Annotated in this window: 50 protein-coding genes and 1 riboswitch (1 of these 51 only partly in view); of the genes, 31 read left to right on the forward strand and 19 right to left on the reverse strand. The window is 67.5% G+C overall.

Features of this window, described 5'->3' with window-relative positions:
- Positions 1–869 carry the 5' portion of a LysR substrate-binding domain-containing protein gene (locus B5Y19_RS13355; protein WP_055726617.1) on the reverse strand. It extends 31 nt beyond the left edge of the window, so the window shows 869 of its 900 coding nt (coding positions 1–869); the start codon lies at positions 867–869; its stop codon lies beyond the left edge, outside the window.
- Between the two features lie 86 nt (positions 870–955).
- Here B5Y19_RS13355 and B5Y19_RS13360 point away from each other — a divergent pair, with 86 nt between their 5' ends.
- From B5Y19_RS13360 to B5Y19_RS13385, 6 genes are read left to right on the forward strand one after another with little or no spacing between them, the layout of a single operon-like run.
- Entirely contained in the window at positions 956–2,332 is a 1,377-nt protein-coding gene (locus B5Y19_RS13360; protein ID WP_055726618.1) for a M20/M25/M40 family metallo-hydrolase, read from the forward strand.
- 44 nt (positions 2,333–2,376) lie between these two features.
- A complete protein-coding gene (locus B5Y19_RS13365) occupies positions 2,377–3,993 on the forward strand; it encodes an ABC transporter substrate-binding protein (RefSeq protein ID WP_055726619.1) in 1,617 nt (538 codons plus the stop codon).
- Between the two features lie 25 nt (positions 3,994–4,018).
- Positions 4,019–4,990: an ABC transporter permease gene (locus B5Y19_RS13370; RefSeq protein WP_055726620.1), complete on the forward strand. Its 972-nt coding sequence runs from the start codon at positions 4,019–4,021 to the stop codon at positions 4,988–4,990.
- Positions 4,987–5,823, forward strand: coding sequence for an ABC transporter permease (locus B5Y19_RS13375; protein ID WP_055726621.1), 837 nt, complete (start codon positions 4,987–4,989; stop codon positions 5,821–5,823). The genes B5Y19_RS13370 and B5Y19_RS13375 overlap by 4 nt, the downstream gene beginning before the upstream one ends.
- The gene (locus B5Y19_RS13380) at positions 5,820–6,806 is read left to right on the forward strand and encodes an ABC transporter ATP-binding protein (RefSeq protein ID WP_055726622.1); all 987 of its coding nucleotides are present in this window, start codon (positions 5,820–5,822) and stop codon (positions 6,804–6,806) included. The genes B5Y19_RS13375 and B5Y19_RS13380 overlap by 4 nt, the downstream gene beginning before the upstream one ends.
- Entirely contained in the window at positions 6,803–7,810 is a 1,008-nt protein-coding gene (locus B5Y19_RS13385) for an ABC transporter ATP-binding protein (protein ID WP_055726623.1), read from the forward strand. The genes B5Y19_RS13380 and B5Y19_RS13385 overlap by 4 nt, the downstream gene beginning before the upstream one ends.
- Positions 7,811–8,174: 364 nt before the next feature.
- On the opposite strand, the gene B5Y19_RS13390 is transcribed toward B5Y19_RS13385, so the two are convergent.
- Positions 8,175–9,854, reverse strand: coding sequence for an FMN-binding glutamate synthase family protein (locus B5Y19_RS13390; RefSeq protein ID WP_079591610.1), 1,680 nt, complete (start codon positions 9,852–9,854; stop codon positions 8,175–8,177).
- 473 nt (positions 9,855–10,327) lie between these two features.
- Between B5Y19_RS13390 and B5Y19_RS13395 the strand changes: the two genes are divergently transcribed.
- On the forward strand, positions 10,328–11,665 hold the full coding sequence (locus B5Y19_RS13395) for an ABC transporter substrate-binding protein (RefSeq protein ID WP_244555584.1): 1,338 nt from the start codon (positions 10,328–10,330) through the stop codon (positions 11,663–11,665).
- 33 nt (positions 11,666–11,698) lie between these two features.
- Here B5Y19_RS13395 and B5Y19_RS13400 read toward each other — a convergent pair whose 3' ends face one another.
- Together B5Y19_RS13400 and B5Y19_RS13405 are read right to left on the reverse strand one after the other, a co-directional pair.
- Positions 11,699–12,733, reverse strand: a complete 1,035-nt coding sequence (locus B5Y19_RS13400) for a succinylglutamate desuccinylase/aspartoacylase family protein (RefSeq protein WP_055726626.1) — start codon at positions 12,731–12,733, stop codon at positions 11,699–11,701.
- Complete coding sequence (locus B5Y19_RS13405; protein WP_139384384.1) at positions 12,730–13,773, reverse strand: D-cysteine desulfhydrase family protein; 1,044 nt, start codon at positions 13,771–13,773, stop codon at positions 12,730–12,732. The genes B5Y19_RS13400 and B5Y19_RS13405 overlap by 4 nt, the downstream gene beginning before the upstream one ends.
- 153 nt (positions 13,774–13,926) lie before the next feature.
- Here B5Y19_RS13405 and B5Y19_RS13410 point away from each other — a divergent pair, with 153 nt between their 5' ends.
- From B5Y19_RS13410 to B5Y19_RS25705, 5 genes are all read left to right on the forward strand, one after another.
- Positions 13,927–14,406: a RidA family protein gene (locus B5Y19_RS13410; RefSeq protein WP_055726627.1), complete on the forward strand. Its 480-nt coding sequence runs from the start codon at positions 13,927–13,929 to the stop codon at positions 14,404–14,406.
- Between the two features lie 9 nt (positions 14,407–14,415).
- On the forward strand, positions 14,416–15,336 hold the full coding sequence (locus B5Y19_RS13415) for an SIS domain-containing protein (RefSeq protein WP_079591591.1): 921 nt from the start codon (positions 14,416–14,418) through the stop codon (positions 15,334–15,336).
- Positions 15,333–16,799, forward strand: a complete 1,467-nt coding sequence (locus B5Y19_RS13420) for a M81 family metallopeptidase (protein WP_055726629.1) — start codon at positions 15,333–15,335, stop codon at positions 16,797–16,799. Before B5Y19_RS13415 ends, B5Y19_RS13420 begins: the two co-directional genes overlap by 4 nt.
- Before the next feature lie 198 nt (positions 16,800–16,997).
- Positions 16,998–18,515, forward strand: coding sequence for a S10 family peptidase (locus B5Y19_RS13425; protein ID WP_244555589.1), 1,518 nt, complete (start codon positions 16,998–17,000; stop codon positions 18,513–18,515).
- Positions 18,516–18,708: 193 nt separating this feature from the next.
- The gene (locus tag B5Y19_RS25705; RefSeq protein WP_139384385.1) at positions 18,709–19,035 is read left to right on the forward strand and encodes a hypothetical protein; all 327 of its coding nucleotides are present in this window, start codon (positions 18,709–18,711) and stop codon (positions 19,033–19,035) included.
- A 325-nt stretch (positions 19,036–19,360) separates the two neighbouring features.
- Here B5Y19_RS25705 and B5Y19_RS13435 read toward each other — a convergent pair whose 3' ends face one another.
- Positions 19,361–20,248 (reverse strand): tetratricopeptide repeat protein, encoded by an 888-nt coding sequence (locus tag B5Y19_RS13435; protein WP_176168622.1) that lies wholly within the window; start codon positions 20,246–20,248, stop codon positions 19,361–19,363.
- Between the two features lie 124 nt (positions 20,249–20,372).
- On the opposite strand from B5Y19_RS13435, the gene B5Y19_RS13440 reads away from it, so the two are divergent.
- The 3 genes from B5Y19_RS13440 (at position 20,373) to B5Y19_RS13450 (ending at position 23,085) form a co-directional block, all read left to right on the forward strand.
- Positions 20,373–21,755, forward strand: coding sequence for a leucyl aminopeptidase family protein (locus B5Y19_RS13440; RefSeq protein ID WP_055726633.1), 1,383 nt, complete (start codon positions 20,373–20,375; stop codon positions 21,753–21,755).
- 80 nt (positions 21,756–21,835) lie between these two features.
- Positions 21,836–22,189: a MarR family winged helix-turn-helix transcriptional regulator gene (locus B5Y19_RS13445; protein ID WP_055726634.1), complete on the forward strand. Its 354-nt coding sequence runs from the start codon at positions 21,836–21,838 to the stop codon at positions 22,187–22,189.
- A 41-nt stretch (positions 22,190–22,230) separates the two neighbouring features.
- Complete coding sequence (locus B5Y19_RS13450; protein WP_055726635.1) at positions 22,231–23,085, forward strand: C40 family peptidase; 855 nt, start codon at positions 22,231–22,233, stop codon at positions 23,083–23,085.
- 9 nt (positions 23,086–23,094) lie between these two features.
- On the opposite strand, the gene mutS is transcribed toward B5Y19_RS13450, so the two are convergent.
- The gene (mutS, locus tag B5Y19_RS13455; protein WP_176168623.1) at positions 23,095–25,815 is read right to left on the reverse strand and encodes a DNA mismatch repair protein MutS; all 2,721 of its coding nucleotides are present in this window, start codon (positions 25,813–25,815) and stop codon (positions 23,095–23,097) included.
- 103 nt (positions 25,816–25,918) lie between these two features.
- On the opposite strand from mutS, the gene B5Y19_RS13460 reads away from it, so the two are divergent.
- Together B5Y19_RS13460 and B5Y19_RS13465 are read left to right on the forward strand one after the other, a co-directional pair.
- Positions 25,919–27,745 carry a methyl-accepting chemotaxis protein gene (locus tag B5Y19_RS13460; RefSeq protein WP_176168624.1) on the forward strand — a complete coding sequence of 609 codons (1,827 nt, stop codon included), beginning with the start codon at positions 25,919–25,921 and terminating at the stop codon, positions 27,743–27,745.
- A 125-nt stretch (positions 27,746–27,870) separates the two neighbouring features.
- Complete coding sequence (locus B5Y19_RS13465; protein ID WP_055726638.1) at positions 27,871–30,156, forward strand: NADP-dependent malic enzyme; 2,286 nt, start codon at positions 27,871–27,873, stop codon at positions 30,154–30,156.
- 133 nt (positions 30,157–30,289) lie between these two features.
- Here B5Y19_RS13465 and B5Y19_RS13470 read toward each other — a convergent pair whose 3' ends face one another.
- The gene (locus tag B5Y19_RS13470; protein WP_055726639.1) at positions 30,290–30,592 is read right to left on the reverse strand and encodes a hypothetical protein; all 303 of its coding nucleotides are present in this window, start codon (positions 30,590–30,592) and stop codon (positions 30,290–30,292) included.
- A gap of 147 nt (positions 30,593–30,739) precedes the next feature.
- On the opposite strand from B5Y19_RS13470, the gene B5Y19_RS13475 reads away from it, so the two are divergent.
- From B5Y19_RS13475 to B5Y19_RS13485, 3 genes are all read left to right on the forward strand, one after another.
- The gene (locus B5Y19_RS13475) at positions 30,740–32,566 is read left to right on the forward strand and encodes an ABC transporter ATP-binding protein/permease (RefSeq protein WP_079591593.1); all 1,827 of its coding nucleotides are present in this window, start codon (positions 30,740–30,742) and stop codon (positions 32,564–32,566) included.
- Positions 32,567–32,580: 14 nt separating this feature from the next.
- The gene (locus B5Y19_RS13480) at positions 32,581–33,147 is read left to right on the forward strand and encodes a hypothetical protein (protein ID WP_197282388.1); all 567 of its coding nucleotides are present in this window, start codon (positions 32,581–32,583) and stop codon (positions 33,145–33,147) included.
- A gap of 229 nt (positions 33,148–33,376) precedes the next feature.
- Positions 33,377–34,324 carry a lysylphosphatidylglycerol synthase domain-containing protein gene (locus B5Y19_RS13485; RefSeq protein WP_055726641.1) on the forward strand — a complete coding sequence of 316 codons (948 nt, stop codon included), beginning with the start codon at positions 33,377–33,379 and terminating at the stop codon, positions 34,322–34,324.
- Between the two features lie 5 nt (positions 34,325–34,329).
- Here B5Y19_RS13485 and B5Y19_RS13490 read toward each other — a convergent pair whose 3' ends face one another.
- Positions 34,330–35,088 carry a hypothetical protein gene (locus B5Y19_RS13490; protein WP_139384386.1) on the reverse strand — a complete coding sequence of 253 codons (759 nt, stop codon included), beginning with the start codon at positions 35,086–35,088 and terminating at the stop codon, positions 34,330–34,332.
- Positions 35,089–35,210: 122 nt separating this feature from the next.
- On the opposite strand from B5Y19_RS13490, the gene B5Y19_RS13495 reads away from it, so the two are divergent.
- Together B5Y19_RS13495 and B5Y19_RS13500 are read left to right on the forward strand one after the other, a co-directional pair.
- Complete coding sequence (locus B5Y19_RS13495; protein WP_055726664.1) at positions 35,211–35,846, forward strand: glutathione S-transferase family protein; 636 nt, start codon at positions 35,211–35,213, stop codon at positions 35,844–35,846.
- Positions 35,847–35,985: 139 nt separating this feature from the next.
- On the forward strand, positions 35,986–37,224 hold the full coding sequence (locus tag B5Y19_RS13500; protein WP_244555585.1) for a multidrug effflux MFS transporter: 1,239 nt from the start codon (positions 35,986–35,988) through the stop codon (positions 37,222–37,224).
- A 135-nt stretch (positions 37,225–37,359) separates the two neighbouring features.
- Here the strand turns inward: B5Y19_RS13500 and B5Y19_RS26460 are convergent, their stop codons facing one another.
- A complete protein-coding gene (locus tag B5Y19_RS26460; RefSeq protein ID WP_055726643.1) occupies positions 37,360–37,569 on the reverse strand; it encodes a cold-shock protein in 210 nt (69 codons plus the stop codon).
- Between the two features lie 277 nt (positions 37,570–37,846).
- On the opposite strand from B5Y19_RS26460, the gene B5Y19_RS13510 reads away from it, so the two are divergent.
- Positions 37,847–38,533, forward strand: coding sequence for a fumarylacetoacetate hydrolase family protein (locus tag B5Y19_RS13510; protein ID WP_055726644.1), 687 nt, complete (start codon positions 37,847–37,849; stop codon positions 38,531–38,533).
- Positions 38,534–38,559: 26 nt separating this feature from the next.
- Positions 38,560–39,489 (forward strand): dihydrodipicolinate synthase family protein, encoded by a 930-nt coding sequence (locus B5Y19_RS13515; protein ID WP_055726645.1) that lies wholly within the window; start codon positions 38,560–38,562, stop codon positions 39,487–39,489.
- Positions 39,490–39,609: 120 nt separating this feature from the next.
- Here the strand turns inward: B5Y19_RS13515 and B5Y19_RS13520 are convergent, their stop codons facing one another.
- Together B5Y19_RS13520 and B5Y19_RS13525 are read right to left on the reverse strand one after the other, a co-directional pair.
- Positions 39,610–40,092 carry a copper chaperone PCu(A)C gene (locus B5Y19_RS13520; protein ID WP_055726646.1) on the reverse strand — a complete coding sequence of 161 codons (483 nt, stop codon included), beginning with the start codon at positions 40,090–40,092 and terminating at the stop codon, positions 39,610–39,612.
- Positions 40,093–40,201: 109 nt separating this feature from the next.
- Positions 40,202–40,579 (reverse strand): hypothetical protein, encoded by a 378-nt coding sequence (locus tag B5Y19_RS13525; RefSeq protein WP_055726647.1) that lies wholly within the window; start codon positions 40,577–40,579, stop codon positions 40,202–40,204.
- A gap of 415 nt (positions 40,580–40,994) precedes the next feature.
- Between B5Y19_RS13525 and B5Y19_RS13530 the strand changes: the two genes are divergently transcribed.
- Genes B5Y19_RS13530 through B5Y19_RS13545 form a run of 5 tightly spaced genes read left to right on the forward strand, consistent with a single transcriptional unit; the run spans position 40,995 to position 44,029 of the window.
- A complete protein-coding gene (locus B5Y19_RS13530; RefSeq protein WP_055726648.1) occupies positions 40,995–41,243 on the forward strand; it encodes a hypothetical protein in 249 nt (82 codons plus the stop codon).
- A gap of 7 nt (positions 41,244–41,250) precedes the next feature.
- Positions 41,251–41,421: a hypothetical protein gene (locus B5Y19_RS26115; RefSeq protein ID WP_156367000.1), complete on the forward strand. Its 171-nt coding sequence runs from the start codon at positions 41,251–41,253 to the stop codon at positions 41,419–41,421.
- 7 nt (positions 41,422–41,428) lie between these two features.
- The gene (locus tag B5Y19_RS13535; protein WP_079591612.1) at positions 41,429–42,535 is read left to right on the forward strand and encodes a methionine ABC transporter ATP-binding protein; all 1,107 of its coding nucleotides are present in this window, start codon (positions 41,429–41,431) and stop codon (positions 42,533–42,535) included.
- Positions 42,525–43,190, forward strand: a complete 666-nt coding sequence (locus B5Y19_RS13540; protein ID WP_055726650.1) for a methionine ABC transporter permease — start codon at positions 42,525–42,527, stop codon at positions 43,188–43,190. Before B5Y19_RS13535 ends, B5Y19_RS13540 begins: the two co-directional genes overlap by 11 nt.
- Positions 43,191–43,228: 38 nt before the next feature.
- Positions 43,229–44,029, forward strand: coding sequence for a MetQ/NlpA family ABC transporter substrate-binding protein (locus B5Y19_RS13545; RefSeq protein ID WP_055726651.1), 801 nt, complete (start codon positions 43,229–43,231; stop codon positions 44,027–44,029).
- 185 nt (positions 44,030–44,214) lie between these two features.
- Here B5Y19_RS13545 and B5Y19_RS13550 read toward each other — a convergent pair whose 3' ends face one another.
- On the reverse strand, positions 44,215–46,416 hold the full coding sequence (locus B5Y19_RS13550; RefSeq protein WP_055726652.1) for an esterase-like activity of phytase family protein: 2,202 nt from the start codon (positions 46,414–46,416) through the stop codon (positions 44,215–44,217).
- 71 nt (positions 46,417–46,487) lie between these two features.
- Complete coding sequence (locus tag B5Y19_RS13555; protein ID WP_055726653.1) at positions 46,488–46,922, reverse strand: hypothetical protein; 435 nt, start codon at positions 46,920–46,922, stop codon at positions 46,488–46,490.
- A gap of 129 nt (positions 46,923–47,051) precedes the next feature.
- On the opposite strand from B5Y19_RS13555, the gene B5Y19_RS13560 reads away from it, so the two are divergent.
- Positions 47,052–47,873, forward strand: a complete 822-nt coding sequence (locus B5Y19_RS13560) for a helix-turn-helix domain-containing protein (protein WP_055726654.1) — start codon at positions 47,052–47,054, stop codon at positions 47,871–47,873.
- Positions 47,874–47,957: 84 nt separating this feature from the next.
- On the opposite strand, the gene dnaJ is transcribed toward B5Y19_RS13560, so the two are convergent.
- Together dnaJ and dnaK are read right to left on the reverse strand one after the other, a co-directional pair.
- Positions 47,958–49,088, reverse strand: a complete 1,131-nt coding sequence (gene dnaJ, locus B5Y19_RS13565; RefSeq protein WP_055726655.1) for a molecular chaperone DnaJ — start codon at positions 49,086–49,088, stop codon at positions 47,958–47,960.
- A 155-nt stretch (positions 49,089–49,243) separates the two neighbouring features.
- Positions 49,244–51,157, reverse strand: coding sequence for a molecular chaperone DnaK (gene dnaK / locus B5Y19_RS13570; RefSeq protein WP_055726656.1), 1,914 nt, complete (start codon positions 51,155–51,157; stop codon positions 49,244–49,246).
- Between the two features lie 319 nt (positions 51,158–51,476).
- On the opposite strand from dnaK, the gene B5Y19_RS13575 reads away from it, so the two are divergent.
- Positions 51,477–52,355: a hypothetical protein gene (locus tag B5Y19_RS13575; protein ID WP_055726657.1), complete on the forward strand. Its 879-nt coding sequence runs from the start codon at positions 51,477–51,479 to the stop codon at positions 52,353–52,355.
- A gap of 122 nt (positions 52,356–52,477) precedes the next feature.
- Here the strand turns inward: B5Y19_RS13575 and B5Y19_RS13580 are convergent, their stop codons facing one another.
- The 4 genes from B5Y19_RS13580 to B5Y19_RS25715 form a co-directional block, all read right to left on the reverse strand.
- Positions 52,478–53,218, reverse strand: coding sequence for a hydroxyethylthiazole kinase (locus tag B5Y19_RS13580; RefSeq protein ID WP_197282389.1), 741 nt, complete (start codon positions 53,216–53,218; stop codon positions 52,478–52,480).
- 5 nt (positions 53,219–53,223) lie between these two features.
- Entirely contained in the window at positions 53,224–55,116 is a 1,893-nt protein-coding gene (gene thiC, locus B5Y19_RS13585; RefSeq protein ID WP_055726659.1) for a phosphomethylpyrimidine synthase ThiC, read from the reverse strand.
- A gap of 80 nt (positions 55,117–55,196) precedes the next feature.
- Positions 55,197–55,301: riboswitch (TPP riboswitch) on the reverse strand.
- Between the two features lie 225 nt (positions 55,302–55,526).
- On the reverse strand, positions 55,527–55,724 hold the full coding sequence (locus tag B5Y19_RS13590; RefSeq protein WP_055726660.1) for a hypothetical protein: 198 nt from the start codon (positions 55,722–55,724) through the stop codon (positions 55,527–55,529).
- A gap of 49 nt (positions 55,725–55,773) precedes the next feature.
- Entirely contained in the window at positions 55,774–56,052 is a 279-nt protein-coding gene (locus B5Y19_RS25715; RefSeq protein ID WP_139384387.1) for a hypothetical protein, read from the reverse strand.
- Positions 56,053–56,058 lie beyond the last annotated feature (6 nt).

Consider the following 56,058-nt stretch of genomic DNA (forward strand, 5'->3'; position numbering starts at 1 on the left):
CTGTCGCCCGGCATTCGCGCGGCCTCGGCAAAGATGGCTTTGACGATGGCGCGCTCGCGCTCGCTCTTCAGGCAGGCGATATAGTCGGTTGTCGTGAGCTCGTCGTTCTCGATCGGGATGGCGCGGACGCGGCTGGAGGCCAGGGCCTCCAGCTCCCAGACGATCCCGCAGCCGAGCCCGACCGCCACAGCCTCGACGAGCGCCTCGCGGCTGCCCAGCTCCAACACCTTGCGGGCCTTGACGCCGTGCCGGGCGAGAGCGGCATCGACGAGCGCCTGCGTGGTCGAGCCGTCCTCGCGGCCGATCATCGCCTCGCCCTCCAGCTCCGTCAGCGAGACAACCTTCCGGCCGGCCAGCCTGTGGTCATGCGACGTGATCAGAAGGCCGCGGTGTGTCCAGAGCGGAACCGCATGCACGCGGGGATGGTCGGCAATCCGCGGCAGGATGCCGACATCGACATGGCGGTCGAGCAGGCGCTGCCGCACGACTTGCGTGTTTCCCATCGAGACGGAGAGCCGCACCTGAGGGTGCCGCGCCAGGAACTGCGCAAAGAGCCCCATCACGATATGGGGGCCGTCGACGGCCAGCCGGAGCTCGCCCCGCTGGACCTCGCTCGATGTCGCCAGCGTATCGTCGATCATTTCCTCGAGGCTGGCGAGTTGCCGGGACAGGGTGAACAGCCGTTCGCCGGCCTCCGTCAGCTTCACGCCACGCCCGTCGCGATGCAGCAACTTCAGGCCGTGGCGGGCTTCGAGCGCCTTCACCTGCAGCGTCAGGGCGGGTTGCGTCAGGTTCAGGACATCCGCGGCCCGCGAGAAGCTGCCCTCGCGCGCCACCGCATCGAATGCCCGGATCTGCGTGTAGATCATGTGCCCGGCCCGGATATTAGATTTTCTTGAATGGCTCTCAGCATTTCTAATTTGGCTTATAGCGGCAATGTCAACATCATTTCGACATGCTCGCTTCAGATCTCGCCCAGCTTCATTCCCAGCTCGACAAAGCGCTTGCCGCAGCGCGGGCGCAACGCGACCGCAGCGTCCGGCACCTGGCGGATTTCGTCTCGACCCCGTCGCTGACGGGAGAGGAGGGGGCGGGCCAGGACTACATGCGCGAATTGCTGCGGAAGGCGGGCGCCGACATCCACGACGCGGAGCCCGACGTGGAGGCGATGTTCGCCGCGCATCCGGACGTCGCGCAATATCCGACCCATTGGCAGCACGACCTCATCCTGCCCTATGCCGATCTGCCGACATTCGAGGCTCTCCAGGCGAGCGGCCTCGAAACGGTCCTGAATTACGATGGGCGGCCCAATCTCGTCGGCAGCTGGCGCGGCGAGGGCGGCGGCCGTTCGCTGATCCTGAACGGGCATGTCGATACGGTGACGATCGAGCCGCGCGCCGGCTGGACGCGCGACCCGTTCGGCGCCGAGATCGCGGATGGCCTGATGTATGGCCGCGGCGCCTCGGACATGAAGGGCGGCGTGATGGCGGCGCTGATGGCCATCACCTATCTGCGCGAGGCCGGAATCCGTCTGCGCGGCGACGTCAGCCTGCAATGCGTCGTCAACGAGGAGCATGCGGGCAACGGCACACTCGACCTCGTCCGGCGTGGTTTCAGGGCCGATGCGGCCGTGATCCTGGAGCCCACCAGCAACACGATCGCGATCTCGCATCCGGGCGGGCTCTACTGGCAGGTCTCGCTGACCGGCGTACCGCGCTCTCCGGGCGCGCGCTGGAACGGCACGGAGCTCGAAGGCCTCGGCGCCATCGATGCGCTCCCTCCCGTCATCGAGGCGCTGCTCGCGCTGGAGGCGCGTTACAATGCCGGCACGCCGCAGGGCCAGAAAGCTCCCTTCGCCCTGACGATCGGGCGGGTCTCGGGCGGTCACTACGAGACCGCGACCGCCGCGGAGGCCCAGCTCAAGGGCGGCGCCTATTTCGCCCCCTCGCTCGGCAGCGTGACGGAGGTGATGGCCGCGTTCCGCGAAGCGATCGCCCAGGCCAATCGCACCGATCCGCGCCTCCGGCGCCATCCCGCCAGGCTCGAATTCCTGCATCATGACGATGCCACGGCCCAGTCGGAGGACCTCGAGATCGCCCGGGTGATGGGCGCGGTCCTCGCCGGCCGCGGCGGCGACGGCAATCCCTATCAGGGGCATTTCTGCTGCGACATGCGCCATCTGGTGAACCAGGGCGGCATTCCCAGCATCGTCTTCGGGCCGGGCAGCATCGCCCAGGCACACAAGCCCGACGAGTATATTCCGATTGCGGACTACGAAGCCGCTATCGAGCACCTCATTGTTTTCATTGCAGAATGGTGTGGCATCGCCTGAGACGCAAGCGACCGTCCAGCACCGCCAGACGAGAGGCTCAGAGCATGAACTCCAAGATCCTCAAGACCCTCAGGGCCATGCTTCTGGCGGCTCCGGCCATGGCCCCGTTCGCCGGCGCGGCCCAGGCGCAGACCTGCCCCAAGACCGGCGGCACGTTGACCTACGCCTACAGCCTGGAGCCGAGCGCGCTGTCCACCATCGCGACCTCCGCGGTTCCCGTCGCGCTGGTGGCGACGAAGATGTTCGAGGGATTGCTCAACTATGAGGGGCCGTCTCTCGAACCCAAGCCCGGTCTCGCCGAGTCCTGGACCATCTCCGAGGACAAGAAGACCTATACCTTCAAGCTCCGCCCGAACGTGAAGTGGCATGACGGCAAGCCCTTCACGTCCGAGGACGTGAAGTTCTCGATCGAGAAGATCGTCAAACCCTACCATTCGCGCGGCCATGTCTATTTCGGCGATCTGGAGGGTGTCGCCACGCCGGACCCGCTCACCGTCGTCTTCACGCTGAAGCGGCCGGTCCCCTTCTTCATGAACGTATTCCAGGCCGGTGAGACCCCGATCCTGCCGGCCCATGCCTTCGCCGGCATCGACATGGGCACGGCGGCGGCTGTCCGCGGCGCGGAGGTGATGCAGAAGCCGGTCGGCACGGGCCCCTTCCGCTTCAAGGAGTGGCAGAAGGGCAGCCATATCGCGCTCGAACGCAACAAGGATTACTGGCGCGCCGGCTTCCCCTGCCTCGACGGCATCATCGTGCGCATGATCCCGGATGGCGCCGCCCGCGCCATCGCCGTCGAGACCGGCGAGGTCGATCTCGCGCCGATGAGCGGCCTGCCCGAGGCGGAGGTGCAGCGCCTCTCGGCCTCGCCGAAGCTCGAAGCCTCGCAGGCGGGCAGCGAGGCGCTCGGCCCCAATCTCTGGCTTGAGCTGAACCTGCGCGAGAAGCCGCTCCAGGACCTCAAGGTCCGCCAGGCGATCAGCATGGCGCTCAATCGCGAGCGCATCGCCGACGTGATCTGGTACGGCCAGGGCAAGCCGGCCCGCGGCCCCATCGTCAGTGCCAGCGCCTTCTTCGACAAGTCGCTGCCGCAATACGAATACAACCCGGCCAAGGCCGGCAAGCTGCTGGACGAGGCGGGCTATCCGAAGGGCGCCGGCAATGTCCGCTTCAAGCTGAGCCAGAACTTTCTGCCTTATGGCGAGAACTATGTCCGGCTCGCCGAATATATCCGCCAGGAGCTCGGCAAGATCGGCATCCAGGTCGAGACACGCAGCGCCGATCTCGGCGGCTGGCTGAAGACGATCTACACGGACTGGAACTTCAACCTGACCAGCACCTTCTCGCACAACTACTCGGACCCCTCGATCGGCGTGGAACGCACCTTCGGGTCGGGCTTCATCAAGAAGGGCGCGACCTTCACCAACTCGATGGGCTACAGCAATCCGAAGGTCGACGAGCTTTTCGCGAAATCGGCGCATGAGACCGACCCGGCCGCCCGACGCAAGCAGTTCGACGAGCTCCAGAAGATCCTTCACGAGGAACTGCCCGTGATCTTCCTGATGGAACCGGCCTACACCCATGTCTGGAACAGGAAGGTCCACGGCCTGATCACCAACGGCATTTCGATGTATTCGCCCTGGGACGCGGTCTGGAAAGATTGACGCTAGAGCAGGGCGGGAGAGCGCGATGAAATCGTTGTTGTTCGTCGGCAAACGCGCTGCCGTCGTCGTCCCGAGCGTGCTGGGCATCGCCGTTCTGAACTTCACCCTGTTGCACATGGCGCCCGGCGACGCGGCGGACATCATCGCCGCGCAATCGGGCGGGGCGACGACGGAATTCGTCGAGGAACTGCGCCGCTCCTTCGGGCTCGACCGCCCGCTCTGGCAGCAGTTCTTCATCTATCTCGGCAAGCTCCTCACCTTCGACCTCGGCGTGTCGCATGTGCAGCAGCGGCCGGTCCTTTCCCTGATCGCAGAGCGCGCCCCGGCGACCGTGCTGCTGATGCTGACCGCCATCCTCGTCGCGACGCTGCTCGGCATGCTCTTCGGAACGATCGCGGCGATGCGGCACCGGAAATGGCTGGACAGCATCATTTCGGTGCTGGCGCTGCTGGCCTATGCGACACCGCAATTCTGGCTCGGCCTCATGCTGATCGTGTTCTTCTCGGTGACGCTGGGCATCCTTCCCTCGGGCGGGATGATGACGATCGGGCAGGATATCTCCTGGCCGCTGCGCGTGCTCGATATCGCCAGCCACCTCGTCCTGCCGGCGGTGACGCTCGGGCTGTTCTACGTCGCGCTTTACACCCGCCTGATGCGGGCCTCGATGCTCGAGGTCTACACCTACGACTTCGTCACCACCGCTCGCGCGAAGGGTGTGTCGGAAACGCGGGTGGGCTTCGTCCACGCGGCCGCCAACGCGCTTCTGCCCGTCGTCACCATGGCGGGCGTGCAGATCGGGCATATGCTCGGCGGCTCGATCCTGGTCGAAACGGTGTTCGGCTGGCCGGGTCTGGGGCGCCTCCTCTTCGATGCGCTCCAGCAACGCGACCTGAACCTGCTGCTGGGCATCCTGTTCATCTCGTCGATCCTGGTCGTCGTCGCGAATCTCGTCGTGGACCTTCTCTACGGCGTGCTCGACCCGAGGATGGCGAAATGAGCGCTCTCGCGGAGTTCTGGCGGCGCTTCAGCCTCAACGCGGCGGCCGTGGTCGGCCTCGTCTTCCTCCTGCTGATCGTGGCCGCGGCGATCTTCGGCCCGGCGCTCTACCCGGTCGATCCCTACGACATGATCGGCCGGCCCTCTCAGCCGCCCTCGGCCCGCTTCCCGCTCGGCACCGACGTTTCGGGGCGGGACATTCTGGCCGGGCTGATCGGAGGAGCCCGCGTCTCGCTGCTGATCGGCCTCGTCGCGAGTCTGGGGGCGACGGTGCTCGGCGTCGCCGTCGGCGCGCTCGCGGGCTATCGCGGCGGCTGGATCGATGCGGTGCTGATGCGGTTGACGGATTTCTTCCTGACCATTCCTTCCTTCGTGCTCGCGGTCGTCATCATCGCCATCTTCGGCCCGTCGATCGTGACCGTCACGGCGGCGATCGCCGTCGTCTCATGGCCGCCGGTCGCCCGCCTCGCGCGCGCGGAGTTCATGTCCCAGCGCGACCGCGAATATGTTCAGGCCTGCCGGGCCCTGGGCATGTCCGGCCTCGAAATCGCGACGCGCCAGATCATGCCGAACGCGCTTCCGCCCGTCATCGTCGTCTCCAGCCTCCTCGTCGCGACGGCGATCCTGACGGAATCAGGGCTTTCCTTCCTCGGCCTGGCCGATCCCGACCTGATCTCCTGGGGTTACATGATCGGCGTCGGCCGCACCGTGCTGCGCACGGCCTGGTGGATGCCGGCGATCCCCGGCCTCGCGATCCTGATCACCGTGCTGTGCATCAACCTCGTCGGGGAAGGCCTGAACGACGCGCTCAACCCGAGGCTCCGGCAACGATGACATACCCTGCCGCCCGCCCCGTCCTCGCGGTCGAGGACCTCAGCGTCACGTTTCCGACGAGCCATGGCGCGGTGAAGGCGGTCGCCGGCCTGTCCTTCACCCTGTCCGCTGGCGAGACCTTGGCGATCGTGGGAGAATCGGGCTGCGGCAAGAGCACGGCCGCGATGTCCATCCTCGGCCTCCTCGCGATGCGCAGCCGCTGCCATGTCAGCGGCCGCGTCCTGCTCGATGGGCGGGACCTCATGTCCCTGTCGCAGCAGGCGATGCGGGAGGTGCGCGGCGGCGGCATCGGCATGATCTTCCAGGACCCGATGATGGCGCTCAACCCGGTCTTCACGATCGGCTGGCAGATCGCCGAGTCGCTGCGGCTGCATCGCGGTCTTCCGGCCGGCGCCGCGCGCCGGCGGGCGATCGAATTGCTGGATCTGGTCGGCATACCGTCTCCGGCCGAGCGCTATGACCAGTACCCGCACAACCTCTCGGGCGGCATGCGGCAGCGCGTCATGATCGCTATCGCCCTGGCCTGCGAGCCGAAGGTCCTGATCGCGGACGAGCCGACGACCGCGCTGGACGTCACGATCCAGGCGCAGGTCCTGGGACTGATCGAACGGCTCAAGACCGAGCTCGGCATGGCCGTACTGCTGATCACCCACGATCTCGGCGTCGTCTGGGAGGTCGCGGATCGCGTCGCCGTCATGTATGCCGGCCGGAAGGTCGAGGAGGCGCCCGTCACCGATCTGTTCCGGGCTCCGGCACATCCCTATTCGCAGGGTCTTCTCAGGGCAGCCCGCTGGCAGGACGATGTGTCCGGGCGCCTTCCGGAGATCGGCGGCACCGTTCCTTCACCTTTGAGGATGCCGAAAGGGTGCAGTTTCGCGCCGCGCTGCCACCGCGCCATGGCCGATTGCACCCTGGAGCCTCCCGGCCTGACCGGCGGCACGCGCCAGGTCGCCTGCCATCATCCGGAGTTCGTGGCCGCATGAACGAGCAGGGCAACAGCCGCGGCGCAGTCCTCGAAGCGCGCAATCTCGTCAAGGAATACCGGGTTGGATCGGCCTTCGGCGGCGGACGGACGGTTTTCGCACTGAGCGGCGTCGACCTCGCCGTCAAGCCGGGCGAGACGCTGGCCGTGGTCGGCGAATCCGGCTGCGGCAAGTCGACCCTTGCCCGCTGTCTGACAGGCCTGCATGAACCGACCTCGGGTCATGTCCTGCTGGATGGAGCGGACGCCCAGGCGCTGTTGAGCAGCGATGCCGGGCGGTTCCGGCGCGCGGTGCAGATCGTCTTCCAGGACCCCTATGCCAGCCTCAACCCGCGCCGCACGATCGGCCAGTCGATCGGCGACGGCCTGCGACTGCACAAGTTGTGCGCACGCAGCGAACGTCGCGCCCGTGTTGGGGAACTCCTGAGCCGCGTCGGGCTGTCGGACGACCATATCGACCGCTACCCGCACGAGTTGTCTGGCGGCCAGCGCCAGCGTGTCGCCATCGCCCGTGCGCTCGCCGTCTCGCCGCGGCTGATCGTCTGCGACGAGCCCGTCTCCGCCCTCGACGTCTCAGTCCAGGCCCAGATCATCAACCTGCTGAACGACCTTCAGGAGCAGTCCGGGGTCGCCTATGTCTTCATCTCGCACAATCTCGCGCTCGTGCGGCATATCTCCGACCGCATCGCGGTGATGTATCTCGGCCAGATCGTCGAGATCGGCGACGCGGCCGCTCTCGGGCAGACCCTTGTCCACCCCTATAGCCGGGCCCTCTTCAGCGCCTCTCCCGAAATCGGCCGCGACCGCGCCCTCGCGCGCGCCAAGCCGCTCGAAGGCGACGTGCCAAGCCCGCTTGATCCGCCCTCCGGGTGCCGCTTCCATACCCGCTGCCCCTTCGCGCAGGAGCGCTGCACGACGGAAATGCCGTCTCTGCGCCAGGTCGCCGGCCGCGAAGTGCGCTGCCATCGCGCCGAGGAGATGGCCGGGACGCAGCTCGCGGCCTGACTAGGGAAGCTTGCGCAGCAATAGGCGCCGGCGATCCGATGCGGGCAGAATTCCCTCCGAGCCGAATACGTTCGGCATCGGTCCATCATGCTGATGCTACGTCCACGATCTCGGATAGCAGTCGTCGATATGAGTGTCCGCTTTCAGCCTGACAGGCAACGCCCGGAATTGGCGCTTCCGATGCCTCGCAGGCTCGCCTGCGCACCCTACTTATCGCGTCCTTCGGCGCCGCGTTATTGACGCGGCGGGAAGGAGCGCGATGGAGCGTTCTGGACCTCGGGACGGAGCCGGTCAGTCATCTGCGGCTGGCAGATGCAACCGGCGCGCTGGATGCGGTGGTCGCACAAGCCGCGCCTCGTGGCGATTACGCGACGGACTCCATCACCTTCGCGGTCCGGCGCGTTTGGAACGGACCATGAGGAATCTCCGGCGGAGCAAAACTGTCGGAACTGGCGCGATCCCAGCGGCTGTACCAATCGGCGAGCTCCGGAAACTCGTTTCCGCCCAACAGGAAACCCTCCGGCAGATAGGGGAAGGCCTCGTTGCCATCGAGGAATTCATTGTCCTTCCGTCGGAACATGAAGTGATAGGGCATGAAGTCGCTGGGATGGTTGAGGCCAGCCGCACCTGCGATTTCTCCGAGCGCGTGCATGGTGTTGCGATGAAAGCGCGCGACGCGGTCGCTCTTGTCGCCGACATCTATGGCGCTCTGGCGGCGCTTGTCCTGTGTCGCGATACCGACCGGGCAGCGATTGGTGTGGCAAGACTGGGCCTGGATACAGCCGATCGCGAACATGAAGCCGCGCGCCGCGTTGCACCAGTCCGCCCCGAGCGCGAGCGTGCGGGCAATGTCGAAGGCTGACACGATCTTGCCGGCCGCCCCGATCTTGACCTGATCCCGGATGCCGGCGCCCCGCAGCGTGTTGTGGACGAAGGTCAGCCCTTCCAGCATCGGCATGCCCACGCGGTTGGCGAATTCCATGGGAGCAGCGCCAGTTCCGCCCTCCGCGCCGTCCACGACAATGAAATCGGGTACGATGCCGGTGTTGAGCATGGCCTTGACCATACTCATGAATTCGCGGCGATGGCCGATGCAAAGCTTGAAGCCGACCGGCTTGCCGCCGGAAAGCTCGCGCAGTTCACCGACGAATTGCATCAGCCCCGTCGGAGTGGAAAAGGTGCTGTGGGCCACAGGCGATATGCAGTCTACGCCCATCGCGATGCCTCGCGCCTCGGCGATCTCGGGGGAGATCTTGGAAGCCGGCAGCATGCCGCCATGGCCCGGCTTGGCGCCTTGGCTGAGCTTGATTTCGATCATCTTGATCTGCGGATCGGCAGCCAGTTCCGCAAAGCGTTCGGGCGAGAAGCTGCCATCTTCGTTGCGGCAGCCGAAATAGCCCGAAGCCACTTGGAAAATCAGGTCCCCGCCGCCTTGCCGGTGATAGCGACTGATGCTGCCTTCGCCGGTGTCATGGGCAAAGCCACCCTTCCTCGCGCCAGTGTTGAGCGCCAGAATGGCATTGCCGGAGAGCGCGCCGAAACTCATGGCCGAGATGTTGTAGATGCTGGCCTCGTAGGGCTGCCTGCAGGCAGGTCCGCCGATCCGGACGCGAAAATTGGTGTCGACAATGGCCGTCGGCGCGGCCGAATGGGTCAACCACACATAGCCGGAGCCGTAGACGTTCTCGGAGGTGCCAAAAGGCAGCTTGTCCTCGTCGCCCTTGGCGCGCCGGTAGACCAGTGCGCGGTCCTGCCGGCTGAACGGGACTTCGTCATGGTCGCTTTCGATGATGTATTGCCTGATTTCCGGCCGGATGCTTTCCATCAGGAAGCGCAGATGCCCGATCACTGGATAGTTGCGCAGAATCGAATGCCTGTGCTGGCGCATATCATGAACGCCCAGAAGGACCAGTGCGCCCGCAACCGCCGCGGGGACAAGCAGCCACCCGCTATAGACGAGCCCCCCGACAAGCGAGGCGACAAAAGCGAGCATGGCAAGGACAAATGCCGCATAGCGTTGATTCAGAAGAGCATTTTTTAGCATGATGTCCTGGCGCAATGCGTGGCGAGCGTATGTTGAACGCGGGGAACCCGGGTATCCTGAAGAGACGGCGGCAACCTACCGGGCGATCTCATCGAGAATATAGCCCGCCTGATCGACCGCGCGCCACACAGCATAGCTCTGCCATGTGGGCAAGGTTCTGCAGGTCTATGAACCGCGTCGCGCGAGTTTTCGGGCCCTCCTCCGCCCGGTTCAGCTGGCGCAGAGTTTGACGGAGCGTATTGCGCGCGGGCGGGGCGGAGCGCGTGTTGGCCATGACGCCTTCCTGGATCTCCTCGCGGCTCAGCCGGTGCGGGGCAACGCCGCATCCCGTTCGGGGAGCTCGAAAGCAATGCATGTAGTAAATATAAAAGAGGCTAGCTATCAACGCGATCTTCCGCTTGCATATTGTCAAATTTCGTAATTATTCTACAGAAATCTGAGAGCCCAAAAAACCGAGTTCGCGCAGGCCCGGCTTGACGCCAAGGCTCTGGGGACGGCGAAATTTGAACGATCAAGGGAGGGGACAAATGCGCTTGACGAAACGGCATTTCCTCGCTGGGGCGGCAGCGGCTTGCGCCATGCCTTATGTGGCGGGGCGAGCGTTCGCGCAGGGCAAGCAACTGAACGTGTTTGCGCATCGCGTCCTGCAGAATGTGTCCAACGGCACAGCGGGCGGCGACGTCACGGCGGGCTTTACTGAAGCTAACGGTGCCAGCATCAACTGGGCGACGTTCGAGACCGGACCGCTGCACGATCGTGTGTTTCGCGAAGCTTCGCTCGACCAGTCGACTGTCGATGTCGCCTTCCTGCTCAACACCTATGCGACGCCACGCGTCACAGCCTTGTTCGAGCCGCTCGACGCCTACATGAAAAGCGCCCCGCTGGAGAATTTCGACGACATATTTCCAGGTCTTGTGAAGGCGGTGACCTTCGACGGACGGCTTTTCGCCGTGCCGTTCCGCCATGCTTCGACCGGGCTGCACTACAACCAGGAGATCTTTGCCGAATGCGGCATCTCCGGCCCGCCTAAAACGATCGAGGAATTCATCGACATAGCCAAGAGGTGCACGAAGAAGCGGCCCAACGGCACGCCTGCCGTGGGCTTCATTCTTCCCGGCGTCGCCTATCCCGAGGTGATCGCCTTCGCCCGCGCTTGGGACGCCGATTTCATCACGCCCGACATGAAGGTCGTCGCCAATTCCGAGCCGATGGTGAAGGCGCTGACCGCCATTCGCCAGCTCTACGAAGCGGGCGCCGTGCCGCGCAATCTCGCCGGCATGAAGGCCGAAGACGCCAACACCTGGATGCAGACCGGGCGCGCGGCGATGGCCATGAGCTCGATGAGCCGCCACGGACTCTACAACGATCCGAAGAAGTCGCAGGCCGCCGGCAAGATCAAGACGACCTTCTTCCCGATCGCCGAGGCATTGCGGGGCAAATACGACGTCGCGCCCGCCAAGGTCGAGTTCTGGAGCATGGCAATCCCGAAGAATGCCCAGAACAAGGATCTGGCCTGGAAGTTCATCAAGTGGATGTCCTCTCCACAGGCGACGCTGGGGGCAGCCCTCAACGGCAACGGGCCGGTCCGCAACTCGACCTATGACGATCCGCGCATCATCGAGGCACTGCCCTATGCGCAGGACGAGCGGCGGGTCCTCGCGGTTTCGCGCGTACCGCTGCCTGCCTTCAACGAAGCCGCGCGCGCCGCCGACTTCTTCAAGGAAGAAGCCGAAGCCGCGGTGCTGGGCATGAAGACGCCCCAGCAGGCCATGGACGACCTTACCGTTCGTGTGCAGGCGCTTCTGAAGTGAGCCAGCAGGGGAGGCGTTGGCCTCCCCTCCCGCCTAGGCGACGCCGAGCAGGTCGGCGCGCGTCGTATCCCGGCCAAGATGGAGAAGCACGTCGGCGGCGGAACATATGGGCGGCACGCGGCGGCACACGACCATTCCATCGTCCGGTATCAGCAACTGCTCTGGAGCGTGGTCCGCGCGCTCCAAATCCCACAGCCACCCAGCCGCTTCGCCAATCCGCACCGTTTCACCCAAAGCATGGGCAGGCTCGAAAGCCCCGCGTCCCGGCGCGCGCAGGAAGCCTTGCGGCTCGATGGCCAGCAGACATGTCTTCCCGCGCGGTGTTGCGACGGCATCGATCATGCCGAGATGAGCGAGAACGTTCTCGATGCCCACGCGCGCGATCTCGATTGTCCGTGGCGTTACGCATCCGCCGCCACCGAGCTCCGTCGCCATCGCCGGAATCCCCTGCTCCAACGCTGCAGAGACCAGCGTCGCGCTGGCCTCGGGACGGCGCATCACCATCGCATAAGGCGCCGCGAAGGCCAGCATGAGATCCAGCGTGCGCCCTGCCAGGGCGCCGTCCATGGGCAGGCGCCCGAAAGCGCATGGCAGATAGTCGAGCGTCCCGCCACCGCTGTGCAGGTCGACCACGCAGTCCACCAGAGGCAGCAGCAGCCGGAAGATGCCATCCGCGATCTGTTCCGTGGGCTGGCCGTCCGGCCGGCCCGGAAAGCAGCGGGCGAGATTGACACCGTCGATGGGGGATGTGCGCGTGGCGGCCGCCGATGCGGCGGGATTGGCGACTGGCAGCAGGATCACGCGCCCGCGCAGCCGGTCAGGATCGAGTGTCCGGGCCAGATGCGACAGCGCAAACTGTCCCTCGTACTCGTCGCCATGCAATCCGGCGGTGCACAGCAATGTCGGCCCGTCACCGCCTTTGACCACGATCACCGGCAGCGTGATGCGGCCATAGGCGGAACGGTCGTGCGAATGCGGGACGAAAAGGGCGCCGACGTGACGCCCTGGCCGATCGAGTTCGACGTCCAGCCGAGCGGGGCCGCCTGCTGCTGAGATGCCGTGTTTCATTGAGGTGCGGAGCGTTCGAAGGCGGAGGCGTGCGTGAACAACCCCGGCGTGCCGCCGGAGTGCAGGAAGACGATGGAAGACGCCTTGCCGAACAGGCCTTTCTCGGCTGCGCCGATGAGGGCGGCCATGCCCTTGCCCGTATAGACGGGATCGAGCACCAGCCCTTCGAGCCGACCAGCGGTCTTGACGGCGGCGAGGCTCGCGGCGGAGGGAATGCCGTAGCCCGGACCGATCTCGTCGTCGACGATGTCGAGATCCTGCCCCGACAGACGTGTCTCGATGCCCATCCACGCGGCCGCTGCGTTGGCGGTTTCGATGATCCATTTGCGCAGCCGTGCCTCCGGCTGCTGGGCGCTGACGCCCATGACCCTGGTCGGAACCTCGAGATGCTTGAAGCCGAGCGCCAATCCGGCAGCCGTCAGCCCGGAGCCGCAAACCACGACGACGATGTCGGGCATCCGACCGATCGCCTTGAAATCCTCGACCAGTTCAGCAGCGCCCGACATCCAGCCTGCGACGCCGACATTGGCGCTCACGCCCGTAAGCTGCACGACAAAGGGGGACCGCCCCTGCCTGCGGTAGTCGTCGGCGATCGCCTCGATTTCATCCTTTATCGCCGGGTGCCAGGGGTCGGTATTCTGGGTGAAGGTGACCTCCGCTCCAAAGATGTCGTCCAGAAGCAGATTTCCGACATGCTCCGTGCCCATCCTGGCGCGCAGATGCAGGTGGCAGCCGAGACCGAGCTTGGCTGCCGCGCCCGCCAGCGACCGGCAGAAATTGGACTGGCTGCCGGCCGTCGCAATCAGCATGTCAGCTCCCGCCGCGATCGCTTCGGCAAGGATGAAGTCGAGCTGGCGAAGCTTGTTGCCGCCGAGCGCATAGCCGGCCATGTCTTCGCGTTTGACGTAGACAGACGCGACGTCGAGGTGCTCGGCCAGCCGCGGCGCCGGCTCGAAAGGCGTCGGCAGGCGGGCCAGGTCGAGACGCGGGCGGCCGGACATCGGATCGATCGAAACGGCGGGCGGGCAAGATACGAGCATCGCGGCGTCCTGCTGGTCCTCGGCAATCGCCAAGTGCAATGTAGATAAATTACGAAAATACTCTCGTCAACGCACCTGAAACCGGTTAGGAAGGGCCACGGTCGCCAGCTGGCGGGCGGAGACGATGACCATCATTGCACGGAGACGGGCGCTTTGACCACCGCTACTTCGATCGAAGCCCGCTTGGCCGAGCTGAATGTGAAATTGCCCGACGTATCTGAATCTAAAGGCAAATATATATCTTATAGCATCACCGGAAACCTGCTGTACATCTCTGGGCAGCTCTGCGTGGGACCAGACGGAAAGATACCCGAAGCCTATCGGGGCAAGCTAGGGAGTAAAATTACGGAAGCGGATGGTTATGCCGCTGCGCGTCTTTGCCTGCTGCAGGTACTCTCCCACGCCAGGCTGGCGCTGGGGTCGCTCGACCGGATCACGAAATGCGTTCGGCTGGGCGGCTTCGTCAATGCCGAGCCGGATTTCGTCGCGCCCGGGGCCGCGATGAATGGCGCATCCGATATGATAGTGGAAATCATGGGCGAGTCTGGCCGACATAGCCGCACCACCATCGGTGTCGCAACGCTCCCGCTTGGAGCCTGCATCGAGGTGGAAGGCTTGTTCGCCTTCGAATAGGAGAATGGCATGACGACAGGTGGAGCGTCGGGCCAAGCAGGAGGTGACGACCGCTTCCTCGACGTCTTGACCGCCCGCAAGGCGGAGCTTTCGCCATCCGAGCGCCGGGTGGCAGAGTTCGTGCTCGATGCACCGGACAAGGTGATCCATATGTCGATCGCGACATTGGCCGAAGAGGTGGGCGTCAGCCAGCCCACCGTGCTGCGCTTCGTGCGTACGATGGGGCTGGCCAGCTATCCGGAACTCAAGCTGCGCACCGGGCAGAGCATCGTCGCCGGGACGCCCTATGTGCACAGCGAGGTCGCGTCCAGCGACCCGCTCGACCAGATCATCGACAAGCTCGTCGATTCCTCGATCTACACATTGACGATGCTGCGGCGGTCCATCGACCAACAGGTGCTTGCGCGGGTCGTCGACATACTGGCCAACGCGCCGCGCATCGACTGTTACGGCACCGGCGCGGCGCGCATCCTGGCCATGGAGGCCCAGCACAAGCTGATGCGCTTCGGCATCCCGGTCGTGGCCTATGACGACACGCATTTGCAGCGCCTTGCCGCTGCCACGCTGCGGAAGGGCAACGTGGCGCTCTGCTTTTCGCATACCGGCATGGTGCGCGACATCGAGGCGATGGCGCTGAAGGCGCGTGAATGTGGCGCCACCGTCATCGCCATCACCCGGCCGAACACGGCGCTGTCGGCAGCGGCCGACATTGTCCTCGAGATCGACGCGCATGAGAACACCGAAATTTACACGCCGATGACATCGCGTGTGGCTCACGCCGTACTGATCGACATCATCGCAACGGCGATGGCTCTCCGTGGCGGACCAGCGCTTTTTGAGCGCCTGCGCGAGGCGAAGAACAGCCTCGCCGATTTGCGCATTCCGCCGGCGATGACGACGCCGGCGCGCCGCGGAAAAAGCAGATCATGAGGGTCTTTGTCGCTTCGCTGGCCACGGAAACGAACACGTTTTCGCCGATCCGCATCGACCGCGGCGCTTTCGAAGACGCATTTTACGCCCCACCGGGCGAGCATCCCGAGACCCCCACTCTCTGTTCCGCGCCCTTCATCGCGGCCCGCAAACGCGCCCGCGAGCAGGGGTTCACCCTGATCGAGGGGACGGCCGCCTGGGCCGAGCCTGCCGGCCTGGTTTCCCGGGAAGCTTATGAGGGGTTGCGGGACGAAATCCTCGGTCAGCTCCGCGCTGCGATGCCTGTCGACGTAGTGCTCTTCGGCCTACATGGCGCCATGATCGCCGAGGGCTACGACGATTGCGAAGGCGACCTGCTCACCGAGGCCCGTGCCATCGCTGGGCAGGATGCGGTCATCGGGGTCGAACTCGACCCCCATTGCCATCTCACCCAGGCCATGATCGACGCCGCCACGATCCTGGTGACCTTCAAGGAAGTGCCGCACAGCGATTTCTACGAGCGCGCGGAGGATATGGTGGATCTCTCCTTGCGCGCCGCCCGCAAGGAAATCACGCCGGTGACGAGCGTCCTAGACTGCCGCGCCATCGCCAACTTCCTGACCAGCCGCGATCCGGGCAGAGCCCTAGTCGACGACATGATCGCCCGCGAAGGCAGGGACGGCGTGTTGAGCATCTCCATCGTGCATGGGTTTCCGGCGGCCGACATACCCGACGTCGGCACCAAGGTCGTCGTCATCAGCGACGATGCGCCGGAAAGGGGGCGATCCGTAGCGGCCGAATTCGGTGCCCGTATCATTGCCTTCGGCGCCAACCGCATGCCGGATATGCCCGATCCGGACAAGGCGATCGACATGGCTCTGGCCGTGGCCGGTCAACCGGTGGTGCTAGCCGACCGTTGGGACAATCCCGGCGGCGGCGTGGCGGGCGACAGCACGTTCCTCATTCACGCGCTGTGCGAACGCCCGGGCATCGATGCCGCGGTCGGAGCTCTGTGGGACCCGATCGCCGTGTCGTTCTGCCTGGCGGCGGGCCCCGGTGCACGCTTGCAACTGCGCTTCGGTGGCAAGGTGGCGCCGAGTTCGGGCGTGCCCGTCGATGCCGAGGTCGAGATCGTCGCCACCACGCGCGATCTCGTCATCCCGTTTCAGGAGAGCCGTGTTTCCCTGGGAGCTGCCGTCTCGTTACGGCTCGGCAAGCTGGATGTGGTGCTGGCGAGCAAACGCGCTCAGACGTTCCACCCCGCTGTCTTCGAACTGCTCGGGATCGAACTTTCGAAGAAAAAGATCGTCGTGGTCAAATCCGCGAGCCATTTCCACACCGCCTTCGCGCCGATCGCCGCCGATGTGATCTTCGTGAATTGCGGCGGTCCCTATCCGCCCGATGCCGCCGCAATTCCTTACCGCCGCATTCGCCGTCCGATCGCTCCGCTCGATGCGAATGTCTCACCGGTGTGGATGCGGTAAGGCGATCATCCGGTCCTTGCCGACGCGATGCCGGCCCATCGGACGCCAAGGCGACAACGAGCCGAACACATCGTCGGGAACTCGGGATAATTCGCTTCCGTTGTTCGATCGTTTCGTGACCATGCTCAATTTCGGATTGCACGACCGGATCGTTGGACCGTGAGGCCAGGAGCAGCCGCACCGTCGGAAGGTTTGATGATGCCCAGGTTGCCGCTGGCTATCGCGATCGTCTTGGCGCTGTTCATTTGCGCGCCTTCTTCGAGCCGCGGGCAAAGTCCGGAGCGGGGGACGCCCAAAACCGGGCTGCTTTCCCTCCTGCCCGAGGCCCAGACGACGGAACATGCGATCGACCTCGGCGGCCGCACGTTGCAGTACCAGGCTCGTGCAGGCACGTTATCGCTGCTCGGCGGCAATGCCGAAGCGACGGCCGAGATCTTCTACGTCGCCTACACGCTCCAGGCGGAGCAGGGCCAGAACGAGACCTCGCAAAGGCCGGTGACGTTCGTCTTCAACGGTGGTCCGGGAGCTGCCGCAGCCTATCTCCATCTCGGCGCCATGGGGCCGCGGGTGCTGATGACCGGAACGGACGGAAGCCTGCTGCCGTCGCCTCAGAAGCTCATCGACAATCCGGACACCTGGCTCGACATGACCGATCTCGTATTCGTTGATCCGGTCGGTACGGGCTACAGCCGCGAGGCCCCAGGCCAACAGACGCGGAACTTCTGGGGCGTCAACCAAGATGCCGCCTCGATGGGAGCGTTCGTCCGTCTCTATCTGGCGCAGATGGGCAGAACGCGCTCGCCGGTCTTCCTGGCGGGCGAGAGCTATGGTGGGTTCCGGGCGACGCTGCTTTCCCGAACGCTTCAGCAGGATATCGGCATCAGCCCGAGCGGCATTGCGCTCGTCTCTCCTGCACTGGAATTCGCCCTGCTGCGGCCCGACGAATTCGACATTCTCCATTTTGCGCTGGAGCTGCCATCACTTGCAGCCGTGCGTCTCCGACGCGACGGCATCGTCGGTCAGGACTTCCGGGACAAGCTCGCCGAGGTCGAACATTTCGCGCTCGGCGATTATCTCGTCGCGCTCGCAGGCGGGCTGGAGTCGGGCGGGCGGGCCGCAAGCCAACGCGTGGCCGAGATTACGGGCCTGCCCCTCGATGTGGTGCAGCGCAGCTTTGCGCGCATTTCCTCCAGCCTCTTCACCAAGGAGTTCGCCCGGGCCCGAGGGAACGTCCTGAGCCCGTATGACGGTTTGATCGAGACCGGCGACATCGCCCCGCAAAGTCCGCGAGATCGAGGTCCCGACCCGATCCTTGATCGCAGCGTCTCGGCTCTGACCTCCGCCTTCACCGCCTATGTCCGCGACGAGCTGGGCTTCCGGACCGACATGTCCTATCGCCTCTTGAACGGTGAGGTCGGTCGCAACTGGGACTATGGGACCAGCCCATCGCGCCAGGGCTACGCCGGCGTGATGAATGATCTCCAACGCGCGCGAAGCCTGAATCCGGCGATGGGCGTCCTGATCGTCAACGGCGAGACCGATCTCGTGACGCCCTACATGGCCTCCCGGTATCTCCTGAACCAGATCAGCTCGATCGCCGGGGCGAAGCCCGTTCGGTCAGCCGTGCTCGAAGGCGGTCACATGATGTATCTGCGGCCCGATGGCCGCCGGGCGTTGAGGGAGCTCGCTGCGGAGCTTTACCAGGCGCCGCAATAGACCGGATGACCCTCTCGCCGCCCATCGCGTGCCTGAACATCCGCAGGATATTGCCCGGCATGTCTGCATCAACATGCGCCACGAGACGGTCGGCGGGCTTTATGCGTGGCGCGGGCGGAGCCGATGAATGGCTCGTTCACAGGGCGTTCAAGCACCTCGGTGCCTCCTCGAGGAACGAAAGGAGGCGATCCAAATGAAGCAATATCACCTCAGCATTGCGGCGCTGGTGGCATTGGGTACCGCTGGTTTCGGCGGGGCGGCAACAGCTGCACCGATCACCGCTGGCCTGGTCGTAAGCCAGGCCGATGGCCCAGTTCATGTCCAGTACGATTCCTATTCCTGGCGTGAGGAGCGTCTGCGGAATCGCGATGCCTGGCGCGAGGACCGCCTGCGCAACCGTGATGCCTGGCGCGCCGAACGTTTGCGCGAGCGGGACGCTTGGCGGGCTGATCGCTGGCGCGAGCGCAACGCGTGGCGGGAATGGCGCGAGGAGCGTTCACGCTCCTACGGATGGTGGTGAGCGTTAGCGCAGTGGCCTTTCCGCAACCGGCGCACGGTGCCGATGCGTCGGCACCGGCCGGAGCGCACCGCGATCAAAGGCAACAGGGCATCAATGGCCCATCAGAACAAGTCGCCGTGCTGCGGGGCTTCACTGCCGGGAACATCTCCGCGTCGCCATCCATGCCTCGCACTCTTCCCGCGTCGTCCGGACCACCGGCATAGCCTTCCGGAGGTCTGCCGGATCGGGGGCGCTCGATGGGCCGGCGTGTTCATGGGCTCCGGGCTTGGACCTTTGGTCCGCCCGGAACGGCGGCGGGTTGCCCTGCAGAATCTGCGGACTTGCGTTAAGCGCGGGGTTCGGCCGCGGCCGACCCGCCCGCCCGCTGCGCCGCCGGGGGCTTGCCGCCGGTGGGCGCCCCACCCTTCCCCTTGAGCAGGTCCCAGCTGTTCTGCTGGCTGACGCTGCGCTTGAGATAGGCGATCGTGGCCGCAGCTTCGGCCGGGCTCTGGTCGCGCCTTGCCAGGGTCTCCGCCTCGCCGAAGCGGCCCTGGAGCCCGAGCACCAGCACGAGGTTCTGGCGCACGCGGGCGTCGGCACGATCCGAGGCAGCCGCCTCGGCCAGCACGCGTTCGGCTTCCGGCAGCTGGCGCGACAGCGCAAGCGACAGGCCATAATTGGACATGATCGTCGGCTCTCCGGGCGCCAGCCTGAGGGCCGCTTGGTAGATCTGCTGGGCGCGCTGATGCTCGCCGAGCTGGTCGGCGACGGTGCCCTGCGCCGAGAGGATGCGCCAGTCGGGCCGCTCCGGCGAATGGGCGCGGGAGAGCACGTCGTCGGCCTCCCTCAGGCGGCCGTTGTCGGCAAGCGATCGGCCATAGGCCCCCAGCAATTCGCGGTCGTCCTGGAAGGTCAGAACCGCTCGCTGGAGCACGGCCAGCGCCTGCGCGTTCTGCTCGAGCGCCCGCAGCGCCCGCGCATAATTGAAGGCGGCTTCGCGATCCTTGGGGTTGGCGTCGTAGCGCTTGGCCCAGCGCTCGCGCTCGCCCTGCCAGTCGGCAGGGGTGCGGGGCTGCGCCGTCTGGCTGCGGCCGATCGAGCCGGTGATGTCGCCCGGCCCGCCGCGGCTCTGGCACCCCGCCAAGGCAAGCGCGCCGAGGCAGACCGCCACGGCGAATCCAAAACGACGGGCTGCGGGAAGCTGCGGATAGGAAGCAGGCTGCGCTGGAATCATGGGCCGGGTCGCCTCGCGACAACGTCTGACTGGGTTCGACTGGTCGCCCGGTGATAAAGCGTTAACCCTAATGCATCCTTAATCCGGCAATCCGAAGCCGCCCCGGAACCGATCGGCCGCCCCCGTGAACAGCCTCCTGACCTCCGCCTCCGATGCCGCCGTTCCGGTTCATGTCGTCTCCGGCGAGACCTGGCCGGCCCTGCAGGAACGCCTGTCCCCACCCCATCGCAACTTCGCCCTCGCGCAAGGCTTTGCCGCTCGCGCCGGCCAGCACTGCCTGCTGCCGGACGCGGATGGCGCGCTCGCCTGCGTGCTCATCGGCCTCGAGCCCGCGCGCCGGCGGCGCGATCCCTTCGCCCCGGCGCGACTGGCCGCCCTGCTGCCGGCCGGCGACTACCGGCTGGAAGGCGAGATCGACGATCCGGCCGCGGCCGCGCTCGGCTGGCTGCTGCAGGGCTACCGCTTCGACCGCTATCGCAAGCCGCCTCCGCCCCGCGCGCGCCTGTCGCTGCCCGACGATGTCGACGGCGCCGAGACCAGCCTGATCGCGGAATCGGCGATGCTCGCCCGCGATCTCGTCAACACCCCGGCCAACGAGCTTGGACCCGGCGAAATCGAGGCGGCGATCCGCGGGCTCGCCGCCGAATGCGGCGCGACGGTCGCCAGCATCGTCGGGGACGAGCTCATCGCCCGGAACTTCCCGATGATCCATGCCGTCGGCCGCGCCTCGCCGCGGGCGCCGCGGCTCGTCGACCTGGTCTGGGGCGACCCGGCCCACCCCAAGGTCACGCTCGTCGGCAAGGGCGTCGCCTTCGACACCGGCGGCCTGAACCTCAAGCCCGACGCCGCGATGCTGCTGATGAAGAAGGACATGGGCGGGGCGGCGGCCGCGATCGCGGCGGCGCGCATGATCATGCTGGCACAGCTGCCGGTGCGGCTGCGGCTCCTGGTGCCCGCGGTGGAGAACGCCGTCGCGGGCAATGCCTTCCGCCCCGGCGACGTGCTGGCGAGCCGCAAGGGCCTTTCCGTCGAGATCGGCAACACCGACGCCGAGGGCCGGCTGATCCTGGCCGATGCGCTGGCACTCGCCGACGAGGAGGCGCCGGAGCTGCTGGTCGATTTCGCCACGCTGACCGGCGCGGCGCGCACCGCGCTGGGGCCGGACCTGCCTCCGTTCTACACCCATGACGAGGGGCTCGCCGACGAGATCGCGCGGATCGGCCTGGCGGTGAACGACCCGGTCTGGCGGCTGCCGCTCTGGCCGGCCTATGACGGGCTGCTCGAATCCAAGATCGCCGATGTGAACCATATCTCGAGCGGCGGCATGGCGGGCTCGGTCACGGCGGCGCTCTTCCTCAACCGCTTCGTCGAGAAGACGCAATCCTACGCCCATTTCGACATCTATGCCTGGAACCCGGCCGCCAAGCCGGGGCGGCCGGAGGGCGGGGAGTGCCAGGGCGCGCGGCTGATCCATGCGCTGGTGAAGCAGCTCTATCCGCGCGGTTAAGGCTGATCGGCGAAGGCGATTGCAGCGCGGCTGCCGGAGGATAATGATACGGGTCCGTAACGATCGGGAACCGCGCATTCATGCCCCTCGAGATCAGGCCTTCGCAGGCACTCAGACTGTGGCGGCAGGTGCATCTCGATCTGGTGCGGGACGACGAGGCCGACCTCTCGGCGCGCCAGACGGCGATCCTGCTCACGGTCTATCTCGAATTGCCGCCGCATACGGTGCGGGGCCTCGCCCAGCAGCTCGGCGTGACCAAGCCGGTGATCACCCGCGCCCTCGACACGCTCGGCAAGCTCGGGCTCCTGACCCGCAAGCGCGACGAGGCCGACCGGCGCAATGTCGTCATCCAGCGCACCGTCGCCGGGGCGCTCGCGGTCGAGCGGCTCGCCGATCTGGTGACGGAGCATGCCAAGGAGATCGGCGGTAGCTGACGGCCCTCCCGGCCCGCAGCGCGCCGCGCTAGATTGCACCCATGACGATTCTCGACCGCCGCATCACGCCGTTCCGTCCGGATCTCGCCGCGCGCCATCTGGCGGGACAGGTCGAGGCACCCCGCTTCGCCGACCCGCAGCCGATGCGCGTCGTGGCGCCCTCCGCGCCGCTGCGCCGCGAGCCGCGGCCGGACGCGGCGCTCGACACCGAGGCGCTCGCCGGAGAGCTGGTGCAGGTCTATGAGCGCGAGGAAGGCTGGGCCTGGGTCCAGCTCCAGACGGACGGCTATGTCGGCTACCTACCCGATGACGCGTTACGCCCCGGCCGGCCCGAGCCGACGCACCGGATCGGCGCTCTCAGAACCTTCGTCTATCCCGGCCCCTCGATCAAACTGCCGCCTCTGGCTGCGCTCTCGCTGACCGCAGCCGTCGCCGTGGCGGAGGAGAAGGGCGATTTCGCCGTCCTCGCCGATGGCGGCCACGTCTTCCTCAAACACCTGGTGCCCCTCGACCAGCACGAGCCCGATTTCGTCGCCGTCGCCGAGCGCTTCATCGGCGTGCCCTATCTCTGGGGCGGCAAGACCAGCCTCGGGCTGGACTGCTCGGGGCTGACGCAGCTCGCACTCGCCGCGGCCGGCATCGCCTCGCCGCGCGACTCCGACATGCTGGAGGCGGCACTCGGCCGCCCCATCGAGATCCGCGAGGATCTGTCGGGGCTTCAGCGCGGCGATCTGGTATTCTGGAAGGGCCATGTCGGCATCCTGACCGACCCGGCAACGCTGCTGCACGCCAATGGCTACTCGATGACGGTCTTGCGCGAGCCGCTGCGGGAAGCGCGAGACCGCATCCGCGACAAGAGCTTCGGCGCGATCACCAGTATCAGGCGGCTGGGATAGCGCAGACCCTCAAGCCATTCCCTTCAGCCGGTAGAGCGCTTCCAGCGCCTCGCGCGGGGACATTTCGTCCGGGTCGATCCCGGCCAGCGCCTCGCGCAGGTCATCCGGCTCGTCGTCGGCGGCGGCCGCCACAGGACGGCGCAGCGGCGCGGCGAAGAGCGGCAGATCGTCGACCAGCGAGGCGACCGGCTTCTCGCGCTCGGTCTTCTCCAGCTCGCCGAGGATCGCCCGCGCCCGCTCTACCACCGCCGGCGGCAGGCCGGCGAGCTTGGCGACCTGGATGCCGTAGGAGCGGTCGGCCGCGCCGGCCACGACCTCGTGCAGGAAGACGACCTCGCCCTTCCATTCGGTGACGCGGACGGTGGCGTTGGCGACGCGATCGAGTCGGTCTCCCAGCGCCGTCAGCTCGTGATAATGCGTGGCGAACAGGCTGCGGCAGCGATTGACCTCGTGCAGGTGCTCGATCGCGGCCCAGGCGATGGAGAGGCCGTCGAAGGTGGCGGTGCCCCGCCCGATCTCGTCGAGGATGACGAGCGCGCGCGGGCCGGCCTGGTTCAGGATCGCGGCGGTCTCGACCATCTCGACCATGAAGGTCGAGCGGCCGCGCGCGAGATCGTCGGCGGCGCCGACGCGCGAGAACAACCGGTCGACCACGCCGATATGGGCGCTCGCCGCCGGCACGAAGGAACCCATCTGGGCCAATACGGCGATCAGCGCGTTCTGGCGCAGGAAGGTCGACTTACCGGCCATGTTCGGGCCGGTGATCAGGCAGATGCGCCCGCCCTTCGCCTCGCTGCCGGGCGGCGACAATTCGGTGTCGTTGGCGACGAAGGGCTTGCCGTCGCGCTTCAGCGCCGCCTCGACCACGGGATGGCGGCCGCGCTCGATCGCGAAGGCTGCGCCGCCATCGACCTGCGGGCGGCTCCAGCCCTCGCGGGCGGCGAGATCGGCGAGGGCTGCGGCGACGTCGAGCTCGGCCAGCGCCAGCGCGACGGCCTTGATCGGCTCAGCCTCGGCCAGCACCGCGTCGCTCAGCGCGGCGAAGATGGCGAGTTCGAGCTTCAATGCCCGGTCGGCCGCAGAGGCGATCTTGGCTTCGAGCTCGCCGAGTTCGAGCGAGGAGAAGCGCATCGCGTCGGACATGGTCTGGCGATGGACGAAGGTGGCGCGCCAGGGCTCCTTCAGGAATTCCTCGCCGATCGCCTGCGGCACCTCGACGAAATAGCCGAGCATGGCGTTGTGCTTGATCCGCAGCGTGCGGCAGCCGGTCTCGGCGGCATAGCGCGCCTGGAGCTGGGCGATCACCTTGCGCGAATCGACCTGCAGCAGCCGCAATTCGTCGAGCGCCGGTTCATGCCCCTCGCGCACGAAGCGGCCGTCGCGGCGATTGAGCGGCAGTTCCTCCGCCAGCGCCGCATCGAGGCGAACCGGCAGGTCCGGGTCGCTTTCGCCCAGCGCCCGCATGGCGCGGGCCAGCTCCTCCGGCAGGTCGCCGCGCCGCACCAGCAGGGCGGCGATGGCGCGGGCGGCGTCGAGTCCGGCCCCCAGCGCGGCGAGGTCGCGCGGGCCGCCGCGGTCGAGCGAAAGCCGCGCCAGGGCGCGGGCGACATCCGGCACCCGTTCGAGGGCTCGGCGCAGATCCTCGCGCAGGGCGCCGTCCGCCACCAGGAAAGCGACGGCGTCGTGCCGCGCCGCGATCGCCACGGGATCGGTCAGCGGTCCGGCGAGGCGTTCCGCCAGCAGGCGAGCCCCGCCCGGCGTCACGGTGCGGTCTATGGTCGCGAGCAGGCTGCCCTGGCGCTCGCCGCCCAGCGTGCGGGTCAATTCGAGATTGGCGCGCGTGGCGGCGTCGATCAGCATCGTCGCCGAGCCCGCATCCCGCACCGGCGGCGACAAGGGTGGCCGCGCACCGAGCTGGGTGCGCTCGACATAGGCCAGCGCGGCCCCCGCCGCCGCGATCTCGGCCCGGCTGAAGGCACCGAAGGCGTCGAGCGTGGCGACGCCGAAGAACTCCTTCAGGCGCCGTTCGGCCGAAGCGGCATCGAGGCCCTCGCGGGCGAGCGGGGTGACCGGCACGGCGATCTCGCGCCAGAACTCCTTGAGCTCCGGATCGTCATGGATCGCGTCCGGGCAGACGATCTCGCGCGGCTCCAGCCGCGAGAACTCGATGGCGAGCCGCTCCTGCGCGGTCTCCATCACGGTGAAGCGGCCGGTCGAGATGTCGATGGCGGCGAGACCGTAGAGCGACGCCGTCTCACCCGTCTTCCGCCGGGCGACCGCGACCAGAAGGCTCGCGCGGCCGGGTTCGAGCAGCCGTTCCTCGGTGATCGTGCCGGGCGTGACGAGGCGCACGACATCGCGCTTGACCACGGATTTGGCGCCGCGCTTCTTGGCCTCGGCCGGGTCCTCGGTCTGCTCGCAGACGGCGACGCGATGACCGGCGGCGATCAGCCGCTGGAGATAGTCGTCGGCGCGATCGACGGGCACGCCGCACATCGGGATATCGTCGCCCTGATGCTTGCCGCGCTTGGTCAGAACGATGCCGAGCGTGCGCGAGGCGATCTCGGCATCGGCGAAGAACAGCTCGTAGAAATCGCCCATCCGGTAGAACAGCAGGCTGTCCGGATTGGCGGCCTTGATCTCGATGTACTGCGCCATCATCGGCGTGACGCGCTCGGCGGCGGCCGGCGCGGCGGAACGGGCGACTTCGGTGGGAGAAGAGTGACGCATCGGGCCGCACGCTAGCAAAAAGCGCCGCCGAGGCCATCCGTTAGGAGGGCTTTCAACAATTGAAAGCATGGTCGCCCGGCCGAATCGGCAGAAGGTTCCGACATTGCTCCTGATAAATCTGGCCGAAAGCCTGTTCTTCCTGCTCCTGGCCGGATTGCTGCTGACAGTCGCCATGTCGCGGATCGGCGAGCGGCCGTGGCTGCGGCAGATCGTCGTCGGCGTGCTGTTCGCGACCGGCGCGCTGGTCAGCATGGGCAACCCCTTCCAGATCGTCCCTGGGCTCGTCGTCGATTCGCGCAACAGCTTCGCCATCCTGGCCGGCCCGATCGGCGGCCCGGTCGCTTCGCTCCTGACGGCCGCCCCGCTCGTCGTGATGCGCTATCTCGACGGCGGCGTCGGCATGGTCACCGGCATCACCGGAATCGTCGTGCGCGCCGCGATCGGCATCGCCTATGCCTTCTGGCTGAGCCGCCGGCGGCGCCCCCTCGGCATCGGCGATCTCGCAGCCCTGAGCGCGCTCGACGCGCTCTGCCTGCTCGTCTCGGTCAGCCTGATCCCCGGAGAGGCCGGTGCACGCTTCCTGCGCGAGGCCGTGCCGGTGATGATCCTGGTCGGCACGGTCGGCATCTTCCTGACCGGCATGGTGATCATCAACGACAATGAGAAGCGGGAGACCGCCTATCGGCTGCGCACGCTGATCGACCGCGCCCCCGGCACGCTCTACCAGCGGATCGTGCGGCCGGACGGCACCATGACCTATCGGTTCGCCTCCTTCGCCATCGACAAGCTGCTCGGCATCACCAAGGAACAGGTCGAGCGGGACCCGGAAGCCTGGCTTGGCAAGCTGCTGCCCCAGGACAGGGCCCGCTTCGAGCAATTGCGGCGCGAGCAGCAGGAAACTCAGACGCTCTGGCGCTTCGAAGGGCGCTATCTCGCCCCCGGCGGCGACATCGTCTGGCTGCGCAGCGAATCGACCAAGCGCCGGCTCGCCGACGGCACGCTGGTCTGGGACGGCATCCTGCTCGACATCACGCCCGAGAAGACGCTGGAAACGCGCCGGGCGGAGATCGAGACCCTGCGCAAGGCCGCGCTGAACGAGCTCGCCAGCGATCTCGAACGCACCGTCGGCAAGGCGCTGGCCGATGTCGGCACCTCGATGCGCGGCATGCACGAGGCCGCAAGCCAGATGGTCGACAGCGCCAACAAGACGACCCTGCGCGCCGAGGGCGTGACCCAGGAAGCCGGCAGCGCCTCACAACGCGTCGGCTCCGTGGCGGTGGCGGCGGAGGAGATCGACGCCTCGATCCGGGAGCTGACGCGCCAGACCAGCCATGCCGACGAGACCGTGCGCGCCGCGGCAAGCTATGTGCGCAGCACCCGCCGGGACGTGGCCGGGCTGACGGAAGCGGCCGACAAGGTCCGGGCCGTGCTCGACTTCATCGAGGAGATCGCGGCGCGCACCAATCTGCTGGCGCTCAATGCCACGATCGAAGCGGCGCGCGCCGGCGCAGCCGGGCGCGGCTTCGCCGTGGTCGCGGGCGAGGTCAAGACGCTTGCCGAGCAGACCCAGAAGGCGACGCGCGACATCGCCGAGACCCTGGCCGAGATCCGCGGCGCCGCCGCGACCGCCTTCGAGGCGGTCGCGCATATCGAAGGCACGATGACGACGATCGAGCAGACGTCCGGCGTCATCGCCGCCGTCGTCAGCCGGCAGGCCGACATCGCCTCGACCATCGCCGCCGACGCGCAGGCGGTGGCGCTCAACGCCGACGCGGTCACCGCCAATGTCGGCGCCGTCGGCACGGAGGCGCGGATTACCGGCGATGCCGCGATCCTCGTGGCGGAAGCCGCCCGCAAGGTGGACGAGCAGACCGAGGCGCTCGACCGCTATGTCGGCGAGTTCGTCCATAGCGTCCGCAACCGCTTCTAGTCCCGAAGGCGCCCGATCTCCCGCGTTCCGGCAAGAGTTCTGTGAAGCAGTCGCCGCTTGTGATCTCGGCGCGGCGCCGTATGGTCAGTTCCCCCGTGAGGAAACGCACAAGAAAAGCCGCAGCGATGAACGACCGTCCGACGACCAAGAGAGCCCGCCCGACCTTCACGGACCAGGAGGCGCTGCTGTTCCACTCGCAGGGGCGCCCCGGCAAGCTGGAGGTGGTGCCGACCAAGCCGATGGCGACGCAGCGCGACCTCTCCCTCGCCTATTCGCCGGGCGTGGCCGTGCCGGTGCTGGCGATCGCCGAGGACCCGTCGCGCGCCTATGACTACACGACCCGCTCGAACCTCGTCGCGGTGATCTCGAACGGCACCGCGATCCTCGGGCTTGGCAATCTCGGCGCGCTCGCCTCGAAGCCGGTGATGGAAGGCAAGTCCGTCCTGTTCAAGCGCTTCGCCGATGTCGACTCGATCGACCTCGAGGTCGACACCGAGGATCCGGAGAAGTTCATCGACGCCGTGCGCTATCTCGGCCCGTCCTTCGGCGGCATCAACCTCGAGGACATCAAGGCGCCGGAGTGCTTCATCATCGAGCAGCGCCTGCGCGAGCTGATGGATATCCCCGTCTTCCATGACGACCAGCACGGCACCGCCATCATCGCCGCCGCCGGCCTGATCAACGCGCTGGACCTGACCGGCCGCGACATCAAGTCGACCCGGCTGGTGATCAACGGCGCCGGTGCCGCTGCCATCGCCTGCATCGAGCTGCTGAAGGCGATGGGCTTCAAGCCCGACAACGTCATCCTCTGCGACACCAAGGGCGTGATCTACCAGGGCCGGACCGAGGGCATGAACCAGTGGAAATCGGCCCATGCGGCCGTCACCGACCGGCGCACCCTGGCCCAGGCGCTCGAAGGGGCAGACGCCTTCTTCGGCCTGTCGCAAAAGGGGGCGGTGACGCCCGAGATGGTCGCCGCGATGGCTCCGAACCCGATCATCTTCGCCATGGCCAATCCCGATCCGGAGATCACGCCGGAGGAAGTCCACGCCATCCGCGACGACGCCATCATGGCGACAGGCCGCTCGGACTACCCCAACCAGGTCAACAACGTCCTCGGTTTTCCCTTCATCTTCCGCGGCGCGCTCGACGTGCGGGCGACGACGATCAACATGGAGATGAAGATCGCCGCTGCGGAATCGCTGGCGATGCTCGCCCGCGAGGACGTGCCGGACGAGGTCGCCGCCGCCTATCAGGGCGCGCGCCCGCGCTATGGCAAGGACTACATCATCCCGGTGCCCTTCGATCCGCGCCTGATCCATGTCGTGCCGATGGCCGTCGCCAAGGCCGCGATGGATTCCGGCGTCGCCGGCAAGCCGATCGTCGACACCACCGCCTACAAGGCGCAGCTCTCGGCCAGGCGCGACCCGATCGCCGGCACGCTCAACCGGATCTTCGAGCGCGTGCGGCGCTATCCCAAGCGCGTCGTCTTCGCCGAGGGCGAGGAGGAGCAGGTCATCCGCGCCGCCGCCTCCTTCGTGGGGCAGGGTCTGGGCCAGGCGATCCTGGTCGGACGCGAGGACCGCATCACCGAGGTTGCGACCTTCCTCGGCGTCGACCTCGAGGCCAAGGGCATCTCGATCCAGAACGCCCGCCTCTCGCACCGCAACAGCGTCTATGCGCAGTATCTCTACGAGCGCCTGCAGCGGCAGGGCTACCTGTTCCGCGACTGCCAGCGCCTGATCAACCAGGACCGCAACCATTTCGCCGCGGCGATGGTCGCGCTCGGCGACGCCGACGCGATGGTGACGGGCGTCACCCGCAACTATTCGATCGCGCTGGAGGAAGTCCGCCGTGTCATCGACGAGAAGCCGGGGCACCGGCTGATCGGCGTCTCGATCGTGATCTCGCGCGACCGCACCGTGCTGGTCGCCGACACCGCCATCACCGAGATGCCGACCGCCAAGCAACTCTCCGAGATCGCGATCGAAGCCGCGGGCGTCGGCCGGCGGCTCGGCTACGAGCCCAAGGTCGCGATGCTCGCCTTCTCGACCTTCGGCCACCCGGCGGGAGAGCGCTCCGACAAGGTCCGCGAGGCCGTCGCGCTGCTCGACAACCAGCGCGTCGACTTCGAATATGACGGCGAGATGGCGGCCGATGTGGCGCTCAACCGCGAGGTGATGAGCCAGTATCCGTTCTGCCGCCTGTCGGGCCCCGCCAATGTCCTGGTGATGCCCGCCTTCCACTCGGCCTCGATCTCGACCAAGCTGCTGCAGGAACTCGGCGGCGCCACCGTCATCGGGCCGCTGATCGTGGGCCTCGACAAGCCGGTCCAGATCGTGCCGCTCGGCGCCAAGGATTCCGACATCGTCAACATGGCCGCGCTCGCCGCCTTCAACATCGGCGGCTGAGCCCCAAACCACGGATGTCGCCGATCCCGCCGTCATGCTAGCCCTCGTGGCGAGCATGACGGCTTGACCGCGGCATTCGACCGGCGAAGCGAAGACGTGGATGGTCGGGACAGGCCCGACCATAACGGAGGCGTCAGGACGCATCCTTCCGACGCGTCTCGGCCGTCTTCTTCGCCGAAGCGGATCGTTCCGCTTTCGGCCGGGCGACAGAAGCGGCGCCGCCGAGCTTGCCACCGCGCCGTGCCGAGGCGTTGGTGCCCGGCTTGCCGCCGCCGGAACCGGACTTGTTGCCGCCGCCGCTGTCCCCGTTGACGGTCGCCCAGGCGCGGCGCCCGGCTTCGTCATGCGCGACGCCGCGGGCCTCGTCGCCCTCCTCGATATGCCCGGCCTTGCGCTTCTGCCTGTCGGTGTAGGCGGATTCGTCGCCAGGCGGCATGGGTTCTCCCTCTCGCCTTGGCTGGAGGACACCTGCCCGCAGCGGCTGCTCCCGGCAGGTTCGCCTCGTTCAGCCTGAGTTCATTTTGGCGCGGTCAGCTTCGCCGTGGGAGACCGGAAAACCGGCCCCAGGGGGACAATCGTAACCGTGCCGACGCCCGACGACATGCCAGGCGTGAGATCGGCCGTGCCGGGAGACCGGCAGGTGGCGGTGCATTTCGCGCGCCTGACCGCGGGCTTCTGGCGCGGCGAGAGCGCCGGCCGCGCCTGGTTCTGGACGCTGCTGCTGGCCGCCGGGATCATTCTTTCCGTCTTCGCGAATGTCACGGTGAACCGCTGGAACGGCTGGTTTTTCGATGCGCTCGAGCGCAAGGACGGCCATAGCGCGCTCGTCGCCATGGCTGTATTCCCGGTGCTCGTTCTCGTCGTGGCGGGGCTGGGCGTCGTCATCCTGCGGGCGCGCGAGACCTTTCAGGTGCATTGGCGGCAATGGCTGACCGCCAGGCTGGCCGATGGCTGGATCGGCGAGCGGCGCTTCTTCCGCCTCGGTCTCACCCCGCATGAGCCCGCCAATCCCGAATACCGCATCGCCGACGACGTCCGCTGGGCGACGGAGCCGGTGGTCGATTTCGCGATCGGCCTGCTCTCCTCGGTCATCACCATCGCGATCTTCATCGAGATCCTCTGGGAGATCGGCGGCAGCCTGAACCTGTCCTGGGGCGGCAAGACCATCGCCATCCCCGCCTATCTGGTGCTCGCGGCCATCCTCTACGCCGTTCTGGTCTCGATCCTGGTCACGACCGTCGGGCGGCGACTACCCGGGCTGATCGCAGCGCGCAACGAGAGCGAGGCGGGCCTGCGCTTCGCGCTGATGCGCATCCGCGACCATGGCGAATCGATCGCGCTTGCCCGGACGGAGACCGGGGAGCGCCAGGCCGTCGCCCGCAGCCATGACGTGCTGGTGCGGCGCTGGCTGGCGATGATCCGGCAGCGGGCGCGGCTGACCTGGATCACCAATGGCAGCGGCGCGCTGGTGCCGGTCGTGCCGCTGCTGCTGGCGGCGCCGAAATATCTGGCCGGCGAAATGACGCTCGGCGGGGTCGTCCAGGTCGCCGCCGCCTTCGTCGCCGTGCAGAACGCCTGCAACTGGCTGCTCGACAATTTCATGCGCATCGCCGAATGGCTCGCCGCCGCCCGGCGCGTCAACGAGCTGGCCGATGCGCTGGCCGGCATCGAAACGCTACCGCCGCAACCGGCGCTCGGCATCGGCTTCACATCGGACGGGTCGCTCGGCCTGGAAGCCGTGACCCTGCATGACGGCGCCGGGCTGCCCCTTGCCGCGGGGCTCGACCTCGTCCTGCCGGCCGGCGCGACGCTCCATGTCGTCGGCGATGCCGGCTTCGCCAAGAACACGCTGCTGCAGGCCATCGCCGGGCTCTGGCAGCTGGGAGAAGGAACGATCGCCTTGCCGCGCGAGGCGCGCATCGCCGTGGTGCCGCAACATCTGCAGCTGCCACGAACGAGCTTGCGCCAGCTCCTCCAGGGCGACCGGCCGCGACCGGCGCCGGATATCGCCGCGGCCCTGCGCCGCTACGGGCTGGCGACCCTGACCGCCCAGCTCGAGAGCGAGGACGACTGGAACAAGGCGCTGACGCGGGCCGAGCGGCAACGGCTCGCTTTGACCAGGGTGGAGCTCGGCGGGGCCGAGGTGGTGCTGCTCGACGAGGCGACGAATGCGCTCGAAGCCGAGACGGCGAGCGATCTCCTGGCCGAGCTCCGCGCGGCGCTGCCGCAGGCGGTGATCATCGCCTTCGGACAATCGCCGGGCTTCGCCGAGGTCGCCAGCCACCAGATCGTGCTGCGCCGCATCGCCGGCGTCGCCCGCATCGTCGAACGCGATGGCTTCGTCGAGTCCCGCACCGGCGCACCCGCCGAAGCGCTCTGGACCAGCTTCGCCCACGAACACCAGCCATAATGAGGAGAGACGCCGTGAAGATGAATATCTGGGACGCCTTCTGGGGCCTCGAAGTCGAGCAGTGCCCCTGCGACGTGCATTTCGTCGAATGGCTCGAGCAGGAAGGCCTCAGCCGGCGGCGAATCTACCATTTCGGTACGGGCGGGCATCACTATGTCGGCCTGCGCTGCGCCGAGCCTCATCTCGACAACACCGTGCTCGGCATCACCGCCGCACCGAAGGAGTATGAGTCCTTCATCGCGCTCGCGACCGACAATCCGCGCGTGACGCACAGCTACAGCGCCTATTTCGGCGACATCTACACCAGCAATCCCCGGCTGCTGCCGCGCTTCGACATCGTGACGCTGTTCCACTCCTGCGAGTTCCGCAGCGAGGCGAACGACGCCTATGGCGCGCTGACCGACCGGCAGGTGATGGACCTGTTCACCGAACAGACGGACAAGGGCGGCTACATCCTGTTCTACAAGGGCTCCTTCGCCTACGGCACGGCCGAACCGATCATCGCGGAATGGGCCGAGCAGATGCCGGTCGAGGAGATCGCCGGCTTCAAGACGCTGCGGATCTTCCGCAAGCTGGCCTGAGGCGGCTCCGAGACGAGGCGCCGGCCGCGACCTGCCGGCGCCTCGTCCCTTCATCGGGCGCACCTCCCGCCGGTTCCCTCATGGGGCTCATTCGCCGCAGCGGCTTGTGCATCGCCACCGACGCGCTATCTCTCGGCCGGGGCGCGTTCGCGCTCTCTTGCCCGTATCCCGCCGCCGCAACCGGGGCGCACAACCCAGAGAGCGCATGTCGTTCCCGCACGAGCCAGGAGTGCCCCTGCGCAGGCGCAGCCGCTGGTGGTGGCTCGGCCCGCTGGCGAGCTTCGCCATCTTCGGCGCCTCGCTGGTCGTGCTCTGGCACATCATCAGCCAGATGGAGCCGGGCGAGCTCGCCGGTGCCTTCGCCAATGCTAGCCTGCGCCAGCTCGGCCTCGCAGCCGCCTTCACGGCACTGAGCTACCTGCTGCTCACCGGCTACGACGCGCTGGCGCTGCGCCGGCTCGGCCTGTCGATCCCCTATCGGACAACGGCCCTCGCTTCCTTCACCAGCTATTCGGTCTCGTTCACGCTGGGCTTCCCGATCGTGACCGGCGGCACCGTGCGCTACTGGATCTATTCCCCCAAGGGCGTGCGCGCCTCCGAGGTCGCGAGCCTGACGGTGATCGCCGGCCTGACCTTCTGGCTCGGCCTGGGCGCCATCCTCTGCGCAAGCCTGATCTATTCGGCCGATTCCGTGGCGCTGCTGGCGCGGACCTCGCCGCTCATCGTCCAGATCGTCGGCGGCCTCGTGGGACTGGGCATCGTCGGCTATCTCATTTGGATCGCGACCGACGAGCGCAGCCTGCGCGTGCGGGGCTGGAACCTGCACCTGCCGGGGCTGGGCACCACGCTCGGCCAGATGGCGCTGGGAGCCTGCGAGGTCTGCGCCGCGGCGGCGGTGCTCTTCGTGCTGCTGCCCGGCGGCTACAACCTCGAATACCCGACCTTCCTCGCGGCCTATATCTTCGCCTGCCTGATCGGCATCGCCAGCCACGCGCCGGGCGGGCTCGGCGTCTTCGAGGCGACGATGCTGGTCGCGCTCAACCGCTTCCCCTACGAGCAGGTCCTCGGGGCGCTGCTGATCTTCCGGGTGATCTACTACGTCCTGCCGTTCATCCTGGCGCTGGCTATGCTCGCGCTGAACGAGATCATCCGCCGGATCCGCCGACACGAGCCTTGAGGCCGCTACTTCACGGCGATGATGAGCAGCAGGAAGGCGAGCAGCAGCAGGAGCAGCCTGAAACTCCAGTTGAGCTTGCGCAGTTGTTCGAGCCCGTCCTCCCGCCAATCCTCCTCGGCCCCGGCCTCATGCGCCGCCGCCGGCGCGGGGGCCGCGGCGGCTTCGACGGTTGCCGAAGGCTCCGGTTTCGCCAGCGGCTGCCAGGCGATGCCGTCGATGAAGCCGCGTGCCGGCACGATGGCGCGCCCATCCGCCCCCGGTGCCAGATACCAGCCGAGGGGGCCGGCCTGTGGCGCGTCCCGGTCCTCCTCCCGCATCCAGAGATTCGTCGTCGCGCCGAGCGAGACCTCATCGGCGAGGCCGTTGAGCATGTCCGCCTTGAGCGCCTCGAAGACGGCAGGCGCCAGGAACGCCTCGGCGAACGGGGTCTCGGCGCCGTTCTCCTCGCGATAGCCGAGCATCAGCAGGAGGCGCGGCTGCTCGCTCGAGGCCGGCAGCGGGCGCAGGGTGAGGCCGACCGCGCCCACCTCGTCGTCGAAGCCGGCGCGCCGCAGCACGCCATCCGCCACCCGCGCCTCGGCAAGGATGCGCTGGCCATCCTCGAGGCGCCCGTCACGGCTCTCGAAGCCGCCGACGAAGCGCAGCCCCGCGGCCTTGAGCCGGAAGCGCCGGGCCGACCCCTGGACATAGCGGGCCGACGAGCCCTCGATTGCCATCCGCCCGTCGCCGAGGGACATGCTGCGCATTGCCGGTGATTCGTTCATGCTCCCGTCCTGTTTCGCGGCGAGGATAGCAGTTCGACCCGGCCTCGTCAGGCAAAGGGTACTGGCTGCACCGCGACGCCGTCGCAGCGATCGCAACGTCGAATTCGAAGGAGACAATGCTCATGACGGACGAGCTCGTCGTCTACACCAACCCGATGTCGCGCGGGCGCATCGCCCGCTGGATGCTGGAAGAGGTCGGCCGCCCCTATCGCGCCGAGATCCTCGGCTTCGGCGCGCCGATGAAGAGCGCCGCGTACAAGGCGCTCAACCCGATGGGCAAGGTGCCGACGCTCGTCCATGGCGATATGGTCGTGACCGAATGCGCGGCGATCTGCGCCTATCTGGCCGACGCCTTCCCCGAGGCCGGGCTGGCGCCCGATCGGAGCAGCCGCCTGCGCGGTCCTTATTACCGCTGGCTGTTCTTCAGCGCCGGGCCGCTCGAGGCGGCCGTCAGCAACAAGGCCTTCGGTCTCGAAGTTCCGCCGGACCGGGAGCGCGCCATCGGCTACGGGAACTTCGCCGATGCGATGGACACGCTGGAATATGCGGTCGGCCGGAACGAGTATCTCGTCGGCGATCGCTTCAGCGCCGCCGATGTCTATGTCGGCTCGCAGATCCTCTGGGGCCTGCAGTTCGGCTCGATCGAGAAACGGCCGGTCTTCGAGGCCTATGGCGCGCGGCTTGCCGCCAGGCCGGCGGCGAAGCGGGCGAACGAGATCGACAACGCGCTGATCGCCGAGATGCAGAAGGCCGGCTGAGCCGGGAGACGCGCCCGACGCATGGCGCATCGCCGGCAGGGCGGGTTGCCGCGCCCTGCCGGCAGGTCTAATGCTGCCGCCCGATCCCCGTCCGCCGCTGCCGCCCGAGCGCAGCCGCCGGCCAGCTTTCGCGATCGCCATGAACGACATGTCCGCAATCGCCCGGCCGCGCCACGGCATGGGCTTCTATCCCTTCGTGGGCCTGACCGCCGCTCTGATGGCGACGAATGCGCTCGCCATCGACTCCATGCTGCCGGCCCTGCCGCAGATGGCCGAGGCGCTCGGCATCGCCGAGGCCAACCAGCGCCAGTGGATCATCACCGCCTATCTGCTCGGCTTCGGCGTCTCGCAGATCTTCTACGGCACGATCTCGGATCGCTATGGACGCCGCCCGGTCCTGCTCGTCGGGCTCGCGATCTACGTTTTCGCCAGCGTCGTCGCCGCCTTCGCCGGCTCGTTCCAGGCGATGATGGCGGCGCGCGTCCTGCAGGGCATCGGCGCGGCGGCGACGCGCGTGCTCGTCGTCTCGATCGTGCGCGACTGCTATTCCGGCCGCGAGATGGCGCGCGTCATGTCGCTGGCCATGATCGTCTTCCTGGCCGTGCCGATCCTCGCCCCCTCGATCGGCCAGGCGATCCTCTGGGTCGCACCCTGGCGCTGGATCTTCGGCGTGCTGACCGCCTTCGGCGCCGCCGTCATGATCTGGGCGATGCTGAAGCTGCCGGAAACGCAGCATCCGGAGGATCGCAAGCCGATCGAACCGAAAAGCGTCGCCGCCGCCTTCCGCACCACGCTGACGAGCCGCATCGGCGTCGGCTACATGCTGGCCATGGCCTTCGTGCTCGGCGGGCTGTTCGGCTTCATCAATTCGGCGCAGCAGGTCTTCGTCGACGTCTTCCGGACGCCGGAGCTGTTCACCACCATCTTCGCGCTGATCGCCCTGTTCATGGCGGCGGCCTCGCTGCTCAACTCGCGCATCGTGGGCCGGCTCGGCATGCGCCGCGTCTCGCATGGCGCGCTCATCGGCTACATCGCGCTGACCGGCCTGCACGCAGCCATCGCGCTGGCCGGCCACGAGTCGCTGTGGAGCTTCGCGATCCTGCAGGGCGGAGCGATGTTCTGCTTCGGCCTGATCGGGCCGAATTTCGGCGCCATGGCGATGGAGCCGCTGGGCCATGTCGCGGGGACGGCTTCCTCGGTGCAGGGCTTCGTGACGACCGTGATCGGGGCGCTGCTCGGCTTCTATATCGGCCAGCACTTCGACGGCACGATCATTCCGCTGACGCTCGGCTTCGCGCTCTGCGGCCTCGCCGCGCTGGTGACCGTGCTGGTCGTCGAAGGGGGCCGGCTGTTCCACCCCGCCCCGGGCCGCGCCTGAGCCGCATCCGCCCCTCGGATCCGCCGCCTGCGGCGACGGGCATGCCTGGAATGCTCTTCAGTCCGGTCGGGGCGAAAGAGCTTCGCCTTGGCCCGGGAAAGCGCCGCCATCCGCCTTCCCGCTGTCGCGCGCGTCCTACGCGACCTTGAGGTTCACCGCGGCGTTCTTGCCGGTCTTGCGATCGGGCTCGAGGTCGTAGCTGACCTTCTGGCCTTCGTTCAGGCCGTGCAGACCCGCACGCGTCACCGCGCTGATATGGACGAAGACGTCACCGCCGCCCTGATCCGGCGTGATGAAGCCGTAGCCCTTGGTCTCGTTGAACCATTTCACGGTTCCAGTACTCACATGCCGTTCCTTCCGTAAGGCTTGCCGGAGCTGTCCGGCGCAGCACTGTAGGTGCCAAATCGCGCCGGTTGCAACGACGCGCCGCACAAACCCTGCCGCGCATGCGAAATGCCGGCCGGCAATGCCGCCCGCGCAGGCCAGTGCCGACGCAATCCGCTTGCGGTCGGCGCGCCGCTCCCGCATGAACGGCGAAAGCAAGCGATCGAGCGCTGCGCCAGAATGCGGTACCGGCTTTTTGCGCAGCGCTCCGAACTTTGAGAACCGAGGGAGCTGCGCCATGAGCAACTACGTGATCGATCCGCCGGCCATCACCGCCGTTCCGGTCGCGGGAGGCGGCTCCTTCCCGGTCCGGCGCATCTTCTGCGTTGGCCGCAACTATGCCGAGCACGCCCGCGAGATGGGGCACGACCCCGACCGCGAGGAACCGTTCTTCTTCACCAAGCCGGCCGATGCGCTGCTGATCAACGGCGCCGACATGCCCTACCCGGCCAAGACCAAGGACCTCCACCACGAGATGGAGCTGGTCGTGGCGATCGGCACCGGCGGCAAGGACATCCCCGAATCCGAGGCGCTCGCCCATGTCTATGGCTATGCCGCCGGCCTCGACATGACACGGCGCGACCTGCAGGCCGTGGCCAAGAAGGCGGGGCGGCCCTGGGACATGGCGAAGGGCTTCGACCTCTCCGGGCCGATCGGCGAGATCGTGCCGGCGAGCCATGCCGGCCATCCCAGCGCCGGCAAGATCGAACTCACCGTCAACGGCGTGGTGCGCCAGAGCTCCGACCTCGCCAAGCAGATCTGGAACGTCGAGGAGACGATCGCCTATCTCTCCGGCCTGGTCGAGCTGAAGCCCGGCGACCTGATCTTCACCGGCACGCCGGAAGGCGTGGCCGCCGTGGGCCAGGGCGACGTGCTCGAGGGCGAGATCGCCGGCGTCGGCACCGTCCGCACCCGCATCGTCTGATCCGACCGCAAGACAAGGACCGCATCATGCGCCTCACCCCCGACGCCTCGGGCGTCTTCCCGATCGCGCCGACGCCGTTCAATCCGGATGGCAGCGTCGACTGGACCTCGGCCGACCGGCTGTTCGAATTCTATCACGACATCGGCTCCGACGGCATCACCGTGCTCGGCATCATGGGCGAAGCGCCCAAGCTCGAGCCGGAGGAATCGGTCGGGCTCGTCAAGCGCGCGGTGGCGAAGATGGGCGGGAAGCCGATCATCGTCGGCGTCTCGGCGCCCGGCTTCGCAGCGATGCGCTCGCTCGCCCGGCAGGCAATGGATCTCGGCGCCGGCGGCGTGATGATCGCGCCGCCGCCCTCGCTGCGCACCGACGACCAGATCACCGGCTATTACGCCCAGGCGGTCGAAGCGATCGGGACCGACATCCCCTTCGTCATCCAGGACTACCCGCTGACGCTTTCGGTGGTGATGACACCGGCGGTGATCCGCAAGATCGTCATGGACAACCCATCCTGCGTGATGCTGAAGCATGAGGACTGGCCGGGGCTGGAGAAGATCTCGGCGCTGCGCAAGTTCCAGGCCGAGGGCTCGCTCAGGCCGATCTCGATCGTGACCGGCAATGGCGGCCTCTTCCTCGATTTCGAGATGGAGCGCGGCGCGGATGGCGCCAATACCGGCTATGCCTTCCCGGAGCTGCTGATCGACGTCGTCCGCCTGCAGAAGGCCGGCCAGCGCGACGCGGCGCACGACATCTTCGACGTGCATCTGCCGCTGATGCGCTACGAGCAGCAGCAGGGCGTGGGCCTCGCCGTGCGCAAATACACGCTGGCGAAGCGCGGCATCCTCAGCCATGACGCCCAGCGCAAGCCGGGCTCGGCTCTCAGCGCCGCGGCCAAGGCCGAGGTCGACTACCTGCTCGCCCGGATCGCCAAGCACGATCGCCGCGCGAAGATCTGAAGCGACGCCACCGTCATGCTCGCCCTCGTGGCGAGCATCCACGTCTTGAGCACGGCCTTCGACCAGCGAAGAGGTGGATGGTCGGGACAAGCCCGACCATGACGGCAGACGGCCTGGGGCTTAGTGCCCCTTGTGCTGGCCCTCGCCGCCGCCCTTGGCGGCGATCGAATCCACCTTGAACTCGACATCGACGCTGCCGGCCTTCTCGAAGGTCAGCGTGCCCTTCATCATCTCGCCCTGGTTCAGCTGCTGCTTCAGCTCCATGAACATGATGTGGTAGCCGCCGGGCTTGAACTCGACCTTGGCGCCGGCCGGGACCTCAACGCCCTGCTCCATCGGCCGCATGGTCATGACGCCATCCTTCACCGCCATCTCGTGGATCTCGGAGCGCGCCGCGAAGGGGACGGACACGGAGACGAGCCGGTCGGCGACCGCGCCGGTGTTCTCGATGCTGAGATAGCCGCCGCCGACCTTGGCGCCCGCCGGCGTGGCACGCGACCAGGGATGGCCGATCTTCAGCGGGCCCGCCTTGAACTCATGGGCGGAGGCGAAACCGGCCGAGAGCGCGAGCACGGCAGCCGCGAGCGAGTACGAAAGCTTCATGGTTGATATCCTGAACGGACGGGCCGCTGACGCAGCCTCGTGAGGGAATGCCACCGCTCCATGCTGGAGCGCACAGGCCGGAATTCGAGGGGATTGAAAGGCCGGAGGTTCAGCCGGCAGGCGGCGCGCGCGATTGCGCAAGCCCGGCGGCGAACCGATGCGGCAGCCCCTCGGCCAGCGCGAAAGACGAGGGCAGGCGGATGGCGAGCCGCCCCGGCTCGGGCGCGGCCTCGACCGGAGGGCCGGCGAAGACCGGATTGAGCGGGCAGCCCTTGCAATGGGCGAGATCGCCGAGAGGAACGGACTGACCGTCATCCGGAACGGGCGCGCCCGAGCAGAGCACGAAGCCGTCATGACCGCTCAGGGTCGCCAGCGCCGGAGCCGGCGCAAGCGCCAGGGCCAGCACGCACAGCGCATAGGCCGTCGCCAGCCAGACTCCGAGATCGGAGCGGCGAAGGCGGTCGAGAAAGGCGCCACGAGCCAGCATGGCCGCAGATGGCGCCGCTTCCGCAGCTTCGTCAAGCCGCGCATTGCCGCATCCTTGCCGGAGCGCAAAGAGCGTTCCGGAGAATATTCTTCTCCCGGCATTGGTTTCTTTAAAAGAACGAACCGGTTGACAAAGAGGACGCTTTTCGCCAGATTGCAGATCGTTCCCGGAGCAATCGGGGAGCCGCGGAGATTTGAGCGAGCAGCTTGCGCCGCGTCACCAAACGCTAAAGCGCCACGACTGGGTCGTGGGCTCCAGAACGAGGAGACTGACATGACCGTTGTGAAACCGAGCCGAAGCCAAGTCCGCTTCCGCCGAATGCCCTGCTGCTGTCGACGCTGAGATCGCAAGGCCGAAAGGCCGTCCCCATCCGATCGTTTCGACGAACGCCGCCTGAGCGGCCAAAGGCAGAGCCATGTCCCAGTTTCATTCCGTTCCCAGCCGGGCCCGCCCGGCGCAGCAGGCCTATGTCATCGAGCTCGGCGAGGCCCAGATCGGGCTCGTGAGCCGGCGCGCCGACGAGCGCGACTTCACCTTCGTCTCGGCCTCCGCCGCCTTCCGGGCTCTCGACGGCCAGCGCTTCGCCACGCCCGGCGCCGCCGAGGTCGCGGCACGCCGGCTCGTCCGCCCAGGGCGGCACGGGCCGCTGCCCCTGGCTTCGTGAGGCGGCGATGCGGTTCCTCCACGCCATCTGGCAGGATCTGACGGCCTGGTTCGCCCGGGCCGTGCCGGTGACGCTCGAATCCTACTACGGCGCGGGCGGCGAAGCCCGGCCCGTTCCGGTCCGCGACAGCCTGCATGAGCAGCCTGTCCCGCATTGGTCGTCCCACACGCATTTCTGAGGACATGATGAACGCCCCCGTCAGACCCGGCGCCTTGAGCGCCGGCGCCCTGCCCATTGCCCTTGCCGAACCCGCGATCCGCTTCGAGAAGGTGGGCAAGACCTATGCGGCGCGCAGCGGCCAGCAAGCCGTGAGCGCGCTCGCCGGCATCGATCTCTCCGTGCCCACCGGCAGCATCCTCGGCGTGATCGGCCGCTCCGGCGCCGGCAAGTCGACGTTGATCCGCCTCGTCAACGGCCTGGAGCGCGCCACCGACGGCCGCATCCTGATCCATGGCGAGGACGTCACGAAGCTGACCGAATCCGGCTGGCGTTCGCAGCGGCGCCGGATCGGCATGATCTTCCAGCACTTCAACCTGCTCTCCTCGCGCACCGTCTTCGACAATGTCGCGCTGCCGCTGGAGATCGCCGGCACGCCGCGCGCCGAAATCGCCGCCAAGGTCGAGCGGCTGCTCGCGCTCGTCGGCCTGGCCGACAAGAGCGAACGCTATCCGGCAGAACTCTCGGGCGGGCAGAAGCAGCGCGTCGGCATCGCCCGGGCGCTCGCCACGGACCCCAAGGTGCTGCTCTGCGACGAGGCCACCTCGGCGCTCGACCCCGAGACGACGCGCTCGATCCTGGCGCTGCTGCGCCAGGTCAACCGTGAGCTCGGCATCACCATCCTGCTGATCACCCACGAGATCCCGGTGATCAAGGAGATCTGCGACCGTGTCGCGGTGATCGAGGGCGGGCGGATCGTCGAGGAAGGCGAGACCTTCGCCGTCTTCACCGCCCCGCAGCATCCGACGACCGCGCGCTTCGTCGAGACCGTGACCGGCGTCGAGGTGCCCGAGCACCTCGCCAGCCGCCTGCGCACGGAAGCACGACCCGGCGACAGCCTGGTCCTGCGCATCACCTTCATCGGCGAGAACGCCACGGCCCCTGTGATCAGCCGGCTGAGCGCGATCGTCGGGATCGACGTCAACATCCTGGCCGGGCGGATCGACGCGATCGCCGGCCAGCCCTTCGGCAGCCTGCTGGTCTCGGTGCCCTCGCGCGCTCCGGAAAGCGAAGCGGTGCTCGGCGCCCTGAAGAGCCTCGGGCTCAAGGCGGAGGTGATCGGCCATGTCTCCTGAACTCATCCGCCTGATCTGGCAGTCGACGCTCGACACTCTGGTCATGGTCGCGGTCGCCGGCGGCATCGCGACGCTGCTGGGCCTGCCGCTCGGCGTCTTCCTTGCCACCAGCAAGCGCGGCGAGCTCTTTGCCGCGCCCGCCGCCAACGCCGTTCTGGGCGTGCTGGTCAACGCCACCCGCTCGACGCCCTTCATCATCCTGGTCGTCGCGATCATCCCGTTCACCCGGCTCGTCGCCGGCACCTCGATCGGTACCGCGGCCGCGATCGTGCCGCTGACCGTCGCCGCGACGCCCTTCATCGCGAGGCTGATCGAAGGCGCGGTGCGCGAGGTCGACCAGGGGCTGGTCGAGGCCGCGCGCGCCATGGGTGCCACGCCCGTCCAGATCGTGCGCAAGGTGCTGGTACCCGAGGCGCTGCCGGCGATCGTGCTCGGCCTGACGCTCGCTTTGGTCAGCCTGATCGGCTTCTCCGCCATGGTCGGCGCGGTCGGCGGCGGCGGGCTCGGCGATCTCGGCATCCGCTACGGCTACCAGCGCTTCATGCCCGATGTGATGGCGGTCGTCGTCGCCGTGCTCATCGTCCTCGTCCAGCTCGTCCAGAGCATCGGAGACCGCCTGGCGCGCCGCCTCAACAAGCGCCTGCGCCACGCCTGACCCGTCATCCCATCCGTTCAATCGAAGGAAACCGCATCATGACCATCTCGTTCAGCCGCCGCGCCGCGCTCGCCGCCGGCCTCTCCTTGGCCTTCGCCGCCGGCCCCGCCCTCGCCCAGCAGAATCAGGTGCTCCGCATCGGCGTCACGCCCGGCCCGCATGCCGAAATCCTGGAGAAGGTGAAGCCGCTCGCGGCGCAGAAGGGCCTCGACCTCAAGATCACCGAGTTCTCCGACTATGTCGTGCCGAACCAGGCGCTCGACGCCGGCGAGCTGGAGGCCAACTCCTTCCAGCACGAGCCCTATCTCGACAACCAGGTGAAGGATCGCGGCTACAAGATCGTCAAGGTCGGCCTGACCGTGAACTTCCCGATCGGCATCTACTCGTCGAAGTACAAGAGCTGGGCCGAGATCCCGGACGGCGCCACCATCGCCATCCCGAACGACCCGACCAATGGCGGGCGCGTGCTGCTGCTGCTGCAGGACAAGGGCGCGATCAAGCTGAAGGACGGCGTCGGCTTCAAGCCGACCGTCGCCGACATCACCGCCAATCCGAAGAAGTTCAAGATCATCGAGCTCGAGGCCGCCCAGACGCCGCGTTCGCTGGCCGACGTCGCCGCCGCCGCGATCAATACCAACTACGCGGTCGACGCCAAGATCGAGCCGACCTCCGCCATCCTGCGCGAGGACGCCAAGGGCCCCTATGTCAACCTGATCGCGGTTCGCGCCACCGACAAGGACAAGCCCTGGGTCAAGACGCTGGTCGACGTCTACCACAGCCCGGAAATCAAGAGCTTCATCGCCGAGCGCTACAAGGGCGCCGTGCTGGCCGGCTGGTAACCCTCTCCTCCCACCTGGCTTTCGATCATCGGCCAGGCACCTGCCCGGATGCTCGCGCATCCGGGCTTTTTGTTGTGCTCGTCATGGTCGGGCTTGACCCGACCATCTCGGAAACCAGCATGCTCTGGTCATGAGATTCTCGGGTCTGCGCTTCGCTTCGCCCGAGAATGACGCGGTCGGCTCACTCAGTTCCCGATCTTGCCGAAAGCGAAGAACTGGGTCTCGCCGGAGGAATCGTCGACGCCGTCATTGTCGGTGACGACGAAGAGGTTGCCGGCCTTGTCGACCGTCATGCCCTCGACCTTGTCGAGGCCATAGCCGCCGGCCTTCATCAGGTCCGGCGTCAGGTCGCGCAGCAGGGTCTTCGTCACGGTCGGGATTTCGCCAGCGCCGATGGCCGCGGGCTTCAGCCCCTTCACCGAGAAGGTCTGGAGCGTCTTCACCGCCTTGGCGCCGAAGCCGTTATCGCGCTCGATCACGGCGAAGCGGTCATCGCCGAGGACGACGAGCTCGGAGAGGCCCATCCAGAAGCCCGCGGCCGGCTGCGACAGCGGGTAATGCAGCACGCCCCATTCCCTGGTCGCCGGCTTGTAGGACAGGAGCTTGGCCTTGCCCTTCGGATCGTCCTTCCACTCGCGCTGCACGGCGAGCCAGACGGTCTCCTCGGCGCCGCTGCCGGTGACCGCCACGCCTTCGAGGCCGAAGCGGACCGCGTGCTTCGCCAGGGCTTCCGGCAGACGGATCTCCTCCTCGACCTCGCCCTTGGCCGAGACGCGCAGCAGGATGTCCGCGAGCGGCGCGTCCTTCTTCTCGGGATTGCCCTCCGAAGCCAGCCAGAAGCCGCCGCCCTCGCGGGTCGCGATGCCCTCGAGGTCGTAGGCGGCCGGCTGGCCGTCCTTGGTCACGGTGATGGCGGCGGTGATCTTCGCGGGCTTCTGCGTCGCGTCGATCTGCAGGATGCGGGACGGCGCATAGGCGCTGTCGGTGATCGAGAAGAGCTTGCCCGGCGCGGCGCGATCGGCGGCGAGGCCCGACAGCGCGCCCCAGCCGATCGGCAGGCCGTTCTCGTTCTCGGACTGGATGGTGGGATAGGCAGCGGCCTGCTCGGCGCGGCGATAGATCATCACCGCCGAACGGGCGCCGCCCTTCGCGCCGACATCGGTCTCCGAAGCCGAGACGAAGAGGTCGCGCTGCGGGATGGCGAGCAGGCCCTCCGGGCCGATGCCGGTCGGCAGGGCCTGCAGGAAGCGCGGCGCCTTGCCGGCGCCCTCGTCCCTGTAGACCAGCACCAGCGAGGCGCGCTCCAGGCCGACGAAGATCAGGCGATCGTTGCCATAGGTCGCGACCTCGATGCCCTCGGGCTCGCTGCCCTTCGCGCCCGAGCGCTTCTCGGGATAATGGCCCAGCCGCATGGCGATGTGGTCGACATCCGAACCGGAATCGAACTCGACCGTGCCGTCCTTGCGGAAGATCGAGAAGCCGCGCGAGCCGCCCTTCCAGTCGCCTTCATTGGCGGTGACGAAGCGGTCACTGTCGAGCCAGCGCACGGCATCGGGCTCGCGCGCGACGCCCTTCAGCTCCTCGACCGGCTTGATCTGGCCGTCGCGGGTCTTGTCGATGTTCTTGAGGTCGACCGTGCCGGCCGGGAAATGCGCCACCACCTTGCCGGTCTTCGAGTCCACGACGGCGATGTGGTTGTTCTCCTGCAGCGTCACCACGACGAGGCCGTCATGATTGGCGTCGACGAATTCCGGCTCCGGATCGGTCGGCTCGACGGCGGCGAGGCCGGTCAGGTCGACGAGCTGGCGGGTGGCGCAGTCGATGGCGCCGTCCTTGATGCCGATCAGGGTGAGGTTGCCGGCGGGAAGCTGCGGCAGGGCGCCCTTGTTCAGCTTCTCGTCGCGCTCGTTCTCGATGGCGATGACGATCTTGCCCTTGTCCTTGGTCAGCGTGACCGAGTCGGGCTGGCCGCCGAGGTCGCATTTGGCGACGACCTGCTTGGTCTTGAGGTCGACGGTGGCGAGATGGCCGGCCGGCTCCTTGAAATTGTCGCCGGAGGTGACGACGGCGACGAAGGCCTTGTCGCCGAGGATCGTGACCGAGGTGGATTCGCCCTCGAGCGGAACGAAACCGGCAGGCTTGGGATTGGCGGGATCGGCGATGTCGATGAGCCCGAGCGCCTTCTGCTCGGCGTCGGTATAGGCGAGCAGCGTGCCGTCGCCATTGGCGGCGATGATCTCGGAAACGGTCTTCTTCGCCGGATCGCGATCGGCCGGCAGATTCTGCGGCACGGAGAAGGTGGCGATCCGGTTGAACAGCGGCTCGGCCACGGCCGTGCCGCTGAGCAGGACAGCGGCGAGAGCCGCGAGGACGAAGGGCTGGCGCATGGATTCTCACCGCTGACGGAAACAGAGGCCCGTCGGCTAATCAGCCCATGCGACAGCCGCATGACGATCCGTCACCGCAGCGCCGGGCTCTCGCCATCCGCGTGCGAAAGGAGGGCGACGCCGGAGCGCCGGAGGCCGAGCACCTCCAGCTCGGTGACGATGGCGACGGCGGCGGCCTGCGCCAGCACGAAGGCGATGCCGAGCCCGGTCGGCGCGAACCAGCCGAGCAGGAGAATCGCCAGGCTGTCGACGATCCAGACGAGGTTGATGCCGATGACGGCGTAGACGGCGAGGCGCGGCAGCGCCTTGCGGCTCGCGAGGAAGCCGAGCAGCGCCGCGCAGGGCAGCAGCAGGAGGCCCGCACCGCGCAGAAGCGCCTCCGGCAGGCCAAGCGGCGCGGCGAGCGGTCCGGCGGCCGTGGCGAGCAGCAGGCCCATGCCGGCGCAGGCGGCGGCATCGAGAGCGAGCGCGTTGCGCAGGAGGGGCGAGGACTGGATGAACGACATGGCATTTTCCTTCCGGCTTGGGCATGGCGGCCCGGTGTCGATGCCGTGGATGCTGACGGCTCCGGGAAAGCGCGTCGATTAAGCGGGAGGTAATTGGAACGGCTCGCCGGGATCACTAGCTTGCCTGCCATGACCACGCATCACCCCCCCTCCCTCGGCGCCCTGCTCCGCGACTGGCGGCAGCTGCGCCGCTTCAGCCAGCTCGATCTCGCCCTCGAGGCCGAGATCTCGCAGAAGCATCTGAGCTTCATCGAGAGCGGCCGCTCGCGCCCGAGCCGCGAGATGGTGCTGCTGCTTGCCGAGCATCTCGCCGTGCCGCTGCGCGAACGCAACGCGCTGCTGCTCGCGGCGGGTTATGCGCCGATCTATCTGGAGCGCTCGCTGGAGGACCCGTCGCTGAAAGCCGCCCGCAGCGCGATCGACCTGATCCTCAAGGGTCACGAGCCCTATCCGGCGCTCGCGGTCGACCGGCACTGGACGCTGCTCGCCGCCAACACCGCCGTCACCCGGCTGCTCGGCCTCGTCGCCGATGCCGAGCTGCTGCGCCCACCCGTCAATGTCCTGCGCCTGTCGCTGCATCCGGACGGGTTCGCACCCTTCATCGTCAATTCCGCCGAATGGCGAGCCCATCTGCTGGCCCGGCTGCGCCAGCAGGTGCGGGCGACGGCAGATGCGACGCTGGGCGCGCTCCTGACCGAGCTATCCGACTATCCGCAGCCCGGCGGCACCGGGAAGGGCCACCACGACAGCGAGGTGGAAGCCGGCATCGTCGTGCCGATGCAGCTCAGGCTGGGCGAGACGGTGCTGTCGCTGATCTCGACGACGACGGTGTTCGGCACACCGGTCGACATCACGCTGTCCGAGCTCGCGCTGGAGACCTTCTTCCCGGCGGACGCGGCCACGGCCGAGGCGCTGCACGCCCTCGCCGCAAACGGCAGCGGCACGGCCTAGGCGACGCCACAGACGGGATCGCATGCGAAAACGCGAAAGGGCCGCCTCTCGGCGTCCCTTCGGCAATTCCGGCGCCACAATGGCTCAGGCCGTGCCGCCGAGCCCGCCGAGGAAATCCTTGACCCGGCCGAAGAAGCCGGCCGTCTCCGGATGATTGTTGTGCGAGCTCTCGCGCTCGAACTCCTCGAGCAGCTCGCGCTGGCGCATCGTGAGTTTCTGCGGCGTCTCGACCACGACCTGGATGTAGAGGTCGCCGACATCGCGCGAGCGCAGCACGCTCATGCCCTTGCCCTTCAGGCGGAACTGCTTGCCGGTCTGGGTTCCCTCCGGGATCTTCACCCGCGCCTGCTCGCCCGAAAGCGTCGGCACCTCGATCTCGCCGCCGAGCGCGGCCGAGACCAGCCCGATCGGCACGCGGCAGAACAGATCGGCGCCATCGCGCTGGAAGATCGCGTGCGGCTTGATCGAGAGGAAGATGTAGAGATCGCCCGCAGGCCCGCCGCGCAGGCCGGCCTCGCCCTCGCCGGCGAGCCGGATGCGGGTGCCGTCCTCGACGCCGGCCGGAATGTTGACCGAAAGGGTGCGCTCGCGGGTGACGCGGCCGGCGCCCTGGCAGTTCTTGCAGGGGTCGTCGATGATCTCGCCGCGGCCCGAGCAGGTCGGGCAGGTGCGCTCGACCGAGAAGAAGCCCTGGTTGGCGCGGACGCGGCCATGGCCGCCGCAGGTGGGGCACTGGCGCGACTTCGAGCCCGGCTTGGCCCCGGTGCCGGAGCAGGATTCGCAGGAGACCGAGGTCGGCACCCGGATCGAGGCGTTCTTGCCGATGAAGGCCTCCTCCAGCCCGATCTCGAGATTGTAGCGCAGGTCGGCACCGCGCTCGCGGCCATTGGCGCTGCGCGGCCCGCCGCGCCGGGCGTCGCCGAAGAAGGAATCGAAGATGTCCGACATGAAATCGGAGAAATCGGCGTTTCCGCCGGCACCGCCGCCATTCTCGAAGGCCTGATGGCCGAAGCGATCATAGGCGGCGCGCTTCTGGCCGTCGGAGAGGACCTGATAGGCCTCGTTGATTTCCTTGAACTTGATCTCGGCTTCCTTGTCGCCGGGATTCTTGTCCGGATGATGCTGCATCGCGAGCTTGCGGAAGGAGCTCTTGAGCTCGACCTCCGTCACGGTCCGGCTGACGCCGAGGATCTCGTAGTAATCGCGCTTCGACATCGAAACGTCTGCCCCTTGCCTTTGACGCGCCATGGCCGGGCGTGTCAGCCCGGCCATGCGCGACAGGCGTTGTCCATCCTGTCTTCACACCGCCCCGGAACGAGATGGCCGGGTCTCGAGCCCGGCCATCTGTCGCGTTCCGCGACGAACGCGGATTACGCGCTCTTCTTCTTGTCGTCCGAGACGTCCTTGAAGTCGGCGTCGATGACGTCGTCCTTCTTGGCTTCCTCGGCCGGCTCGCCCTCGGCCGCGCCGGCCTCGGCCTGGCTCGCCGCATACATCGCCTCGCCGAGCTTCATCGAAGCCTGCATCAGCTCGTTGGTGCGGGCCTGGATGGCCTCGGCGTCCTCGCCGGTGAGCGCGGTCTTGAGCGCCTCGACAGCGGTCTCGATCGCGCCCTTGTCGGCCTCGGAAACCTTGTCGCCATAGTCCTTCAGCGACTTCTCGGTCGAGTGCACGAGGCTCTCGCCCTGGTTCTTGGCCTCGACCAGCTCACGGCGCTTCTTGTCCTCGGCGGCGTTCGCCTCGGCATCCTTCACCATCTTCTGGATATCGGCCTCGCTGAGGCCGCCGGAAGCCTGGATCTTGATCTGCTGCTCCTTGTTGGTGGCCTTGTCCTTCGCCGTCACCGAGACGATGCCGTTGGCGTCGATGTCGAAGGTCACCTCGATCTGCGGCATGCCGCGCGGGGCCGGCGGGATGCCCATCAGGTCGAACTGGCCGAGCAGCTTGTTGTCGGCCGCCATCTCGCGCTCGCCCTGGAAGACCCGGATCGTCACCGCGTTCTGGTTGTCCTCTGCGGTGGAGAAGACCTGGCTCTTCTTGGTCGGGATCGTGGTGTTGCGGTCGATCAGGCGCGTGAACACGCCGCCCAGCGTCTCGATGCCGAGCGAAAGCGGGGTCACGTCGAGCAGCAGCACGTCCTTGACGTCGCCCTGGAGAACGCCGGCCTGGATCGCGGCGCCGATGGCGACGACCTCGTCAGGGTTGACGCCCTTGTGCGGCTCCTTGCCGAAGAACTGCTTCACGACCTCCTGCACCTTCGGCATACGGGTCATGCCGCCGACGAGGACGACCTCGTCGATCTGGCCCGCCGAAAGGCCGGCATCCTTGAGCGCCTTCTTGCAGGGCTCGATGGTGCGCTGGACGAGATCGTCGACCAGGCTCTCGAACTTGGCGCGCGAGAGCTTGATGGCGAGGTGCTTCGGACCGGTCGCATCCGCCGTGATATAGGGCAGGTTGATCTCGGTCTGGGCCGTGGTCGAGAGCTCGATCTTGGCCTTCTCGGCCGCTTCCTTCAGGCGCTGGAGAGCGAGCTTGTCCTTCTTCAGGTCGATGCCCTGCTCGCGCTTGAACTCGTCCGCCAGGTACTCGACCAGGCGCATGTCGAAGTCCTCGCCGCCGAGGAAGGTGTCGCCGTTGGTCGACTTCACCTCGAAGACGCCGTCGCCGATCTCGAGGATCGAGACGTCGAAGGTGCCGCCGCCGAGGTCATAGACCGCGATGGTGCCGGCCTGCTTCTTGTCGAGGCCGTAGGCGAGCGCGGCTGCCGTCGGCTCGTTGATGATGCGCAGCACCTCGAGGCCGGCGATGCGGCCGGCATCCTTCGTCGCCTGGCGCTGGGCGTCGTTGAAATAGGCAGGGACCGTGATGACGGCCTGGGTGACGGGCTGGCCGAGATAAGCCTCCGCCGTCTCCTTCATCTTCGTCAGCGTGAAGGCCGAGATCTGCGACGGCGAATAGTCCTTGCCGTCGGCTTCGACCCAGGCATCGCCCGATGAGGCCTTCTTGATCTTGTAGGGAACGAGCTTGACGTCCTTCTGCGTCATCGGATCGTCGAAGGTACGACCGATGAGGCGCTTGATCGCGAAGAAGGTGCGCTCGGGGTTGGTGACGGCCTGGCGCTTGGCCGGCTGGCCGACGAGGCGCTCGCCATCATCCGTGATCGCGACGATCGACGGCGTGGTGCGTGCACCCTCGGAGTTTTCGATGACCTTCGGCGTCGAGCCTTCCATCACTGCAACGCAGCTGTTGGTCGTGCCGAGGTCGATACCAATGACTTTACCCATGGATGGGATCCCTTTCGATTGAGCAGATCGCCGACCCACGACGCATTCCCGCCGCCGGCCGGCCCATGGACCGGACCGCCCCCGCTTCAGCGGCGAACGAACCGGCATTCCACGTTTGACGGTGGTTAAACCGCCCCTTGGCGGCGTATATAGTGAGGGTGTTCCCGCCCTTGCAAGACAGGCGAGCCGATTAAGGAGCGGGGATGGCGGACTGCGGAGCCGAACCGGCGTTTTCGCGGCCACTGTGTCCTTGCCGCCCTTGTGCCGCCGCGGCCCTGCCGTCATGCAGGAAGGCCGATCCATTCGCGCATGGACAGCCATGAGCCGATCGACGCGTTTCGCCCTCGTCCTGGCGGCCGCCGCAGCCGCATCGGTCGCCTGTGCGCAGGCACAGCCGCTGCAATTGCCCGGCGCCCAGCCGTTCAACGCGCCAGGCACGCACCAGCTCGCCCCGTCGGCCCCCGGAGCGCCGGCCCCGCCGCGACAGCCGAGCATGCCCGCCATCAAGATCGCCGGCGAGGAGGCGATCCTCGGCAAGGCCTTGCACCGCAACGGCAATCACGGCGAGGCGACCTTCAGCAAGACCGCCGACGGCTACGGCATGAAGCTCAATCTCGACGGCTTCCAGCCCGATAATCTGGTCGAGCCCTGCGCCGTCTCCTTCGGCGATGCGCCCGTTCCGGTCACGGCTCTCGGCCGGCCGGCCGGCGTGCCGCGCTACCGGCTGGAAGCATCGATCTGCCCGATCGTCTTCGACGTGCTGGACGGCGCCTTTCTCGTCGTCGAACCCGCCGAACCCTGCGTCGTCCAGGCCGCGCAGTGCCGCATCGACCCGCGCGGGCTGTGGGGGCCGGATGCGCGCATCGTCGCCGGGCAGGCGAAGGAGACCGAGCGCGCGCGCGGCGCGGCCGAACGGGCCGTGCGCGAAGGCTATCGCACGCTGACCGCCAAGTCCGACCCGGTCGAGCAGCGCTCGATCGCCCGCGAGCAGGCCGGATTCTCGGCCGAGCGCGAAATGACCTGCCGCGATTTCCAGCGCGAGGGCCAGATGGGCTTCTGTGCCGCCCGGATCACCGAAGCCCGCGCCGCCTCGCTGCGCGCCCGGCTCGGCCTCAACACCGAGCCCAAGCCCGCGGCGAAACCGAAGCCGCGTGCCGCACCGAAGCCGGCACCGCTCTCGCTCACCCCGACGCAGTAGGCCTCTCCCGTCAGCGCCTGCCGTCATTGCGAGGAGCGATAGCGACGAAGCAATCCAGGGGGACTTGGATGAGACGGTCCGCCCGGCCCCCTGGATTGCTTCGCTTCGCTCGCAATGACGGTTCAGGCTGCGGAACCCATCCGTGCACGCAGCGCGGCCTCGTCGAGACCGGCGAGCGCATCGATCAGATGCATCGCGAAACTGCCGGGGCCGGCAGCACGTTCAGCTGCGATCTCGCCTGCGATGCCATAGGCGGTCAGCGCAGCCGCCGCCGCGATCGCCGCATCCGGCTCGACCGCGCGGCAGGCGGCGACCAGCGCGCTGGAGGCGCAGCCGAGGCCCGTGACCCTGGCCATCCATTCATGGCCATGCGCGACGGAGAGAACCCGCTCGCCACCTTCGATCCGGTCGATCCTGCCGGTCGTGACGCGCAGAACACCGCCGGCCGATTGCATGACGGCATCGAGCGCGGCCATTTCCGCGGCATTCCCGCGGACGATGACGCCGGGCTGTTTCAACACCTCCTCGGCCAGGCGCAACCGCAGCGGCGACAGCTCGACGAAAACGGGATCGAGCACCAGCGGGATGTCCCGCTCCCGCGCGATGGCGAGGAGCTTCGGGATGGCGCGCTCGCCTTCCGGGCTGAGCGTCCCGAGATTGACCAGGATCGCGCCGGCTCCGGCTGCGACCGCCGCCACCTCCTCGGGGTGGCTCGCCATAGAGGGCACCGCCCCGAAGGCGAGCAGCATGTTGGCCGTGACGTTCTGCGCCACGGTATTGGTCAGGCAATGGATGCGCGGGCGGCGTTTCGCCACCCGCGCGAGGATCGACGCGACCCGGGCCGCGTCGAAGCTGTCGTTCATCCCGCTCATTCGGCCGCAGGTAGATAGATGCTGCCGCCCTTGTCGAGGAATTCCTTCGACTTGGCGGCCATTCCCTCCGCCGCCATGGCTTCCAGCGCGCTGCGCTCGTTCTCGCCCATCGCCAGCACCTCGGCGCGCAAATCCTGCGTGATCTTCATCGAGCAGAATTTCGGCCCGCACATCGAACAGAAATGCGCGACCTTGTGGGCGTCCTTCGGCAGCGTCTCGTCATGGAACTCCCGCGCCGTATCGGGATCGAGCGCCAGGTTGAACTGGTCCTCCCAACGGAAGTCGAAGCGGGCGCGGGAGAGCGCGTCGTCCCTGACCTTGGCGGCCGGATGGCCCTTGGCGAGATCGGCGGCATGGGCCGCGATGCGGTAGGTGATGACGCCGGTCTTGACGTCGTCGCGGTTCGGCAGGCCGAGATGCTCCTTCGGCGTGACGTAGCAGAGCATGGCGCAGCCATACCAGCCGATCATCGCCGCTCCGATGCCGGAGGTGATGTGGTCGTAACCAGGCGCGATGTCGGTGGTCAGCGGGCCGAGCGTGTAGAAGGGCGCCTCGCCGCATTCGCGCAGCTGCTTGTCCATGTTCTCCTTGATCTTGTGCATCGGCACATGGCCGGGGCCCTCGATCATGACCTGACAGCCCTTGTCCCAGGCGATCTTTGTGAGTTCGCCCAAGGTCTCCAGCTCGGCGAACTGGGCGCGGTCATTGGCATCGGCGATCGAGCCGGGGCGCAGGCCGTCTCCCAGCGAGAAGGAGACGTCGTAGCGGCGCATGATCTCGCAGATCTCGTCGAAGCGCTCGTAGAGGAAGCTCTCCCTGTGATGCGCCAGGCACCAGCGCGCCATGATCGAGCCGCCGCGCGAGACGATGCCGGTGACGCGGTTGGCCGTCAGCGGGACGTAGGGCAGGCGCACGCCGGCATGGATGGTGAAGTAGTCGACGCCCTGCTCGGCCTGCTCGATCAGCGTGTCCTTGAACACCTCCCAGTCGAGCTTGATCGGATCGCCGCCGACCTTCTCCAGCGCCTGGTAGATCGGCACCGTGCCGATCGGCACCGGCGAGTTGCGCAGGATCCAGGAACGGATGTTGTGGATGTTGCGGCCGGTGGAGAGGTCCATCACCGTGTCCGCGCCCCAGCGGATCGCCCAGACCAGCTTCTCGACCTCCTCGGCCGCGCCGGAGGTGACGGCGGAATTGCCGATATTGGCGTTGATCTTGACCAGGAAGTTGCGGCCGATCGCCATCGGCTCCAGTTCCGGGTGGTTGATGTTGGCCGGGATGATGGCGCGACCGCGCGCGATCTCGTCACGGACGAATTCCGGCGTCACGAATTCCGGCACGCTGGCGCCGAAGCTCTCGCCGTCGGCATGGCGCTCCCTGGCACCTTCCAGCATGGCGGCGCGGCCGAGATTCTCGCGATGGGCGACATAGATCATCTCGGGGGTGACGATGCCGGCCCTGGCGAATTCGTACTGCGTCGTCAGCTGGCCGGGCCTGGCCTGCAGGATCGGGCGCTGCGCCGGGCATGCCGGCACGAGCTGGTCGGCCGAGATGTTGCCGTTGTCGGCGGCGGTGACGGCGCGTCCCGCCACCTGTTCGAAACCGCGCTGATCGAGCCAGGCCCGGCGCGGCTGCACGAGGCCGGCATTGAGGTCGATCCTGGCGTCGGTCTCGGTATAGGGGCCGGAAGGATCGTAGATGCGCACCGGCGGCTCGGCATCCGTGGTCAGCACGACCTCGCGAAAGGGCACGCGCATCTCGGGATGCTCTGGCGCGGCGACATAGATCTTGCGCGAGCCGATGATCGGCCCGGTGGTCACGCCGGTCGGGGCCGAGAATTTGGGCGCGGCCTTGGCGCTGGTCTTCTGGGGCTTGGTATGGGCATTCATGAGGATCTCCTCCTTGGTACAGGTCAGGAGATCCGGGCTCGGAAGCGGTTCAGTCGCTGTCTGCGGGCAAGGCTTCACGCCTTGCGATCGCGTTCCAGTCCCTCCGCCGGTATGACCCGGATCAGGTTCGACGGGTTCGGCTTCGAAAGCCATCTCAGCCCTTGCGGGCACCCCTCGGAACGGCTGCGAGGTTAGGCGCGCCGCCGCCGCTTTGCAACGGGCTGCGGGCATACCGGTCAGACCGTCTCCTGACATGTCCCGGAGCCCTCATCCTGAGGAGCGCCGCAGGCGCGTCTCGAAGGAGGTTCCAGATATCTCCAGAACCTCCCGAAACATCCTTCGAGACGCCGCTGACGCGGCTCCTCAGGATGAGGGCTGCATATTTCCGAATGGGTTCTAAGGAGAAAGGCTCAGGCGGAGCGGTCGACGAGGCCGCCCTGGCCGGCCGGCAGCATCGCCTTGGCCTGCTCGACGCTCTGCTGGAGCATGTCGGCGAGGCCCTGCTCGGCCTGCGCATTCTGGCGCAGCATCTCCGCCTGCAACGCCTGCTGCGTCGCGGCGGCCTGCATCGTGACCATGCTCTGGGCAAGGGAAACGGCGTCGCTCATGCCGGCAAGGCTAGAGCGTCGTGCTTGCCAAATCCTGAATCGCGCCGGTTCAGGGCGCGATGATCGATGGCACGCCCCGCGGCATCGGCGGATCGCGGCTGGGCTCCGGCGCCGCCTGTGCCCTGTCGTTCGGCGAGCGACGGGCATCCCTCTGCGGTGCGGCACGCTCGCCTGCCGGCGGGCGGGCAGCCTCTCCCGGCTGGGGCGCGGCCGGCACGCCCGGCGCGCGCTGCTTGGTCGTGGGAGCCGCTGTCTGCGCCTGCAACGGAAGCGAAACGGATAGGGTTGGCAGCAGCAACCCGGCCAGGATCAGTGCAAGCTTCCTCATGACGGC

Source organism: Allobosea thiooxidans (genome assembly GCF_900168195.1).
Classification (GTDB): Bacteria; Pseudomonadota; Alphaproteobacteria; order Rhizobiales; family Beijerinckiaceae; genus Allobosea; species Allobosea thiooxidans.

Excerpts from the sequence above, each read along its gene's own strand:
- B5Y19_RS13360 (WP_055726618.1), top strand. The coding sequence starts at position 956 with ATGCTCGCTTCAGATCTCGCCCAGCTTCATTCCCAGCTCGACAAAGCG.
- B5Y19_RS13365 (WP_055726619.1), top strand. The coding sequence starts at position 2,377 with ATGAACTCCAAGATCCTCAAGACCCTCAGGGCCATGCTTCTGGCGGCT.
- B5Y19_RS13370 (WP_055726620.1), top strand. The coding sequence starts at position 4,019 with ATGAAATCGTTGTTGTTCGTCGGCAAACGCGCTGCCGTCGTCGTCCCG.
- B5Y19_RS13375 (WP_055726621.1), top strand. The coding sequence starts at position 4,987 with ATGAGCGCTCTCGCGGAGTTCTGGCGGCGCTTCAGCCTCAACGCGGCG.
- B5Y19_RS13380 (WP_055726622.1), top strand. The coding sequence starts at position 5,820 with ATGACATACCCTGCCGCCCGCCCCGTCCTCGCGGTCGAGGACCTCAGC.
- B5Y19_RS13385 (WP_055726623.1), top strand. The coding sequence starts at position 6,803 with ATGAACGAGCAGGGCAACAGCCGCGGCGCAGTCCTCGAAGCGCGCAAT.
- B5Y19_RS13390 (WP_079591610.1), bottom strand. The coding sequence starts at position 9,854 with ATGCTAAAAAATGCTCTTCTGAATCAACGCTATGCGGCATTTGTCCTT.
- B5Y19_RS13400 (WP_055726626.1), bottom strand. The coding sequence starts at position 12,733 with ATGAAACACGGCATCTCAGCAGCAGGCGGCCCCGCTCGGCTGGACGTC.
- B5Y19_RS13405 (WP_139384384.1), bottom strand. The coding sequence starts at position 13,773 with ATGCTCGTATCTTGCCCGCCCGCCGTTTCGATCGATCCGATGTCCGGC.
- B5Y19_RS13415 (WP_079591591.1), top strand. The coding sequence starts at position 14,416 with ATGACGACAGGTGGAGCGTCGGGCCAAGCAGGAGGTGACGACCGCTTC.
- B5Y19_RS13420 (WP_055726629.1), top strand. The coding sequence starts at position 15,333 with ATGAGGGTCTTTGTCGCTTCGCTGGCCACGGAAACGAACACGTTTTCG.
- B5Y19_RS13425 (WP_244555589.1), top strand. The coding sequence starts at position 16,998 with ATGCCCAGGTTGCCGCTGGCTATCGCGATCGTCTTGGCGCTGTTCATT.
- B5Y19_RS25705 (WP_139384385.1), top strand. The coding sequence starts at position 18,709 with ATGAAGCAATATCACCTCAGCATTGCGGCGCTGGTGGCATTGGGTACC.
- B5Y19_RS13435 (WP_176168622.1), bottom strand. The coding sequence starts at position 20,248 with ATGATTCCAGCGCAGCCTGCTTCCTATCCGCAGCTTCCCGCAGCCCGT.
- B5Y19_RS13445 (WP_055726634.1), top strand. The coding sequence starts at position 21,836 with ATGCCCCTCGAGATCAGGCCTTCGCAGGCACTCAGACTGTGGCGGCAG.
- B5Y19_RS13450 (WP_055726635.1), top strand. The coding sequence starts at position 22,231 with ATGACGATTCTCGACCGCCGCATCACGCCGTTCCGTCCGGATCTCGCC.
- mutS (WP_176168623.1), bottom strand. The coding sequence starts at position 25,815 with ATGCGTCACTCTTCTCCCACCGAAGTCGCCCGTTCCGCCGCGCCGGCC.
- B5Y19_RS13465 (WP_055726638.1), top strand. The coding sequence starts at position 27,871 with ATGAACGACCGTCCGACGACCAAGAGAGCCCGCCCGACCTTCACGGAC.
- B5Y19_RS13470 (WP_055726639.1), bottom strand. The coding sequence starts at position 30,592 with ATGCCGCCTGGCGACGAATCCGCCTACACCGACAGGCAGAAGCGCAAG.
- B5Y19_RS13490 (WP_139384386.1), bottom strand. The coding sequence starts at position 35,088 with ATGAACGAATCACCGGCAATGCGCAGCATGTCCCTCGGCGACGGGCGG.
- B5Y19_RS13495 (WP_055726664.1), top strand. The coding sequence starts at position 35,211 with ATGACGGACGAGCTCGTCGTCTACACCAACCCGATGTCGCGCGGGCGC.
- B5Y19_RS13500 (WP_244555585.1), top strand. The coding sequence starts at position 35,986 with ATGAACGACATGTCCGCAATCGCCCGGCCGCGCCACGGCATGGGCTTC.
- B5Y19_RS13510 (WP_055726644.1), top strand. The coding sequence starts at position 37,847 with ATGAGCAACTACGTGATCGATCCGCCGGCCATCACCGCCGTTCCGGTC.
- B5Y19_RS13515 (WP_055726645.1), top strand. The coding sequence starts at position 38,560 with ATGCGCCTCACCCCCGACGCCTCGGGCGTCTTCCCGATCGCGCCGACG.
- B5Y19_RS13520 (WP_055726646.1), bottom strand. The coding sequence starts at position 40,092 with ATGAAGCTTTCGTACTCGCTCGCGGCTGCCGTGCTCGCGCTCTCGGCC.
- B5Y19_RS13525 (WP_055726647.1), bottom strand. The coding sequence starts at position 40,579 with ATGCTGGCTCGTGGCGCCTTTCTCGACCGCCTTCGCCGCTCCGATCTC.
- B5Y19_RS13530 (WP_055726648.1), top strand. The coding sequence starts at position 40,995 with ATGTCCCAGTTTCATTCCGTTCCCAGCCGGGCCCGCCCGGCGCAGCAG.
- B5Y19_RS26115 (WP_156367000.1), top strand. The coding sequence starts at position 41,251 with ATGCGGTTCCTCCACGCCATCTGGCAGGATCTGACGGCCTGGTTCGCC.
- B5Y19_RS13535 (WP_079591612.1), top strand. The coding sequence starts at position 41,429 with ATGAACGCCCCCGTCAGACCCGGCGCCTTGAGCGCCGGCGCCCTGCCC.
- B5Y19_RS13540 (WP_055726650.1), top strand. The coding sequence starts at position 42,525 with ATGTCTCCTGAACTCATCCGCCTGATCTGGCAGTCGACGCTCGACACT.
- B5Y19_RS13545 (WP_055726651.1), top strand. The coding sequence starts at position 43,229 with ATGACCATCTCGTTCAGCCGCCGCGCCGCGCTCGCCGCCGGCCTCTCC.
- B5Y19_RS13550 (WP_055726652.1), bottom strand. The coding sequence starts at position 46,416 with ATGCGCCAGCCCTTCGTCCTCGCGGCTCTCGCCGCTGTCCTGCTCAGC.
- B5Y19_RS13555 (WP_055726653.1), bottom strand. The coding sequence starts at position 46,922 with ATGTCGTTCATCCAGTCCTCGCCCCTCCTGCGCAACGCGCTCGCTCTC.
- B5Y19_RS13560 (WP_055726654.1), top strand. The coding sequence starts at position 47,052 with ATGACCACGCATCACCCCCCCTCCCTCGGCGCCCTGCTCCGCGACTGG.
- dnaJ (WP_055726655.1), bottom strand. The coding sequence starts at position 49,088 with ATGTCGAAGCGCGATTACTACGAGATCCTCGGCGTCAGCCGGACCGTG.
- dnaK (WP_055726656.1), bottom strand. The coding sequence starts at position 51,157 with ATGGGTAAAGTCATTGGTATCGACCTCGGCACGACCAACAGCTGCGTT.
- B5Y19_RS13575 (WP_055726657.1), top strand. The coding sequence starts at position 51,477 with ATGAGCCGATCGACGCGTTTCGCCCTCGTCCTGGCGGCCGCCGCAGCC.
- B5Y19_RS13580 (WP_197282389.1), bottom strand. The coding sequence starts at position 53,218 with ATGAACGACAGCTTCGACGCGGCCCGGGTCGCGTCGATCCTCGCGCGG.
- thiC (WP_055726659.1), bottom strand. The coding sequence starts at position 55,116 with ATGAATGCCCATACCAAGCCCCAGAAGACCAGCGCCAAGGCCGCGCCC.
- B5Y19_RS13590 (WP_055726660.1), bottom strand. The coding sequence starts at position 55,724 with ATGAGCGACGCCGTTTCCCTTGCCCAGAGCATGGTCACGATGCAGGCC.
- B5Y19_RS25715 (WP_139384387.1), bottom strand. The coding sequence starts at position 56,052 with ATGAGGAAGCTTGCACTGATCCTGGCCGGGTTGCTGCTGCCAACCCTA.